The organism is Halosolutus sp. YCN4, from assembly GCF_059736495.1.
The window spans coordinates 1-57,671 of the sequence record NZ_JCASSM010000003.1 but is presented as its reverse complement, the minus strand read 5'-3'; the positions used below and the strand labels follow the sequence as shown (position 1 = coordinate 57,671).

Sequence of the window (57,671 nt, the reverse complement as noted above, 5' to 3'; positions counted from 1 at the left end):
CTGTCTCGTCGGCGAGCGATCCGGTCGCGCCGGGGAAAAATATGCTGTTCTCGACGACCCAGCGACGCTTGAGATGGAGCCGGCAGACGGACCGGATGTGTCGCTCCTTCGGGAGTGGGCCAGAGAGCGACTGGATGCACTGTACACGTCACCGGGACGCCAACTCGGCACGTCGCGATGGGAGTTCATGGAGGCGTTTTTCAGCCAGTTCCGCGCGGAACTCGGGGTCGACACAACCGACTAACGCAACGCAGGGGCGATTCGTTCTGCCAGATTAGCTTAGCGGGGCACCGAAAGAGAGAGCGCCAGCCCGCCACCCCGTGGTTCTGCGTTCGTACACACAGTAACGCCTCTGCGGTCGCTCCTTTCGCGATCTCGTGTCTCGACATTGCCATGCAGCCCGTGACGGAACCATGCCGGAAAGGCGGCACCGCTGCAGACGCGGACAGCAACGCGGCCGAGGTCGATGGCCCTGACGAAGGTTACCGGCTACTGAACGCTCAAACAGACTGCCAGTTACGTAACGACTTTGTGGGCAGGCTAACCACCGAAGTGTATGGATTCACGAATCGAGGGGTTCTACAAACTCGATGTTGAGGACCGCCTCGCCGAGGTCGCGGGCCGGGCGGACCTCTCCGACGAGGCGATCGAGCGCATCCGCGGGACTGGACTCGGCCTGGACGCGGCTGATGACGTCAGCGAGAACGTGATCGGGACGCTCGAGTACCCGCTGGGCGTGGCGACGAACTTCCGAATCGACGGCACGGACCGGTTGATCCCGATGGCGATCGAAGAGACGAGCGTCGTTGCGGCCGCCTCCTACGCGGCGCGGATGGCGCGCGCCACCGGCGGCTTCGAGACGCAGGTGAGCGGGCCGAAGATGATCGCCCAGATCCAGGCGACCGACGTCACAGCCCCGGACCACGCGAAGATCGCCGTCCTCCGCGCGAAGGAGGAGCTCATCGACCTGGCGAACGAGCAGGATCCGGTGTTGGTCGACCACGGCGGCGGCTGCGAAGACGTGGCCGTCCGCGTCGTCGAGACGCCACGCGGCGAGATGCTCGTCGTCCACCTGATCGTCGACGTCCGCGACGCGATGGGTGGCAACGCGGTCAACACGATGGCGGAGGCGCTTGCCCCGGAGATCGAACGGCTCACCGGCGGCGACGTGAGCCTGCGCATCCTCTCGAACCTGGCAGATCGCCGCCTCGCGCGGGCGACCTGCACCATCGAGCCCGCCGCCCTCGAATCCGAGGAGACGGCGCTCGACGGCGAGGCGGTGCGCGATCGCATCGTCGACGCCTGGGCGTTCGCCGCGGCCGATCCCTACCGCGCGACGACACACAACAAGGGTATCATGAACGGGATCGACGCCGTCGCGACGGCGACGTTGAACGACTGGCGGGCGATCGAAGCTGGCGCCCACGCGTACGCCGCTCGCGACGGCTACGGCCCGCTCACGAGCTACGAGGTCGACGCGGCGGGGAACCTCGCCTGTTCGATCGAACTCCCGATCCAGGTGGGCACCGTCGGCGGGGCGACCCGGCTCCATCCGGTCGCCCAAGCGGCGATGGAACTGCTCGATGTCGACTCCGCCGACGAGCTGGCGGGCGTCTTCGCCGCTGTCGGCCTGGCCCAGAACCTCGGCGGGCTCCGGGCCCTCGTCAGCGAGGGGATCCAGGCGGGCCACATGAGCCTGCACGCGAAAAACATCGCGACGCAGGCCGGCGCCCCCGCGGAGATCGTCGACGACGTCGCTCGCCGGATGGTCGCGGAGGATGCCGTCAGGCAGGACCGGGCGGAAGCCCTCATCGACGAGCTCACATGAGCGTGCGCATCGGCTGTGCCGCCGGGTTTTGGGGTGACCGCCCCGATGCCGCCGGCCCCCTCCTCGAGCGGGGCGACCTCGACTACCTCGCGTTCGAGTACCTCGCGGAGGTGACGATGGGGCTACTCGATCAGTTTCGCCGGAACGATCGGCCGGGCTATGCGACCGATTTTATCCGCTACGTCGTCGAGGACTCTCTCGAGGCGGCCCTCGCGCGCGACGTCACCCTCGTCACCAACGCGGGCGGGCTCGACCCGGCGGGGTGTGCAGCGGCGGTGCGCGACCGGGCCGCGGCGCGCGACCTCGACGTCACCGTCGCCACTGTCGCCGGCGACGACCTCACCGACGAGTTGGACGCCATCCACGCGTCCGTGCCGGACGGCCTCGTCCACGCCGATACCGGCGAGTCGTTCGATGCGGTTCGCGAGGACGTCGTCGCCACCGCGGCGTATCTCGGGGCGTTTCCGATCGCCGAGGCGCTCGCGCACGACCCGGACGTCGTCATCACCGGCCGGGTGGTCGATCCCGCGCTCGTCCTCGGTCCGCTGATCGCCGACCACGGCTGGGAACGAGACGAGTGGGACCGCCTGGCCGCAGGCGTTGTGGCCGGGCATCTGATCGAGTGTGGGACGCAAGTGACCGGGGGCAATCTCTCGAAGGGGTGGCGCGACGTTGACTTCGCGTCCATCGGCTACCCGATCGCCGCCGTCGACGGCGATGGCGCGATCCGGATCACCAAACCACCCGGCACGGGCGGGACGGTCTCCACAGCTACGGTCGCCGAACAACTCGTCTACGAGATCGGCGATCCAACCCGGTATCTGACCCCCGACGTCACCGCCGACTTTACGACACCAACCCTCGAGGCCGTCGGACCGAACGCGGTCCGCGTGACCGGCGTCCAGGGGCGGGCGCCGCCGGAGACGTACAAGGTGAGCGTCCACCATCGGGCCGGCTACAAACTCGCCGGCAATCTGCTGTACTCGGCCCCGGACGCGCTAGAGAAAGCCCGACACGCAGCCGAGATCCTACGCGAGCGGATCGACACCCTCGGCCTCGAGGTGACGGAGACGAACGCAGAGTACATCGGCCACAACGCGACGCACGGCCCGGCAGCACCCGACCGCGAGACCTACAACGAAATCATGCTGCGGTTTGCGGCCCGGGGCGAGAACCGCGACGACCTCCAGCGGCTGGGGATGGAGTTTGCGCCGCTGTCGCTAGCCGGCCCCCCGTCGGTCGCTGGACTGACCGATCAGGGACGACCGAGTCCCCGGCCGATCGTCGACGCGTGGCCGACCCTGGTTCCGAAAGCCGCAGCCACCCCCACGGTGACCGTCGATGAGTGAGCACCCCGCAGTTCCGACACGGCCGGTGCGTGTCAGTGAACTCGCCAGGGCCCGCTCGGGGGATAAGGCCAATACGCTCAATATCGGCGTCATTGCGGACACGGAGGCGGCCTACCGTCGCCTCGAGGCCCAGCTCACGGCCGCCGTCGTGGCGACCCGGTTGGACGGCCTCGTCGAGGGAGCCGTGACGCGCTACGCGCTGCCGAACATTCGCGGCTTCAACTTCGTGGCGACGGACGCCTTGGACGGCGGCGGGCAGGCAAGCATCCGGTACGATACGCAGGGGAAAACGTACGCGGCGGCGATCCTCCAGCTCGAGTTGCCGGCGTGGGAGCCGGAGACGGCTGCGCCGGCGGAGGGGCGTGGGTTATAGGACGGGGCCCTGCTAACAGGCCGCTATGACAGCTGAGGACGGCGCACCGGATGAGCGGGTCTGGGCCAGTCAGTGGTATCGCGTCACGCCGCGCTCGTTCGAACACATCGAACTCTTCTTCGACCCGGAGCGGGTGATCTACGCCTTCGCCGGCGACTCCTACAAGTCCTTCCTCCTCCGACGCGATGGCCGGGAGCAACGGGCACACGAGCTCGGCGCCGAGTATCGCGACCGCCCCGCGGAGCGCATCCTCGCGGACGAGCGCCACGAGGCGACGCCGGCCTCTGCCCTCCGCGAGATTCGGGTGCGAAGCGGCTCGCTCCTTCGCAAGCCGAAACTCGTGCTCAGAACTGCCGAACGAGACCGGACCTTCTACCACCCTGCCAGAGCCCACGAGGTCGACCCGCTCGCAGCGCAGGTCGCCGCACTGTATCCGTCGGTGCCCGTGGTCGTGGATGGGGACCGGACGAGTGAGCCGGTCAGGAGTCGATGACGCGTCGCACGTCGGCGGCGATCTCGGCGCGGGCGTTGGAGTCGGTGAGCAGACTCACGACGATCATCACGATTGTCGCGACGATGAGCGTCAGCGCTTCGACGGCGGCGCCGGTCGACAGCGAGAAGTCATAGAACGTCACGGCGACGGCGAGCCCGAGGTTGAGCACGAGCGCGACCGCCGCGGCGGCGATCGCGCCCTCCGTGGTCGCTCCACGCCAGTTGAGCCCGACGCCGAGCAACGGCACGAGCGCCGCCGCGAACAGGCCCCAGCCGACGACGCCGAGGAGGCCGACGAGGATTTCGACGTAGTAGACCAGCAACACGGAGCCGACGATGATGACGGCGGTGGCGATCCGGTGGGCCCGGAGTTCGGCCCGGTCGCTCTCGTATTCGTACCCCAGGCTCACGGGGATGTCACGGGCGAGGTTCGCCGCGCCGATGTTGATGAACGCGTCGCTCGTACTCATCACGGCGCCGACGGCGGCGGCCAGCACGATCCCCGCGAGGACCGCCGGGGTGAACTCGACGAGGAAGATCGGGGCCGCGTTGTCGGGGTTCTCGAGCGCGGCGAACTGGCCGGTCTCGACGAACGCGCGCATCCCGACGCCGAGGGCGAGCATCATCAGCGAGGCGGCGAAATACGAGAGCGCGGCGATGGGCGCGCCCCATTTCAGGAGGTTCGTATCCCGGATCATGTACAGTTTGTGCGCCATGTGGGGTTGCCCGGAGTTGCCGACGACGAACAGGAAGAACCACGAGAGGCCGAGCAGGACGGGAAACGCCCCGAACGCGCCGGCGAACTCGGGGCTCGCCTGGGCGATGTCCTGGCTCATCTGCGTGAACCCGTCGCCAGCCCGGAGCGCGATGACGAACACGGCGATGCTGCCGACGACCATGATCGCGCCCTGGATCAGGTCGGTGTAGATGCCGGCGATCATCCCGCCGCCGACGGTGTAGACCCCGATGACGAGCAGGCCGATCGTCAGCGCGACGACCTCGCTGACGCCGAGGACCGTCTGCAGGATGAACGCGATCGCGAGGAACTGCACGCCGAGATACGAGATGACGCCGAGCAGGACCGAGACGGCGACGAGCAAGCGCACCGTCTCGCTCTCGTAGCGGGCGTAGGCGGCGTCGGGAATGGTGAGGATGTCCCGGATCTCGGCCATGAGCCGCATCTTTTTGCCCAGGACGAACCACGAGAGGGGGAACGCCAGCGGCGCCGCGATCGTGATCCAGAGGAAGCCGTAGCCCCCGTTGTAGAACAGGCCGGGCCCGCCGATGAAGCCGAAGCCACTCATGACGGACGCGAACGCGGCGAACGCGACGGCCCAGATCCCGAAGCGCTTGCCGGTGACGAGGAAATCTGCCGTACTCTCGGTCTTCCGGGCGGCCCAGAGGCCGATCGCCGCAATCCCGAGGAGGTAGACCACGACGATCCCGACGATCACGGTGTTCATCGCCTCCGTCGGGTCGGTCTGCAGGAGGGCGTCCGCGCCGATCATCGGTCCTCACCCTCCTCGCCGCCATCGGCGACGGCGGCCGCCGGCTTGGCGTTCAGCTCCCGGAACTCCGCGGCCTGGTCGTCGTTCCAGATGTACGTCTCGAACAGGTACGGGTACGCGAACATCAGATACAGCGCCGGGGGCATCCAGAGGGCGTAGACCACGACGGCGGTCGCCCGCGGAAACCCGAACCAGTAGGTCGGATCGGTGTACGCCGGGTTCTGGAAGTGAAAGTACCACAGGAGCGCAAAGCCGACCCCCAGGATGAGCACGAGCCCCGTCGCGAGCAGGACGAACGGCGTCGGGCCGTGACGTCTGGCGGACGACTGTGTCCCGATCAACAGGTACAGCGCGAAGAACAGGACGGTACCGATCGAAAAGGTGATCTGGCCGACGGTGCCACCGGTGACCATCGCCACGAGCATGACGACGAGCACCGCTAACGCGCCGAGGACGTACTTGTCGGTGTCGAACTTGACGGTGGTAGACATTGGCGATCACGCATAACAAGCAATTAATATAATATATATGTTTTGGGTGACTTTCTTCAAATCAGACTATAGCGGGCCAATCCGGCGTGGTTCTGACAGCGATCGATAACGTCTGCGGCGATCGCCTCCGCTCAATCGGCGAGTGTGGGGTAGCGGTCTCGACGGGCCACGGAAGCAGCTCAAACGATTGTCGATCACACCCTCGGGGCGCCCGCATCGAAGCCCCACTGACACTAGGCGTGATGCCCGTCCAGATGGTGTCCTGGGTGGGCCGATCGTTCGGCTGCACAAGCTGGCGAACCGCGTACTCGTCACGCGAAGCGATTGTGCTCAGCCCGGTGGCGATCGTGATGCGGGGACCAGTCTGGGTTCTACTGACAGCCCGGCGTAGGCGGCCCTCTCAGTCGGCCGACGACGGCTCGGCGGACCCGTCGCGGCGCCGACGGGCAAGCGCCCAGACGAGCGCCGCCCCCAGGCCCGCGACGAGGGCCGGCCAGCGATCGCTGCTGAGATACAGGTTCGGCGCCGGGACGTGCGTGCCCGACAGCGGCCAGAGCACGGGGTAGGCATAGCCGGTCACGGTCAGTAACAGCACGTCGAGCGCGTGGTGGGAGACGGCCCCGAGCGCGAAGAGAACGATCGCCTGCCGGCGGTGGTCGGGCGCGACGAGCAGGGCGCCCAGGCCGACCACGAGGACCGAGCCGCCGAGGGTGTGGAGCGGCGTCCAGGCAAACGGCACGCCGAGCAGCGTTTCCACGGTGTCGTTCGGCAGCAGGAGTCTGATCTTGACGAAATCCGGCGAGAGCGCGCCGAGCATTACGAGGGGGACGGACTCGGGGCCGACCCGCTCGTCTGTAATCGTGAGCACCGTCCCGAGCATATAGCCCACGAGCACGTGGGTGAGGAGATCCGGCATCAGGGCTCACCCCGATCCGATGCCGATCGATTCGGCGGCGGCTCTTCCGCAGGGGGCTTCGGCTCGCTCGCCGTGGTATCGTCTCGGAGGGACCGCTGGCGGCCGCGGGGTGAAAGCGGAGTTTCGCGCGGCACGAACGCGAGGCGGGTCCGGTCGAACCGCCAGCGCCGGAGGAAACAGCCGAGCGCGAGACAGCCCCCGAAAAACGAAACGAGATACATGTACTGTGCCTCCCAGGGGGCCCGCGCAATCGCCCGGTCGGTCGCGAGCGTCGACGGCTCCTCGAGCGTGCCGAACGCGCGGACCTCATCACCCAGTTCGATCGGCTTGTCCGTGTTCTGGACGGACCCGGCGGCGTGGGCGAGCGTGAACCGTCGCGATCCGTCGTGATAGCGCGCTTCGATCACGATCGGCTCGGTCGCGACGACCTCGCCGTCGAGGACGACGCGTTCGCCGACGTACGTCTCGGGGGCCGGCCCGGCACTGTCGACGTCCGGATAATCGTTTAGCGATCGATCATACGCGGGGAGCGTGCCGGCCCAGAGCAGCAATCCAGCCAGGCCGACGACGAGCACCGCCGTGACGACGAGGCGGCCGCGCTGGCCGATCGGTTCGCTCGACGGCATTGCTCGAACCGAGTGGAAGCCGATCCATGAGGCTTCTGATATCGCAGGGGTGGCACCGCCGGCCGTCCATGGGTACTGGACTCGTGGCCCGACGCGAGGGGAAGCCGCGCGGTCGTCTGCCCGGCCGTCTCTCGGGCGGTACGCGACAAGCGAGCGCCTGTCCTGGCGAGCAGCCAGGCGCGAGCGGTCCGCCACGCCTACCCGAGCGACGGGCACAGTGTGCCTTGGTCCCGATAGGCCTATCCCGCCGCCGCCCACAGACACACTCGTACTTCGGCTGGAACCTACCAGCCACGATCGGCGATGTCACGCTACGACGACCTCTTCGATGCGGTCGCGACGGCCGACTCGGTGTTCGCTGCGAAGGGCGCGCTCGATCCCCTCGCGGATCCCGACGACGTCGTCCCCCGCCCCGCCCAGGAACAGGCGCTCGCCACGGTCCTCACCGGCGTCCACGAGGGCTACCTCCCGGCGACGGTCTCGATCTACGGCCCGCCGGGGACGGGCAAGACGCTCACCACGCGGCGGCTCTGTACGGCGTTCGCGGCGCGCCACGATGCCGTGGCCGTCGAATACGTCAACCTGAAGGAGTGTCGGACCATCTTCAGCGCCGCCAACGAGCTCCTCTACGCACTCACCGGGGAGAAGAAGGGCGCCTACGAGGGCCTGGACGGCGTGTTCGACGCGATCTGGACGGCCTTGGAGGACTACCCCGACTGGACCGTCTTCCTCCTGGACGAGATCGATCACCTCCGCCAGGACGTGAACTACGATCCGACCGACTTCTTCTACCGGCTGCTCCGTGGCGAGGGCAAACGTAAACGCGGCATCGACCTCTCGGTGTGGCTCGTGAGCAACGAGTTGCTCGAGGTCGATCTGCGCCTCGACAGCCGCGTCGAGAGCGCGATGAGCGACGAACAGGTCTTCTTCCCGCCGTACGACGCTGCTGATCTCGACGCAGTGCTCGCGCCGCGCCTCGAGCGGGCGTTCCGCGACGGCGCGCTCCCGGCCGAGGTCCAGCAGTACGGCGTCCGGGAAGCGGCCCGGCGCTGGGGTGACGCGCGCAAGGCACTGACCCTCTTCCGCCAGGCGGGCGAGACGGCCACCGAACGCGGGCTCGACCGGGTGACCCGCGAGTGCATCGATGCCAACCTCGAGACGACCGAGCGCGAGGCCACCATCGAGAAACTGCTCGCCCTGCCGGCCAACCACTTCGTCGTCCTGACGGCCATCACGGGCCGGGATCGGGCCGGCGAGATCAAACAGCCCGTGACGACCCGCGAGATCCACGCCCTCCTGCAGACCGACGCCTACCCCGCCGCCCTCCGCCTCGGCGAGCGCACCATCCAGACGGTCGTCACGGATCTCGAGACGATGGGGCTCGTCGAGACGTGGCTCGAGTCCCGCGGGCGCGACGGCCGCGTCAAGCAAATCGAGACGCCGTTCGACCCCCAGTGGGTCCGCGAGGCGATCGAACCGTACGCCACGGACTCGTCGTATCTCGCCACTGCGTTCGATAGTTAAGTCGGGTCGCGAACCCCGAGATGGCCGCATACCTCCGTTTTCGCTTCGATATTCGCAGAGATGGGCCGGCCCGACGACCACAGATGCTTTGGGTCCCGGCAAATTAAAGTGGGTTTCTCCCGAACCGATACGTATGAGCTGCCGCCGGCCGTCAACGGTCGCCCCCTGTCGCCACGTGAGCCCATGCCGGTGGGCCGGCGGCAGCTCTCACATCATCTATGGAATCGACTAACTCTTCTGCCGAACGCACCGACCGCGAGGACGTCCTTGCGCTCCTCGCCGACACCATCGAGGACACCCACACGCGGATCGCGGCCACCGAGGCCGAGACCGTCGAGGAACAGGAACTGCAGATCAAGTGGATCCGCGCGCTGGGCTACCTCGCGGGGCAGTACCGCAAGCTCCTGAAAGACGAGGACCTCGACGAGATGGCCACGGAACTCGACCTCCTCCGCCGGGCGGCCGACCTCGACGAGCGAGCGCCATGACGAAGCGCCAAGTCGAATCCGGCCTCGAGGAGTTGCGCCCGCAGCTCGCAGCCCTGCGTCACGCCGAGCGCCTCCAACTCGCGCTCGAGGCGGCTGCCGCCGACGAACCGACGCAACTCGATCGGCTGTTCGAGACCTGTCCGACCCGCAGCTCCCCCCGACTGGATCCCGCGTTCGAGCGCTGCTTCCGGCTGGCCACCGTCGAGGCGATGCAGGCGCTGTACGACCTCCAGAGGGTGTGGCTTCGGTTTTGGGGGGTCCACCAACGCTGGTGCCAACAGCGCCTCTGGGGGCTGTTGGCCGACGCGGAACCGCCCGAGCCCGTGCCGCTCCAGGTCAGCGAAGAGACGGTCGCCGACTGCTACGCGGACTGCGCAATCTACTACCAGGCGTACGACCGGCTCGCGACCGACGTGCTGGGCGTCGACCTGGCGACGTGGCTCGGGGCGTTCCATCCGCACGGGCCGCCGCTCGTTCGAACCTTGTCGGAGCACCTCGAGGCGTATCCCGGCTTCCGTGAGCGGGCGGAGGCCGCCCTGTGCGAGGCCACCGACGACGAGACAGCGCCACGCTCGATCGACGATATCGCCGATAAAGTCTATGCCGAGCGGGCCGCGACCTGGACCGAGTCGTGAGGTGGCGCCCACCGGCGGACGTGGGCACGAACGCCCGGCTGGCGGTCGGGCTGCGCGGCGGCACGTCCCAACGTGGCCCACTAGTGGGGCCAAACGGGCGGGCGTACGGCTCCGACGCCGGCCGGCCGGATCCGGTCGTCCTGCTCGCGTTCGGCCGGACGCCGCTCGACCAGCTGGTCGTCCGCGACGCGTGTGACGAGTCCGAGGCCCACATCGACGACGGCCGCGCCTGGCTCGCCGCCGGCGACCGGCCCGCGGGCCGCGTCTCCTGCGAGCACGACCCCGCTCCCGTCGACCCACTCCGGCGGGTGGGCGACGCCGCCGCGGAGGCGACGACGGCCCTCGACGCCGGGATCGCCGAGGTGTGCAAGCGCCTCGAGGCCGAGGGGAACCTCGGCGTGGCCAACCGGGCCAAAGTGATCCTGGCCGGGACGCCGGAGAGCGCTCACGTCTCGTGGGCGAGCGAGCAGTTGTCGGCCCCCGAATCGGACGCAGCCGAGAGCCCTGCGGTTGGGCTGTTGATCTCGAAGCGCTGCCAGCACCTGATCCGGGAGTTCCTCAGCGACACGAAAGAGCACGTCGGCAAAGCGGTCGCGCAGGATCACTGCCTCGACGCGCTGCGCTACGCCTGTATGGGCGTCGCCGGGCGGGAAGCCGGGCCGGCAAGCCTGTCCGGGCTTCACGGACGGGACGCGGCGCCGCCTACGCACGGGCTCGATCGGCGGCCAACGGGGAGTACCGCGGTGGCGAGCGCTTGTGCTCGCAAGGTAAGAGGAGACACGAAGCCCCAAGCGCTGCCCAAGAAAAATCCTCAATGGCAGTAGAATACTGAATTAGCTCTCGTCGCGTGGATCCTCGACGAATTCGTATAACCCTCCCTTATTTAATCGCCGAATCCATCCCGCATTGGTGAGATTTCGGAGAGCGTACTCAACTTGGCCCTTTTCGAGTTCCGTTTGTTCACGAAAGAACTGTGGATTTGCACGTCCCCATGGCTCATCGGTTTCTCTGCCTTCTTTAAACAGTTCGATGATGATTTCTTCTCGATCATTCGGCTCGTAGTTCCGATTAACCATTAGTGGCGTCTCTTGCATCACAGAACATAATACTACACCATATTCTAAACAATCAACTTAGTGTACAGCCAAGCATTTTGTTTAGCAAAATACTAAGTAGGAGGGCGAATTAGAACTGTATGAGAAGCGTGGATCGCCGCAGAACCGCTGTGGCTCGGTGCTGGCACACCGAACCGCGCTTCTCAGGAGGAGAAGCAATGCCAACTAAAGACTATCACGTAAAGAATGAATTGGTGCAGGTTCTGACGGGTCATCCCGTCGGGCCCGAACCCGATACCGCTTTTTGCATCGGCTGTGGGGCGCCACTGCACGAGACCGACATCGTGTTTGCGTACGCGTACCGCGCTGCTGACTCCGGGCAGTGGGACGTTCCACGAGTGTTCTGTCACGGCTGCGCGCCAGATCGAATTCGGTCGCCAACGCTAGGTACAGTGGAATTCCTCGTGGGTGGCCGCCTCGGGACGATCACGTTCCCGACGTCACGCAGCCATCGGTTGTGTCTCACAGAATTAGCGGCCCGCGCTCACAGTCCAGCGGAGGAGGGCTGCTCGCCATGACCACCGACCTCCCAATGGCCGATCTTACAGACGTCTATGTTCGGCTCGAGTGTGACCTGCTCGTCGTGGGTGGGTCGATCTTGACCGATCGCCACCATGCGTCGAATACGAACTACGAGGCCGACGATCCGCAGAACCAGATCGGCGGCATCATTCCTGCCTATCCGCTCTCGGGCTGGCTCCGCCACGGCATGGAGCGGGTCGTCCAACAGCACGGCCACACGGCCTGTCATCCCGGCGAGTCGAACGCGAACTTCATGAAGGCAGATGTGTACGAGCGTGATCTTGAAGCCGGGTACCACGAGAAGGGTGCGTGCGTCGATAACCCGAAAGGCGATGACGGCTGTGTCATCTTCGATCTGTTCGGCGGCTTCGAGGGGATTCCCGGGAAACTGATGCGCCGCCCGATCAAGTTCTCGCCCGTCCGATCGAGCGTGGAGTACCCGCGTGGTGAGGCTGAGGCCCATTATCGGCGGGTGAACAGGAACGTTGTCTCGCGCAACCCCGGAGACAAGCGCGAGCCGCTCCGGAACGTCGAACTGGATGCGGTCGCCAATCTGGACGGCTGCTGGCACCTCTCGTTTCGAACGCTGAAACCGGAGTTCCTCGGGCTGTTAATCGAGACCGTCGAGTTTCTCGACGCTCACAACACGGAGTATATGCACCAGCTCGGCGGGTCTCGCAACTTCGGGGCCGGGATCGTCGACTGCGAACTCCTCAATCCGCTCTACGACGACCGCGAACTTAACCGGGTCTTCGATCGTGGGAAGGGCACAACGGACACGATGACCCAGAAAGACGCCGAGTGGACCGAGACCTACCGACCAGCCGCCGAAGAGGCGCTTCAGGAACGACTCGAGAATCATCCGGAGGACGGTGAAGGATGATCGAGATCTACCGTCACGATGCGCATAAACTGACCGGACAGGCCCACGAACACGCCGATGCGACGTTTGCGGGCGTGCCGGTCAACCGGCCGGTCCCCCACGGCGCAGATCACGATGCGGCGCGCATGAGTCGACCACCCGGTACGCCGGCGCCGACGATCGCCAATCACACGTCGCCGCACCGACTGTCGCTGCTGACTGGTGAACCCGCGATCGAGGCGACCGATATCTCGGACTGGCGGCTCTCCGACGCTGTGCGCGACCTCCTGACGGAAACGGACCCGACCGCGATGCACACTGCGTGGCTCACGAGCGACGTCGCGGCGCTGTTCAACGAGTCGGTCTACTACCCGTACACCTCGCTGAAGTATCACACCCTGCTCGTGGCCGCGCTGGTGGCCAACTACCAGCAGGGACACGACTTCAGTGACCTCCAGTTCGTGGTCGATCCAGCGGCTGAGATCGTCCCCCACCGCACGATTTTCGCCGGCGAGCGCTTCGCGTTGCGCCTCGATGCGGAACCTGGGCCACAGCCGGCCGCTTCGATCGGCACGCAGCCGTCGCGGTCGTGGGCCGCAACGTGGAGCCGCTTGCCGGCACACCCGCTCGCCGTCGACGACGAGAAGTTCGAGATGGTGTTGGATGCGAATCTGCGCCGCGTCCGGGCGTGGTCGACCGGGTTACAGTATCTCGAGGAGTTTCAGGAGGCGTTCAAACGGTGACGCGGATTCAGCAGGTTCATTGGAAGTTGGAGATGGATTACATCGGCCATCCGTACTACGTGAGTGGAAACGCCATCCTGCATGCGCTTGGCCAGCATCTCCCACACGACGTCTATCACCAGCTCCATGCGAGCCACGGCGTCTTCGTCCCCGGCCAGTTCGGAACATTCCCCGATGAACACTCTCAAAACGGCACTCGGCCGTACCTCGGAGGTGGGCTTCCAGACGTCGAGTCCTATGACGATCTGTTCCTGATGCGACAGCCATTACACTCGTGGTTGCTCGATTCCCGGCCGCGAGGCGCGCTGAACACCCACGGCATCCGTATCCAGAACGGCCATCCGGCGCTGGCCCACGAGACGATCATAGGGAAGCCCGAGGAGGCCCAGAAACAGCAGCAGACCACGAAGTGGTACATCACCGCCTACTTCCATGCCGACCGTGATGACGTCCTCCCAGTCGACGAAAGCGCCCTCGATGGCCTCCAGTTCGGCGGACAGCGCAACTACGGCTACGGCATCACCCGCCTGAAAGACACGCAGGTCGTCGATCTCGAGGCACTGGACTACTCGCGGCTGGAAGATGGCGAGAGGTATCGCCTCGAACTTGTGACGCCGTTCGTGCTGGAGTCGGAGTATCCGAACGCCCACGGCCAAGACGTTCCGTGGTGGTGGGCGGAAGACCGCGTCGAACTCCGGGAACGCGAGGAGAAGATACTGGAGCAACGCGAGGAGTACCGACTCCAAACGATAGATCACGGGCAAGTGATGGGGTATGCGGGCGATCGACCGGTGGAGACTGCGAAGAGCGGTCTCCTCCGGATTGGCAGTCACTCGAAGTACGGGTTCGGCGAACTGCGAGTGAAACCCCTCGAGCCACCGGACGAGGAGACCTGTTCGAGAGAGTAATAGAAAACTGCCATACACAGTCAACTGAATAAAGATGATCGTACTAAGAACAAGAAATAACACTGTTCTGCTTGATCGGCGAGAGTCTCCCACTCGAATTCTTCTGCTTAAGTTTCGGGTTAGTTTTTAGCCGCTCACCGTCGAGTGATTCTTACGAGTCCTTCCAAGTGCCGTCGATTGCACGGTGATACGCCTCCTCTGCCTGTTTAGTGACGGTATCCCAGTCGAATTGTTGTGCTCGGGTCATGGGATCTGTGGACGGTCGTTCTCCTGCGAGAGCACGCTCGACAACACCAGCGACAGCGTCGACAGTTGGCGATGCCAGGAAGCCGGCGTCCCCGATCACTTCAGAGGCGGCGGACTCGCGACGCTCCGCCGCGATGACGGTACAGTCTGCGGCCATCGTCTTCGCGAATGTAATGTCAAATCCCTCGCGAGTGGACGCGAGGCAAAGTGTTCATCTGCTTGCCGGACACTTAGTGATCGGAACGTTTCTGTCAGAAGTTCGTGACGGAAACCGGACGGCCAGTCATAACGACTTCGTCAGGCGTCGGGCCGGGACGAGACCGCGATGAGCCGCCCGACGAGGCGCCGGAGTGGCGCCAACCCCGGATAGCCGTCTCGCCGCCAGCAGACGAGCACCAGCCTCGCAAACCCGATCTCCGAGACTACGTAGAATATTCCCAACGGTGGGTGGTGCCCGCTGTCCACCGTCGGAACCGTGACCGGAACCAGCGGCCAGAAGAGGAACCGCGTGCTCGAGTACGGCGCCCACAGCAGCGTCACGATATCGAGCAAGCTGTGTGAGAACGCAACGATCCCGAAAGCAACCGCGTAGTCAACGCGGTCGTATCGAAGTACGAAAAAAGAGTCCGAGCGAAACCGGAATCAGGAACGGGAGCGAGTGTGCGAGCGCCCGTCCCGTCGGGAGAATTCCTAGGTACCACGCCAATGGTTTGTCGATGAGATCGGGGACTTGGCTCGCGGAGAGAACGGCGAATACCGGGCCGTGCGCTGCCGGTGTGTCAGTACGGAAGCGGGAGCAAAGACGGTAGCAGAGATACGCGAGCGCGAGATGGCCGAGTGGGCACGTGACCCGTTCAAAGAATGCTCTCAAGTTCATCAAATTACGCCGGGTAGAACTCGCTGAGCAGGTCTACGAGCGTCATTCCAAATTAACTCCACGACCTATTCGTTCCTCAAACCGAATTAGCTAGACGGTGCCGCGTATACCGAGTGGCGTGCTGATCAGAAACACGAGTTCGAAGAACTTCTTGCTGCACCGCCCCGGGCCACATGACTGATCGAGCAATACTTGCAGGACGGGATAATGTCGTAGATCTGGCCATTGTTCGTTATTTTCAGCCGTAAAAGGTTTAAACACATGGAAAAGGTCGGGTTATACGGTAATTCAAAGGGCGTAATTCACCCGAATCTCAAACGTATGCCTTGGGTGACGACCACGGCTGAATATTCCAAACGTGCGAACCTGACGACAGAGTCGAAATTAGGAGGAACAGTCGGCTAAGGAGTAACTTTAATCGCTCGGTTATATCTGGGGCGGCAGAATCTTTTCCAGGGGGTATACTAAGTACAACCTCAGTTGTGAAGATCTCTGGATCGTTTTGAAATTCGTCGCTGGATAAGATTACATATCAATTCCTCATAATCGTCGAGAATGGTTTGCGGTGCAAAATCATACGCCCGCTCGAGTAATTTCTCCCAATCGACCGGATCCGACAGAGCGTGCTCGATACCTTCGCTTACGTGATTCGTGTCCCTTTCGACGAGAGTTCCGTATGTCCCGTTATCCAGTATTTCGACCGGTCCGCTCGAATTATTCGTCGAGACGACCGGACAACCGGCCGCCATCGCTTCTATTAGGACGTTTCCGAAGCCCTCGTAGGTCGACGTGAGAACGAACGCATCCGCATTTCTCATGTATTTGTATGGGTTGTCGACGTGACCGGGTAACTCGGCGACATCTTCGAGCCCATACGTCTCAATCTTCGATTCGAGCGATTTTCGTTCGTTGCCTTCCCCGAGTATGACCAATCTGGTTTTCTCGTTTTCACGATAGACTTCTCTGAAAGCCTCAATAAGCAGCGAGAAGTTTTTCACTGATTCAAGCCGACCTGCCCCGAGGATAACTCGAACATCTTCATCATTGAACCAGGCGTGATCGAGTGGTTCCGACGCCTGCTGTACTATCGATTCGATTTCCAGCGGGTTGTGGATCTTTTTCAGTTTCTCTTTCGACACACCTGCCGTCGCGTGAACGCTACGAGCTACGCCTTCCGAAACACAGACCACCGCATCGGATCGATTATACAGGACCTTGGAGAGAGACAAATTTATTCTATCTTTTAAATTGTCGGCCCGGTTGTACCAAGTGTGTTCAGTCACGGCGACAGGGGGTCGGTGTCTGGCAGTCTTTCCAGCTAGTATGGAGATCACGTTTCCGTGCGTACGCTGAGAGAGAACCACGTCCGGCCGTTCCCGATTTAAGTATTGTCGATATTCTGAAACACTTCTCAGGGATCCGATCACGGGCCATACGTCGTCTCTGAGAAAGACGATATTGACTGATTCAGAAACGTCATCAAAGAGTTCTCCGATCCGCATCGGCAGAACGAGATCGACATCGTGACCCCTGTTTGAAAGCCCGTTTGCCAGATTTATCGTGACGCGTTGAGCACCGCCTAGATTGAGATCAGGCGAAAAAATCGCGACGTGATAACTCATTCTACTTATTCACTCGAAAGCGAACCGTTTTATGGTTTTGGACATTTATCCGACTATATGTACTCAGCAATTGTAAGTGCGGTTAATCATCCTGACCCGTACAATCCGTATATGGGTCTCTTCAATTTTCGTTCGATACGGGCTGTTGGGAACAGCGGTGTCGACCTCGATGTCGTATCTCCTCGGCCGTTCGCTCCACCTTTCGGTCCGTACTCGGAGTTCGGAAACATCCCCTCCGAGTATACCTATAACTCCCATACCGTACATTATCCTCGGTTCGCATACCTGATCCCCCAGAAGATCTTTCGATATACCCTTTCTGCTCGCTCGATATCTAGCCGACTACCCAAATTTCTAAAGGAAAATTTCGACGAACCAGAGATCCTCCACGCCGGCCATATTCACTACGACGGGTATGCGCTTCTCCCCTATGCGAGGGAGCACAATATCCCCTTCACGGTGATGGGGCGCGGAAAGATTCTCAATAACTACGATTCCCTGTCTCGGATCGCTCGGGCGAAAGTCGATACCGTTCTTGAGGAATCTTCGCACATATTCTGTGTTAGCGATTCGCTCGCTGAAATCGCGAGCGATATCGTCGACAGTTCCAAAGTTAGCACGCTTGCAAACGGAGCTAATCCCGACTGGTATCCCACAGATCGACGGGACGAAATCCGCGATGAATTAGAGATCAACGAAGACGAAACTGTCATTCTCTTCTGTGGAGGGTTTACCGAACGGAAAGGGATCCACGAGATCATTGCGGCTCTTGACGATATCAAGAGCGAGGAGGTACGGTTCGTCTTCGTGGGTCACTACGGTGAACTCCGAGATGAACTACTTGAGGGCCTAAAAGACAGTCATCACGACTCATACAGCGTCCTCTGGAACGTCCCTCCATTAGCACTCCGACGATGGTACACGGCTGCCGATATCCTAATGTTGCCCAGTCACGCTGAAGGCCGACCAAACGTAGTCTACGAAGCGATGGCGAGTGGGACTGCTGTCGTCGGTACTGAAGTGTCTGGGATACCCGAACAGGTCAACGACGGTGAGACAGGAATCCTCATTCCACCGAAAGATCCGCGGTCACTTTCACGTGCTCTGAACGAATTGATTGTTAATGATAGCGAGAGAAAACGAATGGGTGAGAACGGATTGGCGAGACTTTGTGAAAAGGGGTGGACTTGGAGTGCACACGCTGATAAGATGATGAATATACATTCGTCGATAATCGACGAAACATAATACAATTATATATTTATCATGTCAGATTGGAGAGTTTATGTATTAATAACATATAACTTCAGATCGAAAAAGTCTATCTTGATAGGGGTTACTGTACTCTCATTAATCTAGATAATTAGCATTGTCTTTAGCATTGTCTAGTACAGCACCAAGGTATAGGTCATCTTTCTTTGTAGTTATACCTACTATGATTCTATTCTTTTTTATGTGGAATTTTCCAATATCGTCCTGCCAATAGGTTATGTGATATATAGTTGAAATCAAATTTTGGTTATTCCCACTTTACATTTTCGCGGATAACCTCTGCTGGAGTCCCTGCAACAAGTGTATTTGGGGGCACATTATGAACAACAGTACTGTTACTTGCTACAACTGAACCCTCCCCTATGGTTACCCCCTTTCCCACAGACACATCATGACCGATCCAGACCTTGTCCTTGATTTCGATCGGTGCTGTCTTCTCCTGCTTAACTCCATCAATAATTAACTGATGGCGGTCTGATTCAAGCATTTCGAATTTCCAGGCAATCGCACAATTGTCTCCAATGATGATGCTATCCTCGCAGATAATCCGCGAATGCGAATTCACATATGAATTGCCCATCGAGAAATCCCCCCTCGACATGAAGCACAGAACATGGGCTGATCCGAGCAGCTCCTTCGGATGAGGGGACGGTCACTGATGCACTAGAATCAACCGACAGTTTTGACCGGCCAAGGTTGATATGGGTCGCTCCTTTCTCAATTGAACCGAACATGAAATATGAAGAGATATCAAATGACGATTTGCTTGAAATTTCAGTTATTGTATGTGGTCCAAGTATTAGTTGATGGGAGGGTTAGTGTGACAAAACGAGTGATATATCGATTTGAAAATACAACGTATCCCAATGCGTCTGCAAATGCTAATAGCCGTCCTATTCATATCATTAACTGCAAATCCAGATATGATAGCTCTTTTCTTACTATATCTGATTCACTACTGTGTCGTCGGATGTTCAGTTTGATTCATGTAAATAACCCCTTCTCCGCTGGAATACGTTTGATGATACGATCTCTTATATTCCTCTTCAGGATCCCAAGTTAGTCGATACGCCGGTGCTTCCAGAAACAGCGATCCAGCATCGTAGACATCAACAGTCGGACGGTATAGGACATACTTCCCGTCTATAATTTCTCCATTCAAGTGTTTATTATCTGCTAGTTGGTAGGACGGATGTCTTTGCTCTTCAGGAAGCCCCTCTGGTGTACCCACCAGCGTCGTTAGAAAGTCTGAATAGACCTCTCCATCGGCATGCGAACTCGCGAATTCAACTGTTTGACCCTCAGCGGCAGTTAGGTAGTCTCGAGGATAATTGCTGTAGTCAGGAGCAGCTGCTGGAGCCCCAAGAGAGGAGACAAGAAGGACAGTTACCACTCCTATTATCAAGATTGGTTGCGGTACTCGGATGGTTCTCCGTTCATAACATACGCTGATCGCTACCATAATAAGAGCAACCAAAATAACACCGCCATACTCCATGGCCCTCTTGAATCCAAACTCACCAACAACCATTCCAAGGATTCCGAGCGACACGATGCCGGCCGCTGTTCCTAACAGGACAATGTGTTCGCGTTTAGGATGATGAGTTAGGAGAATGAGCCATGCAACCCCGGCGATCGCCATCAGGATAAGGGCATAACCGACACTATGGAGACTCATATACAAAGGATCCATTGGGGGAACAGCTGCCGTCGGTGACATCTGCTCTATTCCTTCGGTATCGTTGAAGAACGCCATTATACGGTACACTATACTAACGATATAACCGGTACTCGTCATCTGAGCGTATAGAAAGACGCTGCTCAGAATGCCCGCCCCAATCATTGCCGAAACCACTCGGTTGGGGATTTTGTTGCGGTACGAGAACAGAATCGTGAGCGGAATAATATACGCTAGCGCCGCAATGACAACAATGAGTGCGAGTTTATGCGTTGCTGCGAGCGCAATTAGTAAAAGGGTACCCAGGACATAATGTCGTAGATCAAACTCGCCAACGTAGTCCACCATGACATAGATGAAAGTCACGAAATAAATTGCGGCGAGCGACTGAGCAATGGGCCAGTAACCGGTACGAATCGAAGCTGCAATGAACCCGCTCGCAATTGCCGCTGCGAGCGCCGAACTAAGGGCACGTCTCGTGACACATCGATTGACGATCACACCTCCCCATAAAGCAGTTCCGACACCGATGATGATTGACATCAAGACAAATGCGGTTGAGGCCTTGTAGCCGATTACCTGTGACCCAATTGCGCTGAGTATAAGATATAAAGGAGCTTCAATATAGAATCCTGGCGCTGAACTGTTTTCTAACGCATTTGATTCAAGTATTTGTTCCAGCCAGATAGCGAAATCGTGCGTGTCTATCCCTACAAGAGTTGCTGGGAACGTATAGGTATAAGCGCGGTACAGGACAGCAAAAGTCACGACTGTCCCAAGCAAGATAACAAATGAGCGCCGATCGAGATTGAACACGAGCGTAGTCGCGATAGCAGCCAGTCCTCCCCCTGTCCCGACGATAATCCAGGGATATAGTGAACCCGTCTTTGTTGTAGCAACGATGCCCAAGCTAAAGAGGAGAAAGGCAACGCTTACTGCGGCTTTCACCATGCGCATTATCAGCAAATATAGATTGCAGCAGTAGTATACCCTTCGATGTTTTAACACTCGCTATGCTACGTATCCCAGGTCCTCCAGTCGTTCTTTCATGTCTTCTGAAATCTCCCCTTTAGCTTTTCCCGCAAGGTTCGAATATTCGTCTTCCCACTTACGTAGTTTGTCTTCAAATTCTTCGACAATATGAGGATGCTCCTCTGAGATGTCCACTTCTTCGTTACCGACCTTGAACAATTCCTGTCGATCCTTGCTCTGGAGATATCTGTAGTCATGATCTCGAAGGGATCTGACCGTTGTTTGGTGGAACCTGGAGATGTCAAAGTGTGGGTTTATAGATTGTAACCGATCCAGTTGATCCTGCCCATTTTCTCCGCCTCGTTCTGAAACTGCCACATCTCGTGTCTCTTCTCGGAGGACTAGGCCTTGAAGTTGCGAAGTGTCTGCCCTGATTTGACTAAGGAGTGTTTGAATGATGTCGACCGGTTGTACAATTTCGTCTGTTTGGTGGGCAATGTCCTTGATTCCATGGGTAACCAATGGGACGTGTGTCAACTCGTCATGAACGAGGAATTTGTGAGCCAGCAGGCCTTCTTTGCCGAACAATTCCCCGTGATCGGAGACGATGACAAAGACCGTATCGCGGTCGCTTTCGAGGGTTTGAACAAAATCGAATACCTCTCCGATACACTGGTCAATATGTTTGATTTCTCCGTCATAAGCAGCACGAAGTGCCACCAACTCTTCTTCCGACAGATCACAGCCGTTTGCGATCGTTTCATATAGTGTGTCGGATGTTCTGATGGATATTTCGCGAGCCTCTTCCGCAGATATAGACATCCTGTCCGTCATCTCTTCCAGATAAGGAAGCGGAGGAGTGTAGGGATGGTGCGAATCCGGGTAGTGAGCGTATAAGAAGAGCGGTGAATCAGAGTCCGTGCTAGAGTTGATCTTCTGGTTGATTGCTGATGTCATCATATAGGCTGCCCCATGGTGGGTTTGCTGTAACGAGAGGCCTCCGCCTCGAGACCGAATATTAAAAATATATTTTATGAAGGCGCGCGGTCCAAGGTCTTTGAAGATAGTCTTTGGTTGGAAAAAGATATAATCATCGAACCCGCGATCCATTCCTCGCTCAGGACCAAGTTGTGGATTTGAGTTTATTGCAGCAGTCTGGTAACCTATACTTGACAAAAGTTCTGCAACAGTGTTAAGATTATCCGGAACACACTCATTGACGAGTCCTACACCATGGCGAGAAGGGAACGTACCCGTAAGCATTGATGCGCTTGATGAGGCTGTAAAAGTCCCATGGGAGAAACAGTGTTCAAAGTTCAATCCAGTATCTGTGCCTGCAATCCGCTCCAGTTCAGGGGTCGTTCGCCGATGGTAGCCGTGAAGTGATGTATGGTCTGCCCGGATACTTTCTAAGGTAATCCAGACGATATTTGGTCGGGGACTGACAGTAGGCATGATAGCTGGTTATTAATAGGGGGACTTCTATTTACCGCATCTATGTCCGGTTGAGGGTTAGAACACGAAGACGGCGTTCCAGTGATGAGGCTATCTTCAGAAACTGCGTAGGGAGATGTTGTGATATCTGAACTCTCCCCATCACTCATACGACGTCGATTGAATTCCCTCTTTCCAGATTACCGAAGGTAACGCGCGGGATACTATTAAGCGTGACCTGAAGATCAATATCACGATGCTCGTCTGGACGCTTTTTTTGGGCTCTGCCATAGATGGCAAAGATCGCTCTGTTGCCGCGTTTCAGCGGACGTATCAAGCAATAACGAACCAGATCGTCGTGCGCTCCAGTTCTACGAGCGCTTTACGCTACAACTCCGTGATCTCTTGTGCGACATCATCACGCAGGCGTCTGAAAAGGTCGCGGTTCCTAACACCATCGCACCACAACTTGGTCAGTTCCGCGATACGCTGGTCGCCGATGCAACCATCTTCAGGTAGCGTCGTCTCCTCGCGGAGTTTCCAGCAACCCAATTGACTCATCCAGCGTACAGCTGTGCGCCGTCTATAACCTCACCAAATAGACAATCACACAGTTCAACCTCACCGACGAACGAATCCACGAGAGCAGCCAGTTCCGGACGGGGAACTGGCTGCGGGGACGGCTGTTCCTATTCGGTCTCGACTTCTACATCTATCGTCGCTTCGCGTTGATCGACGAGAACGACGGCTGCTTTGTCAGCCAATTGAAAACAAATTTCAATCCACTGATCACGGCAGAGCAACGGAACTGGTGCGGCCGCGCCACTCTCTTGAAAAAATCTCGTCTACATAGGCTTTTTCCACGGCTGTCGCGGACGATCATCGATGTAACTGCCAAGTTCACATTCGATCAACGGACGTACAGAGATCAGCAATTGAGAGTATCAAGTCTAGTTATTTTGAACCATTACACTTTATAGGATGCGCGGGTCTTTTGATAGATATAGTATGAATCAGAATGTTTTTGTTCTCACAGCAGATTCATTAAATTACAAATACTTTAGTAATGCCGCCGAAATGATAGCCGACGAAGTTGATGGCGTGAATTACACTCAAGCGATTGCTGGTGCACCGAAGACGAAGTCCGCAATGCCAGTTCTCTCGTCGGGAGTCTATGCCGATGAACTGCCCGCAGTCGGCCTCCCGTCATCGTCTGAATATCAAACCCTGGCAGAGACACTGCAGAGAGAGGGCTATCAGACGGCGATGTGGTCTGACAACTATCTCTTTGGTGAGGAATACAATTACGATCGAGGTTTCGGAGGCGGTGATCAGGGTGGAAAATCCTTCAAGAAGGAAGTGGGTCGGAAGATCAAAAACAGCCCGCTTGAGCCGGCTTTCGATGGCATCGAGAAACTATATTTCTCCGTCTACAAGCCTCTAGTCGGTTCTCTTTCCTCCGAAGAGACGCTCTATCGGCAGGCAGAAGAACTTCATAACGATGCACTCTCCTGGCTGGAGAGTGCGGATGACGAACCCACGCTTATCTGGATTCACTATATGGACACTCACCACCCATATGAGCCACCAAGCGAATATTTGGAGGCTGAGTCCTTTAATACGGTCTCGGGAAGGTCTGAAATCGGCCAGTTCACCCGTTCTGCGATCAAATCCAACGGGGATGGACTGAGTGTAGATCAGATTGAAGACGTCGCTACCGCCTACGAGGCGTCATGCCGTTACCTACGAGACGAAGTCATGCGATTTATAAGGGAAATAAAAAGTCAAAAGTACTTTGTCCCGGACCGCGACGTATTAGCCTTCACGGCTGATCACGGGGAATGTCTCTCTCCTGAGACGTATGGAATGATGGGGCATCATCCTCCGGCCTTCTGGGACGATATTTTGAACGTTCCTCTGATCATCGCCAGACCCGATTGGCCAGCGGAGACCCTCAACGATCAGGTCAGTCTGATCGATTTCATGCCCACGATTCTCGAGAGCGTAGGTGCGCCAGCGCCTGACACCGCGAGCGGTGAGGGTGGGTCTCAACCGGAGGATCTCTTTCGCGAATATGCAGTGTCGGTTTCTGTTGCAGACACGATTTACCGGTCCATTCGAGACGATTCTGGACGGAAGATTTCCGGGGTTCGAAATCCGGATCGCAGTCGAAATATCCATCTGTCTAATGAGAAAGGAAAGGTGGAAAAAGGAGGCATCATTTCGACGTTTGAAGAGGGGGAACAAGTCGAACTACCCACGGACGATTCTGGGTGGCAAAAGCTATTAGATGTCAGTAGTGACTACGGAGGACCGCTCGAGGACTCCGATATCGACGTAGAGGGGAGCGTGGATAAAGAGCATCTCCGCGATCTGGGCTATCTGGGATAGAGATAGTAGTACGATTATTCTATAGTTCCAGCTATACGGTTTTCGACGTCACTCGATATAACCGAGTTGTTTCAGTCTATCGCTCACACTCGTATCAATAGTGGATTCATTATTCTCGAACTTCGTCTCGTCAACATCAGGATTGTGAGAGACGCCCGTGATCTCAGCCCACGGGACGACTCGGATACTCGGATGCGGTGGAAGGCCATGCCCGAATACACCGAGTTCACCGAGCGCTTCACCGTGATCCCCCATGATGACTACTTTCTCGAAGTCTGTATTGTGGAGGAGATAACAGACGCTGTCCAGTGCTCGCTCTAAGTTAGAATCGTACATTTCTAAGAGTTCATCACGAGAGATGTTTCCACTTCGGACCTGCGACCAGACTTCTCCGCCACCGATCGCACCCCCACGAAGTCTCTGAGCGATATTCTCGCGATCGGTCAGTGCTTTTTTATCCCCAATAAAAGGGGCGTGAGGCTGAAAGTAGTGAACTACCATCTGGGACGTAGAATCGGCCTGCTCCAGTGCTTTCGCTGTCACCGGTTCGGGGGGACATACGCCCAAATCCTCGTCCCAGTCTGTCCGCCAGACTTCGATGATCTCTTCGATGTGATCAACGGGGCGGTATCCGTCGTATCTTTGCTTCAATTGCTCTCCCGTGGCGGAGATACCTTGCAGCTTGAGGTCTGAATCGAAGTCAAACTCGTCTGCCGTAATCGGTGCCGCCCCGGTTACGTACGTGATTTCGTGGTAGTCCGGCCAGTTTTCGCGAACGTATTCGAAAGTAGTGTAGCCGGCTGAGGAGATCGGTTCGAGATTACCGGTGAAGTACTCGTCGAAGACCTCGGCGAACCGATCGTACCGACACGCGTCGAGGATGATTAGTAACCAATCGTCGTTCCCTTCCAGTCTTCTCACGTAATTTGTTTGCTCCGGAAGTCCTCGAACTCGGTACTGAGTGAGCGGATAGCCGAAGGTATTACCTAAGATAGCACCTTTCAAATAGGTGAAGGCCTTACCTGGATCACTTATCGCTTCTTTTATTTTCGACTCGTATGCATTCATTGTTATCAGATGTATGTTATTGTAGCTGATTTGCTTTCTGTTCATCCGCAGATCAAATCTTGTAGCCGAGAGCCTCGAGATGTTCGTCTATGTCGTCTCCCCTGTCATCCGTCTCAGAAAATGGCTCATCTGCGGAGTTGATTTCTCGTGATCCTGAAGTATAGATGTGCCACGGGACCTTGACCAACTCATCTACGTAAATCCCCCCTGGGTGCCCGTAATCCCGTACCGGGATTGGAGACTGCATTTCGCCGAGTAACTCACCATGATCGGCTGTGACAACCGTTCTCCCTGGTATTCCCTCCAATAACCGTTCTACTTGATCTAGTACGAGCTCAAGGTTCTCTTGATACGCTTCGTATAATTCCTTCTCGGTTATGCCGTTCTCACTGACAGTTTCCGGGAGGGCAGCCCCGTGTTTGATCCAGTCACCTTTTTCTCCCAAATACGGCTGATGGGGCTGCATGTAGTGAACGATCAATCGTTTGTTCGGATGCTCTTCGTGTGCTTCTAGAGCCTGTTTTGTTACCGTACTCGGACGTGAGGTCAATCCCTCCGCTGCGTCGCGGTCGGTATAAATAAACCGAAAGAGTTCGGCATTGATATCATCTTTGAGTCGCTGAAACCAGCCGTTGGCGGAAACGTAGACGGTATCGAGTAAGTCCTTATTTTTAAAATTAGCAGAAATGACTTCTCTGCTGGTACTACCGAGTGATATGGCATGATGAGTCTCGCCCGGGATGTCGGCCACGCGCTCAAAAGTATCGTATCGACAAGCGTCCAAAATGATCAACGTATCCCAATCCCGTTCAAGAAAGTTGATTCCCTCTGGATTTTTATCGAGGGTATATCCTCTGCTGTAGAACAATCGATTTCCCTCTACGAGGAGACGTCGCGGGTTATTTATTACCACCTGTGCTTTCTCCAGCAGTGACATAGTCCACAACTAATCTGAATCCATTTAAGCCTTCAGTTCATGATTCGCCTTTAAATCATTCAATAGTCGAGCAATGACCCGACTATCTGTTTTAGATGGTTTATTTCGAGGGCGCCAGTAAGCAATGATCCGATCATGGAAAGTCCAGCACCAAACGCTATAACAGCGAACAGTGTGAAAATATTGTCTATATGTCCAGATAGAAGATAGATTGGCATGGACATGAATATAGTAACAACAATAATTTTCGCCATATGATTCGAAAGATCGATAAGATCTAAATCAAACTCGGATCTGACGATGTGGAACACGACGGTCGTGTAAATAAAGAAGGTGAGCACGGTAGCGATAGCAGCACCGACTACACCGAATTGAATGACCATAATCACTGTCAGAATGGCGTTCAGCACGGCTGTGATCGATTTTGTTATTGCGCGGATCTTGGCTCGACCGAGAAAGTCCAACCCGTTACTAGTAACATGGGTAATAGACCGAAGAATAATGTAGACTGAAAAAACTTGTAATACGGGAACCGCCCCGAGATACTCTTCCCCAAAGATTATCAGAATACTCGGTTCTGCAAGGAGAAAGAGTCCTGCTGCCGCTGGGAAATATATCAAGAGGGAGTTCAAGAGAGATGCCCTATAAATACTAGCTGCTTCGGATACGTCACCGCTCGCCTTTTTGCTCCCTAATGTCGGAGAGATTGCAAATCCAAGGGCGGATATCGGAATGCTAATGAACTGCATCAATTGTTTCCCCAGAGAATAAAATCCTACTGCTGCAGGGGTTAATAAGAATCCGACGATAAGCACGTCAACCTGTTTTTCCAGCCTGTCAGCAGAGTTGGTTAGCGTAACTGGGACCGAATATTCAGCGATTCGTCTTCGCAGGTTTGCATCAATCGTATCTGATTTCGTATATTTGCGGTAGTAGTTAAAGTAGAGGTATCCGAGACCAAAGGCAGAAGAACAGAAATACCCGATAACGTATCCGACTATTGCACCAGTAGCGCCATACCCAAACAAAATGAGCGTGATGATTGCTCCAAACTTGATTACCCGTTCGGATACTCTTACTAGTGCTGCATGATTAATATCTTCCAAACCCTGGAAGATAGTCCTAGAGTAGTCCATTAAGGTATATAAAATTATGAATGGAGGACCGAATACGAACAAGTCGGATAATCTCGGTTCCTCTAAGAAGTTTGCTATCGTGGAGTCGCCCAAGAAAAAAATCCCGCCGACTACAAGAGAAGTTAGAATATTCAGTACTAATGAATAGTGGATTATATGTGGTATTTGACTGGGGTCTTTCTCCTTATACTCGGATATATATCGTGCTGCGGATTTCGCGATCCCAAATCGGCTAAAGATTGATGCAATATTGAAACACGTTATAGCAAGGAATAGTATTCCGTAGCCGTCGGGATTGAGTAGTCGTGCTAGAATAACTGTCAGGAGGCTCCCGACACCCATTGCGATTACTCTAGCTCCGAATTCCGCTCTAAATCGACTACCTATACTTTTTATATCCATATTTAATATTAAATATATTTGTAGTATTATAATTTATTATATAGTAATTTCTGTATATATCGGAGTATGAATATTAGCAGATACTTCGATCATAGGACGATACTCCTCTTTTCCATATTGGTAGAAAAATGGACTCCGTATCCATTTCTGACGGTCCACTCCCGAAAAATTGAACTCTGCCACTTTTTTCCCTTTCCGATACGTTTTGAATCCGCCATCATCGGTTTCACTAATGGTTATCGTAGGATGGAAGTGATATCGAACTGTAACCGTGTCATCAATAGGTGCATCAACAATGTCTGTTATCTTCCATCCTGTTTGAGTCATTCCAATCTCTCGATTGTGTTTGTATTCTTTTCCTAAAACTGATTCTTTTTTATAAGATGCTTGAATTCTCGAATTTCTTTTATTAGTTTCTACTGAAGTACGTTTGCCCATTAAATAGCTACCGCCAATGTCGATCGGTTCTGTATCGTTAAACTGAACTGTATTATGTGCTTCAACACTACGCGCGTAATTTCGTCGGCGATTATTAGCATAATCATACACTCCTGTATCTGTGAGGAGTTGGTTCTCGTCAACCCAGAGTAATATACTTAGCTGGTCATTATGTGAGTGTGCAGGTAAATGTGATGGACCAACATCACCGACATCTATGAGAAGTGTACTCCTCTTTGAACTCATTTTCCAGAATCCAGATCCCTCTGGACAATTGAGTGAAATTTGTGTGGGGGTGAGCGAGCAATTCTTTCCATACGAAAGACAGGCCTTCGCCCCGATCTGCTCATTTTCTACAGAGTCGTTCAATAGCGGGAATTCATCGGCTGGCCCTTTGATTTCGGTGAGAAAACCTAACGCACGTTCTGCGGCGTCACGGATTGGACCAATTGACGAACTTCGATCCGAAAGTAGATTCAACGCCGTTATAAACCGACGGAGAACCATTATATGATACATCGGACTCCGTTCGAAGTGCCCACCATCGGCCAGAAACTGGGTCTCGCTGGCGTGATCGAGCACCTCCAATCCAGTCTCGGCCCAACCGGTGTCGTGGTCCTCGAAGAGCACGCCGGCCATCACGAGCGCGATCGCGTTCTCGATCAGGTGGTTGCCGCCCACCTCAAACTCGATGTGGTTCTCGAGGAAGAGCGCATTTTTGTAGATTTGGCGGTACAGGCGGTTATCGACGGGAAGATCCGCCTGGTCACACCAGGCTGCGTAGCGACTCCAATGGAGGATGCGCAGTGAGACGGAGTGCGGGATCCACGATCGGCGAAGGTACTTGCGGTCCCCAATCGGATTATCAGCGGTCCAAGAGAGGAGCCACCGCTGGAACCGCGTGTGGACGTCTTCGATTTCGGTAGGGTCGCCGAACCCGAGCACGGCCCACTCGAGGAACTCAAACGACTGGAGTTTCAGCCGCCAGAGTAACGGGTACGCATCGAGTTGCTCGTGCTCCCAATCGATCTCATCCCCAAACTCGATCGACCGATTGAGAAACGTGATTCGTCCGTCTGAAGCCTCCTGAACGAGGTTCCGATACCGATCGCGTTCTGACTCATCCAGACTCTTTCTGAGTCGATCGGAGTTGTCCGCGATCGGTTGTGTCGTGACGACGAGCGTGTTCGGAACCCGTTGCTCGTACCGCCGATCGAAATCGATCGGTAACCGCGGAATCACAGCGTGGCGGGCCTTCCGTTCGGCGATACCTGCCAACTGTCTCGGCTTCATGTTCTTGGCCGTATGATAGAACAGCGGCCAGTTCGACGGGTCTGCAAAGAACGATAACCGCCCTTTTGATTGTGAGTCATCGTCCGGCTGGCTCACGCTGCTCTCACCTCGTCTAACGTCCTGCTTAATCGGCCCGCAACCACGCCACGATCGTAGTGTTCGATCATGTGTTCTCGCCCGTTCTTCCCGAGTTCCGCACGGGTCTCCCCATCCTCAAGCAGCGACTCGAACGTCGCCGCGATCGCATCGGGATCGTTCTCGACGTGGTAGCCCCCACCCGAGGTCTCGATGAGCGATTCCAACTCACCGATACCCGTAGCGACGACCGGCAGCTCGTAGGACATGTACTCGTACGCTTTCGTCGGCACCGCGTATTCGAGCGAGTCGTCCGATTTGAGCGGCGCAATCCCAATCATCGCCTCGTCGAGGATCGCCGGCACCTCCTCGCGCGGGACTAACCCGGTGAACTCGACGGTTCCGTTCAGGTTCTCCTCACGCGCGATCGCCTCGAGGTCCCCTTTGATGTCGCCGTCACCAACGATCTTCAGCGTCGCCTCCGGATGCTCGAGACGGGACATCGCGCGAACACACGACTTGAGGTCCTGTGCATGGCCGACGTTCCCGGTGTAGACGATCGTGGGCTCCGAGTCCGACCCCGTCGGCTCGAACTCGTTTGTATCAACCCCGTTCGGGAGATGCACGATCTTCTCGCGATCGAGCCCATAGCGGTCGGCGACCCGATCACCGAGGATGGACGTCGTTACCGTGATGCGATCGGCAGTCGACAACACCAGACGCTCGTACCGCCGGCTGAGTCGTTCGGCGAGGCCACCTTCTTTGATGAATCCCAATCCGACCGAGGCATCGATCCAGAGGTCACGCACGTCGACGAGCCACGGTGTGCGACCGATGAGGCCGAACGGCAATCCAGCGAGCCCCGTAAAGATCGGCGGCGACGACGTGATGATGGCGTCGACATCCCGGTGATGAACGAGCAACCAGAGCAGTGCGTGTAGCGGAAAGAGGATGTAGTACGCCATTCGACTCACGAACCCAGGGTCCTCGGCCGTCGGCTGCCAGGCCCACAGATTATGGACCGTCACCCCGTCGTTGTCTCGCGTCCGCTTTCGCTCCCAACTGCGGTCGAACTGCCCGTGTGGGAACGCCGGTGGTGGTGCGAGCACCGTTACATCCCAGCCTTCGGTCGTGAGATGTTTCGCGGTGTCGTGGACACGCGAGGCGTTCCCGGATTTATCCGGTGGGTAGTGCTGGGAGACGATCACGACCGAGTCGGAATCCGCGTTCGAACTCATCATTCAGAGAGAAACAACGTCGAATCCGGCCGTTCGCCATGCCGGTTCGTCGATGATCGCTCGCGTATCGATCACGATCGCGTCGTCAGTCTCGATCTGGGCGGGCTCGAGCTCCGCGTACTCGTCGTGATCCGTCGCGATGACGATCCCGTCGGCGTTCGCGAGCGCGTCCTCGAGGCCCTCCAACTGGAGCGTTTGATCGTCGACGTGCGGATCATGGAGGGCGACGTCAATATCGGCGTCGTCCTCCGCAAACGAGACTTCAACGCCGGAACCGCCGTCTGTCGCTACTGCTTTCGCGTCCGCACTCGCCGCCGCTTGCAGATCCCGTGCCAGCTTCAACCCCGGACTCTTACGCGTATCGCCAACGTTACCCTTGTAGGCGACGCCGAGAATAGCGATTTTCCGTCCGGCCAGCGTGCCGAGTTCCTCCTCAAGCAGTTCGATCACATATTCGGACATCCCATCGTTGATCCGCCGGGCCGTCTCGATCAAATCCAGTTCCTCGGAGGTCTGCCCGAGGAACCACGGGTCGATCGGCAGGCAGTGGCCGCCAACACCAGGGCCGGGCTGGTGGATATTTACCCGCGGATGCTCATTTGCGAGATCGATCGCTTCCCGCGAGTCGATGCCGTAGTCCGCGGCCAGCTTTGCGATTTCGTTCGCCAGCGCGATGTTCGTATCCCGGAACGTGTTCTGGATCAGCTTCACGAACTCGGCGGTCGTCGCGTTCGCGGTCGTGCGGATCTCGCCCTCGACGAACGACTCGTAGAGCCGGACCGCAGCCTCAGTCGAGACGCCGTTGACGCCACCGATAATCCGGTTGTTCTGGCGGAGTTCCGTGATGATGTTCCCGGGCAGGACCGTCTCGGGACAGTGGACCAGCGCGAAGTCGTTGCCTGCATTCAATCCGGACTCCTCGAGGACGGGCTGGAGGACGTCGACCGTCGTCCCTGGTGGGACCGTCGACTCCAAAATAACGGTATCGCCCGTTCGCAGGTGCGGTGCGATCGCCTCGCCGGCGGCCTCGACGTACTCGAGATCGGCTTCTTTCTGTTCGTCGTCGAACGGCGTCGGCACGGCGATAATGTGGTACTTCGCCGGCACGACCTCGTCGCTCACCGAGAGGTTGCCCGACTCGAGGGCCTGCGTGACGAACGCCCGCAGCCCGGGTTCGTCGAAGTGCACCTCACCCTCGGCGAGCCGGTCGACCACCTCCGTGCTCGTATCGTAGCCGACGACGTCGTGGTCGTAGTTGGCGAACATTGCAGCGGTCGGGAGGCCGATATAGCCCAGGCCATGCACACAGATCGTACTCATTGTCTCACCTCTGGTGGTGTCGGGATCGCCAGCGCGTCCAGAATCTGTTCGGCTGCGGTCCCATCGCCGAACGGGTTCTCCCAGTAGGCCATCGCATTGACGGCCTCGCGCGCACCGTCGACGATCGCCTCCGGGTCGGTGCCGACGAGCCGATTCGCACCGACCTCGATCGTCTCCGGCCGTTCCGTGTTCTCCCGGAGGGTCACACACGGGACGTCGAGGATACACGCCTCTTCCTGGACCCCGCCGGAATCCGTCAGGATCACCGCCGCCGCACTCTCGAGCGTCAGGAAGTCCAGGTAGTCCTGCGGTTCGATCAGTCGAATCCGATCGGGCACCGCGAGGTCGAACTCCTCGAGTTTGTTCTCGGCGCGGGGATGGATCGGGTAGACGACTTCGAGATCGAGATCCGCCGCCGCGCGATCGACGCCGGCGAGCAGGTCGCGGAACCGGGCTTCGTCATCGACGTTTTCGGCCCGGTGGGCCGTCAACAGGGCGAACCCATCGGGCTCGAGGCCTAACTCATCGAGCACGTCGCTTTTGCGCTCGGCCAGGTCGCGATTCTGCTCGACGGCGTCGACGACGGTGTTCCCGGTCACGTAAATGCGCTCGTCGGCGACCCCTTCGTCGCGCAGGTACTGGCGGGACTGCTCGGTCGGGGCGAAGAGGTAGTCGCCGACGTGATCGGTCACGATGCGGTTCGTCTCCTCGGGCATCGACCGATCGAAGCTCCGCAGGCCGGCTTCGACGTGGCCGATCTCGATCTCCAGCTTGCTTGTCGCGAGCGCGCCGGCGAGCACCGAGTTCGTATCGCCCTGGACGAGCACCGCATCCGGGTCCTCCTCGAGGAGAATCTCCTCGATGCCGACCAGCATCGCGGCCGTCTGTTCACCGTGCGTGCCGGACCCGACGCCGAGGTGGTGATCCGGCTCCGGGAGTTCGAGCTGGTCGAAAAACACCGAATCGAGCGAGTCAGAGTAGTGCTGGCCGGTGTGGATCACCGAGTACGCAATGTCGCTACGTTCACACGCCCGGATCACCGGTGCGAGTTTGATGATCTCCGGGCGGGTGCCCAGCACGATCGTGACGTCCGTCGCGCGACTCATCGCTCCGCCTCCGTCAGTTCAGTAACCATAGTTGACATTCGATTGAGGACGAGACCAAAGAACACGCCGAGCAATCCGATGACGGTGAGGAGCATGCCCACCATCGTCCGCCCGAGCAGGAAGACGCCCTCGGCGTTGAACGTGACTACGGCGTCAACGCCGAGGGCCACGCCTGCCGCCCCGATCACGACACCAGGCCCGCCGAAGAACAGCAGCGGATGGCGATCGCGGATGAGTTGCAACAGGAAGGTCGCCACCGAAAGGCCGTGGTGGAGGGGGTTGAGCGTCTGGCCGTCGATCCCCTCGTAGCGGACGTCGATCGGCACCTCCTGAATCGTGAGATCCGTTTCCTGCGCAGCAGCGATCATCTCGCTTTCGACGCCCATCCCGTCGGTCCGGATCGATAGCTCGTCGAGCGCCGCGGGCGAGAACGCCCGGAACCCGCTCTGGGTGTCCGTCAGCTTGGTCCCGCTCGAACCGAACGTCAGGTAATCGAGCACCTGCTGGCCAAACCGACGATAAAACGGCGTCTCGTCGGCGCCGGTGCCTTCGAGATACCGGCTCCCGACGACGAGATCGGCCTCGCCGGCTTCGACCGGGTCGACGACTGCTGGGATCTCCTGGGGTAGGTGCTGCCCGTCGCCGTCGAGCACGACGTACGAGTCGTGGTCGCTCGCACGTGCGTACTCGAAGAACGTCTGTAACGCCCCGCCCTTCCCCTTGTTGGTCTCGTGTTCGAGCAGCGTCGCGTCGGTCTGCCGGACGATCTCGACCGTATTGTCGGCACTGCCGTCGTCGATGACGACGACCTCGTCGGCGAACTGCTGGGCCGTGAGGACCGTGCTCCCGATGCCGACGGACTCGTTGTACGCCGGGATGCCGACCAGCCGGCCGGTGCTCGCTGATCGGGCGTCGGTCGTGACCGCCGGCACGCTGAAGTCGTCGGCGTCGTGGACGCGCTGGCGGCTCGCCGCAACATCGATCTCGGCGCCAGCCTCACACAGGATTAGCCCGTCATAACCGTCGGCTTCGGCGGCGTCGACGAACGTCTGCCGGATGTCGGCCTCACGAGCGTCTACCGACACGTCGAGCACGGTGATCCCGAACTGGCGAAGCCGCGTTGAGAGGTCCCGACTGACGCTCGTCGCGGCGATGAAGACAGTCATGTCTTCAGCACACGCTCGCAGCGCCGTCCCGATGACCGAATCACGATCGGCCCCGGGCAACACACCCAGTGCGAGGTCCGACGTGAGGTTGGCCTCGGTGTACGTCGTCGTGGTAGGTGATGCGTTCCCTCCTGAATTCATATTGTCATACATTCACTGCCGTTGTCGGCGCCAGCCCCGCTGTGGGCGTCACGACCGCGGGGACACAACGGTTCACCCTGCTCGGCGCTTCCACCGTCGCCCGCCTGCACACCACTCACTGTTGCGTGAGTGTGGCTCTGCCCCTGTACCAGTGTAGCAGTCATACCCGCGCGATCGTCCCCAGCCCTCTCGACGGCGCCGCCTGTCTCCCATCTATCATTCATACGGACCAATACCATTACTAATATTTCAGTCAGACAGTACTATAGAGAGAATCGATAAATATCTATTGGCTTTGAACAATCGCCCTGTTGTTGGGTCTCGTGGGGCGGTTCCTCCCCTTCGACCGACTGTCAGGTCGTAAATACGAATTTTCCATGTGGTAGGTCGATACAGTTATGGCGCATGTGAGTTGCAACCGTTCGCCGACCCGTGAGCGCGCCGCGTCGCCTGCTGTACGTGTGGGTGATCATCAGTCGCCGCACAGGTTTGCCCGCCTCCTCGCTGCGTTCAGATAACGATCGCAGGTCGTGGCCGTTCGTCATTTGCGTCTGGGCCCGATCAGCGTGCCCGTGAAATCGAGGGCCGCGAGGTGTTTCCTTGTCGGCTATCGAGCGGCGAATTGTTGTTCCCCCGAGCGTCGTGCTAGGAGGGATCGTGAACCGATCAGTGACCTCAGAACGTGGACGTACATCGCCGAGGGTCCAGGCTCGACGGACGTTCGCTCTTACGAGCTGGTGGAACGGCCGCTCCGGTTCGCAAGCGATGACGAGGCCTCAAGACCGTCTTTGAGACAGCGGTTAGATGGGTGCCTTGACCATTGTTATCCCAAAAATATAGCCAGCGATCGACTCTGTACAATAGAGTGATTACGAGGTCGAATCGTTTTTGTAGACGGACACGACACACCTGCCCAATGCACGTTCTCGTCACAGGTGGGGCCGGCTTCATCGGCGGCCATCTCGCCGAACACTTCGCGGCGACCGGTCACGACGTGACTGTCCTGGATAACTTCGAACCGTACTACGATCTCGGCATCAAAGAGCACAACGTCGAGGCGGCACGCACCGCAGCCGCCGACTCCGACGGGAGCTACGAACTCGTTGAGGGCTCGATCACCGACGACGACCTCGTCGACGACCTCGTCGCGCAGGCCGACGTGGTCTATCACCAGGCGGCCCAGGCGGGGGTGCGCAAGAGCGTCGAAGAGCCGGCGAAGGTCAACGCGTACAACGTCGACGGAACAATCACTCTGCTCGAGGCTGCACGCACACACGATGTCGATCGCGTCGTCGTCGCCTCCTCCTCGTCGGTCTACGGCAAACCGGAGTATCTGCCGTACGACGAGGCCCATCCGACGACCCCGGTGTCGCCGTACGGGGTCTCCAAACTCGCCACCGAACAGTACACCCGGGTCTACAACGAGGTGTACGGCCTCCCGACGGTCGCGTTGCGCTACTTCACGGTCTATGGCCCACGGATGCGGCCGAACATGGCGATGACGAACTTCGTCTCGCGGTGTCTCCACGGCGAGCCGCCGGTCATCTACGGCGACGGGACCCAGACACGTGATTTCACCTACGTGACCGACGTGAAACGGGTCAACGCGCAGTTGCTGACCGACGACAGCGCCGACGGCGAGATCATGAACGTCGGCTCGACCGATAACATCGATATCCGGACGCTCGCCGAGGTCGTCCGCGACGCGATCGATCCGTCGCTTGAGCTCGAGTTCGGCCCGGCGCGTGAGGGCGATGCCGAACACACGCACGCCGATATTTCGAAGGCTAACGACCTGCTCGGCTACGAACCGACCACCGATATCCGCGAGGGCCTCGCCCAGTTCATCGACTGGTACCGCGAGAACCGGGAGTGGTACGATCCGCTCGTGCGTAGCTCGTAATCTCAGGCGTCGAAGAGCTGACTCGCCCGCTCGAGATCCGCTCGCCGATTGATGTTGACTCGTGGGGCCGACAATCGCACGGGCTCGATCTGAAACCCGGCCGACGCGAGAACGCCGACTGCCTCACTGAGTTCGTACTCCCCGCGATCGGACGGGGCCAGGAGTTCGAGGGCATCGAAGATGGCGTCGGGAAGGACGTAACACCCGGTCGTCACCAGCCGGGTCGGTGGCTCGGCCGGTTTCTCGACGATCGCCGACACGACGCCGTCCTCGACGTCGACGACGCCCGTTTCGCGCGCGGTGGCCCGATCGACCGCCTCGACGAGCACCGCACCGTCCGTCTCGGGCTCGCCGACCGGCTCGATCGCCGGATCGATGCGCCCGGCGAACACGTTATCGCCATTGAGGACGACGAACGAGCCGTCGATGTAGGGCTCCGCAAGCGCCACCGCATGGCCCAGCCCGAGTTGCTCGCGCTGGTGGACGTACGTGATCGGCATCCCCCGATAGTCGTCGCCGTAGTGGGCGATGATTTGCGCTTTCTGATAGCCAACGATGACGACGAACTCGTCGATCCCCGCGTCGCACAGCGTCTCGAACACGTGCGTGAGCAGCGGCTGTCCGGCGACCGAGACGAGCGCTTTGGGCCGGTCGTCCGTCAGTGGTCTCAGGCGGCTTCCCGTCCCCGCCGCGGGCACGACGGCTTGCATACGACCTGATACCGAACCGATCGGCAAAAAGGTCCGCTCCCTCGGTCGCATGACGATGGGCACGACTGCCGTTTTCAGATATGTCAACCTGAAGGAAGTGCCCGCCAGTAGAAGTCTGAATTCAGTTCGTGGACTCAGTCGGACGCGTACTCGACGGTCACGTCTCCGTCTTCTCCGTCCTCGCCCGCTTGCAACCGCCGTTCGGCCTCCTCGCGATCCTCGGGATAGCCGACGTCGATCCGCCACCCGTCGAGGCCGATCGCGTCGATCGTCCGCCCGCTTTGGATCAGCAGGTCGATCGCCTCGCTGATCTCGTACTCGCCGCGATTCGACGGCTGCACGAGGTGACACGCGTGGAAGATCGCCGGCGTGAACGTATAGAAGCCGGTCATCACGAGGTTCGACGGCGGATCGTCGGGCTTTTCGACCACGTCGGTGATCTCGCCGTACTTGTTCGTGTCGCAGACCCCGTATCGCGACGCCTCGTCCCACGCGACCTCTTCGACGAGGAACGCGGCGTCCGCGCGGTCTTCCTGTTGCCGCCGGACGACGTCCTGCAGATTCGCCTGGAAGACGTTGTCGCCGAGGATCAGCATGAAGTCGTCGTCGATGTGCTCTTCGACGGTCAGCAGGGCGTGGGCGAGCCCCTGCTGTTCGCGCTGGTGGGTGTACGTGATCGGCACGCCCCGATACTCGTCGCCGTAGTGGTCGATGATCTTCTCTTTGAGATACCCCACGACGACGACCAGTTCTTCGGCGCCGAGCTCGATCAGCTGATCGAAACAGTGGGTGAGAATCGGCTCCCCGTCGACCTCGACCATCCCTTTCGGTTTGTTCTCCGTGAGCGGCCGGAGCCGCGTCCCCTCCCCCGCCGCGAGTACGACTGCTTGCATCGCTAACAGGTAGCCCAATAGAGCTACAAAGACTTTCTGGCTTCTGGTAATATCTCGTCGCAGTATCAGCACGGTCATCGCTGTCGCCACACCCTAATGCAGAGCAGCGTCATCGGGGGCGGCTCCGCGGGGACGACGATCGCGACCTGGTTCGCGGCGCTCGGCCACGCGGGCACGCCGATCGTCGCCGACACACTCGAGAACGCGGGCGCCCGTGACCCCACCCAGGACGTCGCCGTCGTCTTTCACCTCGCGGTGCTGTCCTCGTACGCGATGCACGATGGACGATCCCGCTCGTGGCGCTCGCGTCACCGTCGAGGGGGTCGTCAACGTCGTCGACCAGGCCCGGGCGGACGGCTGCGAGACGATCGTCTACGCGTCGACCTCGTCGATCGACGGCAGTCGCACCGAGCCGTCACCCATCGACATGGACGTCACCGTCAACACGGGGTACGAAGCCTCCAAACTCGCGCGGGAACGCTACGGCGAGTACGTCGCGACCCACTACGACATGCACGTCGCCGGCATGCGCTTTTTCTCGGTCGACCAGGGCGACGGTGGGGCGGAAGCACACAAGGGCGAGTCCGCCAACGTGATCGCGCAGTTCGCCGACGATCTCGCCAACGGCGACGCCCCCGTCCTCTACGGCGACGGCACGCAGACGCGGGACTTCACCCACGTCTCCGACATCGTCCGGGGGCTCGAACTCGCTGCCGAGCACCAACTCACTGGCATCTACAACCTCGGCACGGGCGACGCCTACAGTTTCAACGAGCTCGTCGCGATGCTGAACGACGAATTAGGGAGCGATATCGACCCGGAGTACGTCGCAAACCCGATCCCCGACGACGTGGACGTCCACGACACGTGCGCCGATACGTCGGCGTTCGAGGCCGCGACCGGCTGGGCACCCGCGATCGACTTCGACGAGGGGCTCCGACGCGTCTGTACTCAGTACACGGACGCCGCAGCAGAGCCGTCATCCCAGTAATCCGAGGCGCGCACGGTCTCCGGACTGAGCTGCGTCGGCACGGGCGTCGGCTCTCATTCGGTGAATTCACCGGCGGAATGGCGGGCGATCCAATCGCGGCCCAGAAACCGACACCACGGGCTCTGGTGCACTCCCGTGCTTCAGATCTGGTTGACGGGAACCACACGGTCACGGCCCGTGCGAACCTAACGCGATGACCGATTAGCAACAGTCGTTATCGTCGGGTGTCCACTCACACGCATTACCCGTCATGAGGCCGTTGTCGTCGATATACGCCGAGAGACAGGCGTAGTTACAAAAGTACACTGGTGACCCGCAGTTATCAGTACAGTCACGGATACAGATCGGGTCGTGGTCAAAAATACGCGACTCACAGTATGCACATTTCTCGTCTGCGTCTGGCGTTGAGACGGTCGTGGACATAGCCGTATTACGAGCGAGTCCTCGGAAAGCGTTTCGCAGAGAACCCGCAGAACGAGTCAATGGCGGTATCGTCCTCACCGGTACTCTCATCTCCCAACGCGCTAACGTGATTGCCACCTCGACCCCGATCGGTGGGACTGCGACCCCGGGTAGTCGGCGTCCGATTTGGGTCGCACTAGCTCTGGTGAAATCCTTCGTGAGAGACCGGTTCAGTCGGTAGTTCGAGTAAATGCAGACCCTCCCAGAGTCTCGGTTGCGCCGGTTTGTCGAGGAAGCATTTCAGTTAGCGCAACGTGCCGTAGCTCGATACTCCTCGAAGTTCTCGAAGCAACGCTACACGCTCCATCAGCACATCGTTCTCCTCTGTCTCAACGTTCGAAAGGATACGACGTATCGAATACTTCTCGACGAACTCATCGAGATGCCCCGTAGTCGGAACGCGATCAATCTCACTGAACTGCCTGCCCCATCAACACTGTGCAAAGCGTTCGATAGACTCGATATGGCCGTCTGGCGAGTGCTTCTCAATCTCTCTGTTTCACTGCTCCCGACCAACGGCGTTGCGGGGATCGATGCTTCGGGCTTCGACCGCCGTCACGCCTCGAAACACTACACGAAACGAGCCAACCTCACGATTCAGTAACTCAAGGTAACGCGGCTAGTCGATTCCAAAATGAACGCAGTCCTTGCTCTACGCGTGACGACGACACGAAAACACGATAGCCAGATCGCTCCGTCGTTGAGCAAACGCAACCCCGAGACTATCGACATCCTACTCGGGGACAACGGCTACGACGACCAGAAAATCAGACGGCTTGCCCGTCAACACGAGAGTCGCCCAGTGAACTACCCCTGCCTACTCACTCGCGGCTACCGCCACTCGTTCCTTGAGGCAGGGGCTTCCTGCTTCGACGACGCGACTTGCAGATACGGAAAACGCATCCACAGCGATTTGCTCTCTGCTAGTGGTCATGATTAGGTGAATGTTCTGATTAGAACAATTAAGAGTCGTGCGGGCGGTGTATCCCCTCTCTGCTCGCGTCTTCGACGCCCGCTGAGGAAGGGGGCTTACCGCCCTCAATTACAGCTAAATCAATAGAGTGTATGCGACACAGCGTTCTCGAAGGGGGAATAAGGCAAACAGCCAGAAGGAAAAGAGTTATAAGAAATTAGTTATCGAAGTTGTAAAAACGATGGAAGATGGTCCAGACCGCCGAGCCTTCCTCGCAATGACCGGTACCAGCGCTACTGCGGCCCTCGCTGGTTGCTCTAGTCTTAATTCCCAGTCTCAAACCGATGGAAACGAGGACGATAATTCTAAGACAGAAGCAACACTGACGGTACAAGTCCAACCGGACCAAGAAGAACTTAGGGCCTTGCAGGAGGAACTTCAGGGGGAAGTTGAAGACGGGGAGATTAATCAAACGGAAGCGCAACAAGAACTCCAGAGCAAACAAGCAGAATTAACAGAAAAAGCTGTAAGTGAGTACGAAGAAACTGCGGCAGATGACGACGCCCTCTCGGTGGATGACGCAGAACCAGAGTACGGCATCCTACGTCTCACCGCGCCTGCTGCTACGTTCGTGAATTCATTGGAAAGCGGAGATATTGCTGCAGTTTTGCCGAGCGAGTACTACGATCAATATATCCAACAGCAAGAACAACAGCAAGCCCTCCAAGAGCAGATGGAAGAACAAGAAAGCAACACTACGAATGACTAACTGAGATAATGATGGATAACTGCCGGGATAAATAACCACTAGCGGTAGAATCACCTGGTTTCCGCTAACGCTGTCGAGCAATTTCAAGAATACTGTCCCAAACCCACTCTCACGCCGAGTTCCTGTGTGGTCCAGTTGATTGATCAGATCACGTGATGCAAAACGGTCATTACCGACTGGTACCTATTCCCGAAAGTGACCAATCGCGCCACGTGCGATCACGGACGCATACCGACCGAGAGCGACATGAGCGGCACCGCCGATCGGTGCGCTCACGAGGGCCCAGCCTACGTAGTGCGATCGGCTCGGCAGTCGACCTCGAAGAGAACGAGATCGTTCGTGACGGGAGCAACGAGCGCTACACCCGGGGCGACGACTACGAGATGGACTACCAGAGCGGAGCAATCACCGTCCTCGCCGAGGGGAACTGCACCGACGGAACGACGTACTCGATCGACGACGAGGACACGGCGATCGGCGGGGTCGAAACCGACGCGTTCGACGGGACCGCCGAGGACGAGTTCGTCGACACGATCCCGCAGTCGATAACTCCGCACCCCGAGAGGGCTGCAACAGAGCCGCATAGGCAGGTTCCAGCCGAGTTGCTTTCATCTCTATGGCCCAACGACGATCAGCGCCTGCGCTTCATGCCCACGCACGCGAATGGGGCCACCAGAGGTGACCCCGCCGGGTCGCAGTCGTTGTGGATCGTCAGGGCGAGTCCTCAATCCGGCCCTGAACCGCCTGGGCCAGCAGCGCCGCGTCGCTGCCGAGCGAGAGGACCTGCCACCCCTCCTCAACGAACGGTTCAGCGTCGTTCAACCCGATCCAGTATCCGGGTGCGATGTCGTTTCGTTTGGCCGCCCGGCGGACCCGATCGACCGCCTGCTGGAACTCGGCCGTATCGGTGTTGAGCGGATCGCCGAGTTGCGAGGAGAGGTCCGCTGGGCCGACGAGCAACGAGTCGATGCCTTCAATCTGGGCGACCCGCTCGATATTGTTGACGAGCTCTGCTGTTTCGACCTGGATGATGACGAAGACGTTCTCGTTCGCCTCTCTCATGTACTCTTCATCGAATTCGAGACCGAACGTGCTGGCGGGCGAGCCGGCGACGCCTCGGTCACCCAGTGGCGGATAGTAGGCGCTGGCGACGAACTCCTCGACTTCCTCTACTGTCCGCAGCTTGGGAACGATGACGCCGTCAGATCCGGCGTCCAGTACCCGCTCGACTTCCTTCGGATGGGCCCCGGGAACGCGCGTTATCCCGGCGGTGTCCTCCGGAATGACGCTCATCATCTCTCGTACCTCTCGAACGCCGTACGACGCGTGCTCGGTGTCGATCCAGATCCAGTCGGTGTCGACGTGTGAGGTGACGGTCACAGGATCCATCCCTGCCAAGGACGCGGAGACACCGTACACCGGCTCTCCATTTTCGACTGCGTCGGTAAACTCATTGGAGAAGGTGCTGAGATCGCGTCGAGCTTCGGCTGTGACTGTGCCAGAAGCGAGTGCTCCCGCGGCGACAGCACCCGTTCCGAGCATGTAGCGCCGTCTCGTCGTCGACGATGCACTAGTCATTTGCTTGTTACCATCTACCATGCAAATCTATTATCCACACGGTTCTCAATAGTTTTTTGTTACATATATCGGGTTATTTTCCAGATACAACCGCATCAACCGCGCGATTTGATCCGATCCGGAAGCGATTACAGGATCGCCCGGCATCGTCACTTCCCAGGCTCTTTCGGGCAGGTAACGCGGTGGAACACCGGGATCGACTCCAGATGGCGTCGATATAGTGGGCAACCAGACCAGCGCACCATACGGGAAAGATGCATTCGATCGTCGAGAGTAATTGATCTACTCTCGACGATCGAGATCAGTCGAGCATTGCCGTGATCGCTGGGGACGGCGGTTCGCTGGATGCGATAGTCAGTATCGATGCACCATTCGGCGTGTCCACTACCGCTCCGATGAGGAGCCCGTCGGCTCCTGTGGCATGTATGATCGAAGAGCGCGACGGACCTTCCAGGGAGCGGCCGAACACAAGGCCCATACCGCAGGGACCGAGAGCAGATTCAGACCACTCACGTCCAAACTGCCGCTGTCACACCACCCTCACCATGACGAAAATCTGCAACAGACGGACGTTCCTCGCCGGTTCGATGGCCCTGCTCGGTGGCTGTTCCGCCGTCGACTCACACTCACAGTCCACTCCGGAGACCACCCTCGATAGCATCCTGCTCCGAAATCGATACGCTGGAGACGATGTCCCGCCGGAGGAGGAAACCGCCGACACTCGCCAGACTGGGATTGCCCTCGTCATCGAACTGGACGGCGAGGTCGTCCAGTGGTCCGAGCACAGGCTCGATCCCGACGACGAGTATATGGTCAGGGCGAACTGGCCATCAACGGCCGGGGTGTGGACCGTCCACGCCAGGGAGCTGACGCCAACTAAAAGCCTTGTCCACAACGAGTGGCCATCCGTCGAGCTGGGTGATGTGGTCCAGGGCGACGAGACCACCTCGGTCGCCGTCGACGTGATCGTGAAGGAAACCGGTCGGATCGAGCTGGATGCGACGCCAACCGCGTAGAAACCTCGATTGACGGCCCTCTCTGGGGGATTCCCTGGACGCGGCGTCGCCACGTTTGACTGCGACGGTGCTCCTCGCTGTCCACACGAACGGGGCCAAGAAGACAGACCTGGGGGACGACTCCAGCAGTTCGGTAATTCCAGTTTAGCTGTGGGTGAATGTCAGTAACTACTACAGGCTATCGAGCGAACAGGTCGCTACGATGACCGATTTTTCCGGGGGCCGGTGTGCCTTCACGTTCGATCCCGTAGCGTGGGAAGCAGCCAACGGAACGACAAGCCCACTCGTAGAGGGCTTTCTCGACCGCGGCGAAGTCTGGCAGTGCCCACACGAGACTGCGGAGGGATGTGACCGCTGTCTGTTCCACCGCCCAGTCGCGGACAAGGATGCCGCCGCCGTCAGGGAAGCGTTCCTCTCGCGAATCAAGGAGGAAGGACGGACCCCCCAAACAGTTCATCGGGGCCCGCTTCGGCGAGTTCACCCTTGACCACGCTCTCGTCGAGTGTGGGGACAATCACGTTATTGACCTCCGGCACGCCCGATTCGAGGGAGACATCAGCTGGTGGTACACCGTCGTTCGGCAACCGATCGCGTTCGAGGGGGCACTTTTCCAGGCGCGACCGACCTTTTCGGAGACGAAATTCGACGGCGAAGTGTACCTCAACAAGGCCCGATTCGACGCCGCGGCCCGGTTTCACGAAGCCGAATTCACCGAGGGTGTCTGGGGGAATAACGTGCGGTTCACCGAGGCGAACTTCCACCGGGCCACGTTCGGTGGGCCGGCCGATTTCAGCGAGGCGTCCTTCGAGAAGGCCCAGTTCCGTGAGACTCACTTCGAGGATGTCGCGCGGTTCACCGGAGCATTGTTCGAGAGTGCGTCGTTCACAGGTGCCCATTTCGGCGAGCACCTCTATCTCGACGAGGCGGCCCTGCCCGAGCAGGTGAATATCCGGCACGCGACGGTCGGTGGGATGGCCGCAATTGAGGACGTCACGCTCATGTCTGAGACGTGCTGTATTGATCTCGGCAAGTCGATCGTCCCGACCGGACGCTTGTACCTTCCACAGCGAGAGACACTCGTGTACAATCTCACCGACGCCACACTCGGTGACGTCGACCTCGCAGGCGAAGACCCTCCGGACGATCTCTTTGCCCACTATCGAATCCTCTCCACGACGTTCGACGGGTTCGATTTTGGGAAGTATCGTGATGTCCTCCACGCTGCCGGCTGGCAACTCCACGCTGTCGTGGACGTCCCTCGCCTGGAGGCGCGGGCAAGGCCGCCCACGGATGGTGACTTGGAGGGGACCTACCTCAAGGCGAAAAACGGCGCGAACGCTATCGGTGACACCAAGGCGGCAGCCGAGTTCTTCCACCAGGAGATGCGCTACCGACGCGACCAGTATCTGCCAACCGTGTTCGATGGCTCAGAAGCCGCTCGAACACGCGTCGCTGCGGCCGGACGGTGGGGTGCAAATACGCTCCTGAATCTCACTGCCGGCTACGGAGAACGGCCGTCAAGGGTGGTTGGCGTCTCGATCGGGACGATCGTAGTGTTCGCGTTCCTGTTCGCCGCCGTCCGACCGTCGCCCCCGTACGGGACTTCGATCGGATACCTCATCCTTCAGCCTCGAATCGTTCGTCACGCTCGTTCTTGGCGGGGCTGACGATGTGCGTGATCCGTGGATTCGCCTTCTGGCACAGATCGAAGGGTTCCTCGGTGCCTTTTTCATCGCGTTGTTCGTTTTCACGCTCACACGGTCAATACACCGCTGAGAGGGAGGGAGTCGCCCCGCTAGACGTTCTGGGGGATGTGGAACGTGGCCAGTCCGGGTGAAGCGGGGACGGTGAGACGGCAGACTTGCCCTGAGCCGACTCAGTTCTCATAACCCGGGTCGAGACGCTAGCTGCCCGGCATCTAGACGGCCGAGCGGGTGTCTCCAGCACAACAGAGCGATTCGGGTCTACTCGTACTACCCGGGGAGCACTGGAAGAAGTGCCTGTGAAGACGAACGTCTGAGACGCTGTGAACCGGCGGCGCCCAATCCTCTGCCTGCCGTGAGGTTTTCCGTCGCTATCCCCTTACCATCGTCTATGGCTGAATTGATCCAGCGAACGGCACGGACGATCGATGATCTGTGGCAGTCGATCTGGCATGAGTCGAGTCGCGCCGAGAAAGTCGTGATCGCCATCGTGCTTCTGGTCACCGGACTGGCCATCCCGGTGATCCCGATCGTCTGGATCGCTCGGATTATTGCCAACTAATCTGTGGGTTAGCGGGCGAGATACGCGCTCAGGGGCGTGTTGAGACGCTAGTGAGAGCAGCTCTGAGGCATCATTCTGACCACGTATGCGAATCGGCGTCGAGAATTTCGGCTATCGATTGGCGCAAATGAGCACCTTACCGTACGGCTTTGCCTGAACAGCGGGCCCGCGTATCATCGCGACCGACTGCCGATCGCCCCACAGCTCGGATACGCACCCCCCAGATGAAACGGCCACGGGTACACGTGTGGCGTTCCCTCGCGGCCGTCCCGAAGAGCCGAGCGAACGAGCACCACACCCTTGACATGGAGCGGCGGGTTCGTGCTCGGCCGGATCGTCCTCGCGTGAACGAGCGCCCTCGCGACTGTCGCGATCGCTGGCGCAACAGTGGGGCCACCGAAGGCAGGCCGACGACGGGAGAGGCGCCTTGCCGCTCTCCGCCTCCCAGGGGCGGTACTCGCTCTCAATCTGGTAACTCGGGAGTGGGGACCCGGCGCGATCCAGGGTCACTGGCACCGCTCGCCACCGCAGCTCCCGCACCGACCCCCGTGTAGATCCGACAGCCGATCCGGGTGAGACGACGAAGCCGACCGTGTTGACGGCTCACCCGCTTGGTCGCACCTCGGCATCTCACTCCTCGAAGAGCCGGCAAGCCCGTTCGATATCTTCGCGTCTGTTAACATTTACTCGCGGGGCCAACAATCGGACGGGCTCGATCCGATACCCCGCGGCCGCGAGCAGGCCGACTGCCTCGCTGAGTTCGTACTCCCCGCGATCGGACGGAGCTTCGAGTTTGAGGGCGTGGAAGACGGCGTCGGGGAGGACGTAACAGCCGGTCGTCACCAGCTGGGTCGGTGGGTCGGCCGGTTTCTCGACGATCGCGGCCTGTGTCGCGGCGCTCGGCGACGCGGGGACGCCGATCGGTCGACGAAACCGGAGACAGAATCGAACGGACTCTCCGTCTCCGTGCCACAGAATGACAATTCAGGCGAGTTCCATTTAGCTTACACGACCCGATACGACCGAATGAACCGGCGAGATCTTGATAGTAATCTATTCGATACTATTACCGAGCTATAAAATTAGTTATATCTCGTGGTTGGCCATGGTTGCTCGAGTCACGCGGGAGATCGGCGCCGAAGTCCGACGAGATCGGGCGGCACTCGAACGCCTTGATCCGGACGGGACAGTCGACGACTATGCGAACCCGATCTGGCCACGATCGGTGAAGAAACGTCGCCTACTGTCGGTATCCGCATCAGGTGTCGATCAGAGTCGACTCGAAGAAACAGAGAAGCCCGAAAAAATCGATCGGGCGACCCGGTCGCGTGTTCGAGTCTGAAATACCCGCGAAACGAGTTCCTTTCCGGGAAATCAGCGATGAAAAGGTTCCGTCCGTCCGAGTCCAGAACGAGGGGGCTGAACGCGAACGCGCTGGTTGTTCATAGCGACCGATGACCGCCACACCTTTCCGATGAAACTATCCGAAGTGATCGTGTGATACTAGTTATCTATTTAGCAGTATAGAAATCAAACTGATAGTTCAGGACGTCGATCGAGTACTCACAGTACTTGCGGCGTCGGGACGTCGGATTCTCCAACGGCGGTCACACTGTTGGAAGAGCCGCCGATCGGCCGACAAGTTAGTCAATTTATTGTTTGCAGGCTGATTCCCCCTCCTCAGCGAGCGAACGGAGCGTACTGAAGTGAGCGAGTAAGGCGGGGATACAGCCGTACGGGATTCCGATATAGCCTTGAGCTACTCACCGCTAATAACGGGACCGCTGCACAGGGTCCTATCCGTCCCCGAGTCGACATAGAACCCGCGTCCTCAACGACCGAGTCCGCAGGACGTGCGAAGGAGGGTGCGGTAAGTTTATTTCCCGGTAGTGTGACTGTCCCTCGGACATGGAACTCGAGTCGGTACTCGACAGCGGTTGTAGCCGTGACTGGCAGAACGTCGCCCCCGAAGCGGTCGATCCACTTCGGTTCGCAGTGGTCGGCATCGGATGGTTCACCCGCGAGCGCGCGCTACCAGCGCTCGTCGAGAGCGAACTGTGCGAACCGACGGTGACGGTGAGTAGTACGGCCGAAAAAGCCGAACGCGTCGCCGAGACGGTCGACCGGGCCGAGCGCGGCATCAGTTACGAGCAGTTCCACGACGGCGTCGCGGCCGATCGGTACGATGCGGTCTACATCTGTACACCGAACGCGCTCCACCTGCCGTACGCTCGGACCGCGGCCCAGTACGGCAAGGCCGTACTGTGCGAGAAGCCGATGGAACGCGACGCCGAGCGTTCTCGTGCGTTGATCGACGTCTGCGACGAGCAGAACGTCCCACTGATGATCGCGTATCGAATGCACACCGAACCCGCAGTTCGTCGCGCTCGCGAAATCGTCGATGCGGGATTGATCGGTGAACCCGTCGAGGTGTACGGCTCGATGAGCCAGCGGCTCCTCGATCGAATCAACTCGGATCCGGACCAGTGGCGGCTGGACGAAGAACTCGCTGGGGGCGGTGCTCTGTTCGATATCGGTCTCTACCCGCTGAACACGACGCGGTTCATTCTCGGCAACGATCCAATCGCAGTTACCGGACGAACCAGAAGCACTCACGACGCGTTCGACGACGTCGACGAAACGGTCTCGTGTACGATCGAGTTCCCGGACGAGGTGTTTGCGACCTGTGCGGCGAGCCACAACGCGCGCCAGTCGAGCACCCTTCGGATCACCGGGACCGAAGGGCAGGTTGCGATCGAACCGGCGTTCTTCCAGGATCAACAGCGGTCGCTGCACGTGTCCCGGGGCGACGGTCGCCTTTCGGTAGCCCTCGAAAAAGTCGATCAGATGCTCGAAGAGTTCGATTACTTCGCCGATCGGATCCGATCCGATGCGCCGATACTTCCGGACGGGGAACACGGGTTAGTCGACGTCAAAACGATGCAAGCGGTCTACCGATCCGCCGAGCGACGTGAGTGGATCACCCTGTGACCCTGTCGCGCCTCGAACCAATCGGCCCGCGTTCGTGTACATGGTAGGTGTTATTGCGATCGGAACGCGATCCAGATGGGAGAGTGTACTCGTCCACGAATCGGATAGCTCTCGCTTCTTCCTCCTGATAACCGACCGGTAATACATATACCTGGGAGCGAATGTGCAGGAAGATGACCGATCGCTCGTCGAGACCGCGCTCCATCGATGACGTCGACACGCTCGTCGAACGGATGACGCTGGAAGAGAAGGTCGCACAGCTGGGGACGGTTCGAATCGGGACGGTCCTGGAGGACGGATCGTTCTCGGAACGGATCGCCCGCGAACTGCTCCCGAACGGAATCGGACGGATCACGCGAGTCGGCCGAGAGAGCCACCTCCAACCGGCGGCGCTGGCCGAGGTCGTCGCGGACGCACAGGCGTTCCTTCGAACGGAAACACGCCTCGGAATTCCGGCGTTCGTCCGTGAGGAAAGCCTCTGTGGCTACGCCGGACGCGGCGGGAGCGTATTCCCCCAGAGTATTGGCATGGCGAGCACCTGGAATCCGGCTCGCGTCCGGGATGTCGCTGCCACGATCAGTGAGCAACTCTCGGCGATCGGCATCGACGTGACGCTGTCCCCGATGGCCGACGTCGTACGCGATCCTCGATGGGGCCGAACCGAGGAGACGTACGGTGAAGATCCGTTGCTCGTCGCGTCGATGGCGTCCGCGTACGTCGACGGGCTCCAGTGCGAATCGAACGGGGATCGAGTGGACGCAACCCTGAAGCACTTCGCTGGACACGGCGCGTCTGCGGGCGGTCGAAATCGGGCCTCCGTGGATATCTCTCCACGGGCGTTTCGAGAGACGCATCTGTTCCCGTTCGAGGCGGCGATCCGCAACGCCGACGCAGCGTCCGTCATGGCCGCCTATCACGACGTCGATGGGATCCCGTGTCACGCATCCCGGCATCTTCTCACCGACCTGTTGCGCGACGACTGGGGATTCGGCGGGACCGTCGTTTCCGACGGCCGCGGCATCGAGCTGTTACACACCGCCCATAACGTCGTCGAAAGCAGGCAGGCTGCGGGCGTCACAGCGATCGAAGCCGGCGTCGACGTCGAACTTCCCGAGAGGTGCTGTTTCGGCGATCGGCTGCGAGACGCGGTACGAAACGGTGACGTCGACGAGGAGACGGTTGATCGGGCCGTCCGGCGACACCTCCACCAGAAAGCGCAGCTTGGGCTGTTCGCGGAAGACGGCGATCGGCGATCCGTCGGCGACGCATTCGAGGCTACCGACGCGACAAGTGGCGACTGTCGCGCGCGCTCTCTCGCGCGAGAAGTTGCGTGCGAATCGATCGTTCTACTTCAGAATCGCAACGACCGACTACCGCTCTCGCGAGACGTCGAGTCCGTCGCTGTCGTCGGCCCGAACGCTGACGAACCGCGTCACCTGCTCGGAAATTACGCCTACGGCGCCGCTGAGTCACGTGATAGCGGCGTCCGGATCGTGACGCCCCTCGAAGGTATCAAGCAGAGGGCCAGTGACGACGTCGACGTCACGCACGCGAAGGGGTGTGGAATTCGGGGACGCCGAGCGCAGAGCACGCCAGCGGACGAGGGGGAGATCGCTGACGCCGTCGACGTCACCGAAAACGCGGACGTCGTCGTCGCTTGCGTCGGCGGGAGTTCGGGTATCGACGTCGAGCGAGACTCGTCCGCAACCTCCGGCGAAGGGATCGACAGGATGGAATTGGGCCTCCCCGGCCGTCAGTCTGCGCTGCTCCGGGCGCTTTACGAAACCGAAACGCCGCTCGTTGTAGTACTGGTCAACGGTCGGCCGCTCGCCATCGAGTGGATCGCCGACACCGTACCGACGGTGCTCGAAGCCTGGGTGCCGGGCGAAGAAGGGGGCACCGCGATCGCAGACGTGCTGTTCGGCAACTGGACACCTGGCGGGAAACTGCCCGTGACGATCCCGCGTACCGTCGGTTCGCTACCGAATCACGCCGGTCAGAAGCCAGTCACAGGCGATCACACGTACGCGTTTGCCGAGAGCGAACCGCTCTATCCGTTCGGCCACGGCGAGAGTTACACCGAGTTCGTATACAGTGCCCTCGAAATCGAGCCAGCCGTCGCCGACCCCTGCGAGGACGTGACAGTACGTGTCGACGTCGCGAACGTCGGCTCTCGACGGGGCGATGAAGTCGTCCAGGTGTACGCCACCGATTCCGTCGCGAGTCGCGTCCGACCCGCGTCACAGCTCGTCGGCTTCGCCCGGACGACGATCGAGCCGGGAAAAGAGCGAACCGTCTCGGTGACCGTCCCGACCCAGCAGCTGGCGTTCTACGATCGCAAGGGCGAGCCGGTGCTCGAGCCGGGAACGTTTGAGGTGGCGGTCGGGTCGTCTGCCGCCGACATCCGGGCAACAGGATCGTTCGAGGTACGTGGTGAACGAACGGCGGTAGAGACGCGGGCACGCCTCGGAAGCAGCGAAGTGGGGGAACAAAAACCGCGATCAGGGTGACCGAGCGGACGAACGGTTAGGCGTTTTTGCCGCCGTGGAATCCGACCAGTTTCTGTCGCGTAAAGTGTTCGACCGCATACTTGATCCCCTCTTTGCCCACGCCGCTGTCCTTGAACCCGCCGTAGGGCATGTGATCGGCGCGGAATCCGCTAACGGTGTTGATGTTCACGCCGCCCGCGTCGATCTCATTTGCGGCGCGTTTCGCTCGATCCATGTCCTGCGTGAACAGACCGGCTTCGAGCCCGTACTCGGTGTTGTTCGCTTCCTCGATCGCCTCGTCGAAATCGGAAACGCTGATGACGGGAACGAGCGGCCCGAATACCTCCTCGTTAGCGGCGGGCATGTCGGGCGTGACGCCCGAGAGCACCGTCGGTTCGAACGTCCGACCGTCGTACTCGCCGCCACACTCGACTGTCGCACCGGCTTCGACGGTTTCCTCGTATATCCGCTGGACCTTCTCTGCAGCCCCGTCGTCGATGAGCGCCGCGATGTCGGTCTCCTCGTCGAACGGATCCCCGAGGGTGAGCGACTCGGCGTGGTCGACGAGCGCGTCGACCAGTTCGTCCACGATCGACTCGTGGACGAGCACCCGCTCGACGCTGTTACAAACCTGACCGGCGTTCGAACAGGCGCCGCCAACGAGCTGTTCGGCTGCGGCGTCGACGTCAGCGTCGTCCCAGACGATCGTCGGATCGTTCCCCCCGAGTTCGAGCGTGATGTCTTTCATCCCGCTGTGGTTGGCGATGTACTTGCCGACACCCGTGCTGCCGGTAAACGTGATTGCCTCGACCGCGTCGCTTTCGAGGAAAACGTCGCCGACGGTGCTCCCGCTTCCCGTGACGACGTTGACCAATCCGTCCGGCGCGTCGAGTTCCCGGGCAGCCCGATCGAGATACTCGAACAGTTTGATCGAGACGAGCGGCGTGTTCGTAGCTGGCTTGCCCACGACGGCGTTGCCCGCTGCGAGCGCCGGGCCGACCTTGTGGACCATCAGGTTGAGCGGGAAGTTGAACGGCGTAATCGCGGCAACGACGCCGATCGGTTCCCGCTGGGTAAACGCGTGCGTTCGATCGAATCCTCGCTGGGCGTCCATCGGGACGTACTCGCCGAATAGTCGTTTTGCCTCCTCGCCGGACAGCCGTAACGTCTGGACGGCTCGATCGACCTCGCCGCGGGCCTCGGTGATCGGCTTGCCCTGTTCGGCGGTCATCAACTGTGCGACTTCCTCGGCTTCGGACTCGAGTAGTTCGGCGGTCCGGTAGAGCAGTTCGTACCGTTCGTAGGCCGACAGCTCTGACTGTTCGACGGCGCGGGCAGCCGCTTCGACGGCGCGGCGAACCTGGCTTTCGGACGCGACGGGGACCGAACCGACGACGTCGCCGTTGTAGGGATGGATTACATCGGCTCGGTCGTCCGCATCGATCCACTCGCCGTCGACGAGCATCTCCTCATGGTGGAGTTCGATCTCGACGCTCATGATCTCATTTGCAGTATGTTTCAGCGGTCGTGATAAACGTTCGTATTGAGTTGTGATGGCACACGATCGCGTCCGGTCGACGAACCGAGTCGCTGCCCCTCCGCGCGTGCGAAGTTCCGCAGACGAGAACTTTGCAGTTTCCCAAACGTTTTTATCTGCGATATGCAACGAACTACCCATGCGACTCGAGGGGACAGTCTGTCCTATGCCGACCCCGACCAGCGGACGGAGTATCGATATCGAGACACTCGCAGAGTATACGGACTACCTCGTCGACAACGGCGTTCACGGTCTCTTTCCCTGTGGATCAATCGGGGAATTCTCCAGCCTCACCCGGGTACAGCGCCGACACGTTCTGGAAGCTGTCGCCGATCGGTCGGGCGACGTACCGGTACTCGCCGGCTGCGGGAACACGAACACTGCGGACGTGGCGAACCACATCGAAGACGCCGCCAACGCGGGGGCCGACACAGCCGTCGTCGTCACACCGTACTACCTGAGTACGACCCAACAGGGTCTCCAGCGGTTTTTCGACACGGTGGCCGACGACAGTCCGCTGCCGATCGTGCTCTACAACATTCCGGCTCTGACCGGTGAAGGGCTCCCTCTCGAACTGGTAAAGCAGTTCGCAGACCACCCGAACGTCGTCGGACTCAAGGACACGTCGGGAGACCTGACGTTCCTCTACGACGTCGTCGAGGCGACGCCGTCGTCATTCACTGTCTTCCAGGGCGCTACGGAACTCTCCGTAGCATCGCTCGACGCCGGGGCCGACGGGATGATCGCCGGCCCCGCGAACGTGTTTCCGGGAGCCGTCGCCCGGCTATACGAGAGCTATCGAAACGGAAACCGTGAACGAACCAACCAGTTGATGAACGAGGTCGTCAATCCCGTTGTCAGCGCGACCAGCGAACCGCCCACTGCCGCGGCGATCAAGCACCTCGTTACTCGTCTGGGCTACGACGTCGGCGATCCCCTGCCACCGCTGCCGCGTCTCTCCGACCACCAGCGCGAGACGCTCGATCGGTGTTTCGAGTCGGTGCAGACGAGCCTCTCCGTCTGATCACGGTCGGCGACAGAGAATCGAGCAGAAACCGAATCGCAAATCCCTCGGGGTCGCACCCGCTTTGTTCCGTTCGTTTCACACGCGATAGACGCCAGGCTGGTCGAGAGACGCCGATCGGACAGGCGTCGAAGACACCGCGCTGAGCGGGAAGCGTTAGCCGCCGTTGATTTCCTCGTCAATCTCCGCCTGTGCGTCGTCGAGCGCTTCCTGCGGGGTCTTGCTTTCGACCAGCGCGTTGTTGGCCTGTGTGAACACGATCTCGGAGAACGTCGGATAGTCCTCAAGCGGTGGCCGTGCGCGGGTCCGGTCGAGGATATCCTCGAACAACGCCAACTCCTCGAACTCGTCGCGGATCTCGTCGTTCTCATACACCTCTTGTCGGACCGGCAGTCGGCTGTGTTCGCGCGCGAGGTGTTCCTGAATTTCGAGCGAGGCCATGAAGTTGGCGAACTGCTGTGCGAGTTCCTGATTCTCGGAGTACGTGTTGATGAACAGGTTCCATCCGCCGAGACAGGAGTTCGCCGCGTCGGGGTGGTCCTCGTGCGTCGGCAACGGTGCGACCGAGAAGTCCCCCTGCACGTCCGATCCGTCCTCGTTCATCAGCGACACCGCGTAGGGCCAGTTACGCATGAACAGCGTATTCCCTTGCTGGAACGTTTCCCGGTTCTCGTCGGTCGCGCTCGAGGGGATGTGTTCCGGCGTCACTTCGTACTCGTGGATCAGGTCGACGGCGTGCTGAAGGGCTTCGACACCCTCGTCACTGTTGACGGTGACCTCGTTGCCGTCGTAGACCTCGCCGTTCATGCCCCAGACCCAGTTGAGCCACATGATCGTGAGACCCTCGTTGGCCCCACCCTGCCAGACGTATCCGTTCTCGATCTCATCGTCCTGATCGAGAATGTCCTGGGCCATATCCACGAGTTCCGAGAACGTCTCCGGCGGATCGTCGTATCCGTACTCCTCGAGTTTGTCGTGGCGGTAGTACAGCGCGTTCGCGTCCGTGTGGAGCGGCATTCCGTACATCGTGCCGTCGATGGTCACCGCGTCGACGGGCGTCTCGAGCATGTTGTCGGTGTGCCCCTCCGGATCGCCCATCTCTGTGGCCCAGCCGAGACCCGCGAACTCGCCCGGCCAGATGATATCCATGTTCCCGATGTCGAAGTCGCCGCTCTCCGCGACGAACTGGTTGACGTAGTACTCCCGGGTCGACGTGGCTTCACCCGGCGACGACTGCGTCGACACGTCCTCGTCGAACTCCTCTTCGAACATCGGCACAACGTCCTCGGCGTCGGCACCGAAGTAGCTCGGATGGACGTAATTCAACCCGCCGCCGCCGTCGCCGTCGCCGCCACCGAGACATCCTGCCAGGCCGGCGAGACCAGCCATCGCTGCACCCTTGACAAAGGTTCGTCTGTGTTGCATTGGCACACGTGACTTATTTGGAGAACACTATAATAATCTTTCCTATTAACCTGTACTCGAAAGCGAGGAGGAACGGATCCCGCGTCGATCGAACTAGGAGCGCTGCTCAGTCGGCGTTCGCGAGTTCGAGTACGCGGGTCCAGCACTTTTCGGCGACGTCGATCGTGTCGTCGGTCTCTTTTGTGAGCGACGTCTCGCCGGGCAGCCGGATCTCGTCCGCGTTCGCCTCCGTCTCGATCCGCTTCAACGATCGAAGAAACGCGTTCGTCTCTTCGCTGAACGACCCGCCAGCCGTCGCTTCGGGATCGATCGCAACGAAGAGATCGCCCTTGGTACAGGGGTCGGACGTGTGGTAGGTTCCCGTCACGTCCGTCCCGGTTGCGGCGCCGACGAGCGCACCGGCCAGGATTTCGACGGCGATCGCGAGGCCGGAGCCTTTCGGCCCGCCGAACGGGAGGACCGTTCCTTCGAGCGCGGCCTCGGGATCAGTCGTGGGCTCGCCGTTCGCGTCGAGCGCGACACCCTCGGGAATCGATTCGCCGCGCTCTGCCGCCCGATCGATCGAACCGCGGGCGATGGCCGAGGTACTCATGTCGAGATTGAACGGTGGGTCGGACGGCAGTCCGATCGCGATAGGGTTCGTACCCAACACCGGTTCCGCGCCGCCGTAGGGCGGCATCGCGGGTTCGGTGTTAGTCAACGCAACGGCGACGTACCCCTGCTTTCGCAGCCGGTTCGTGTAGTACCCGACCATCCCAAGGTGTGTGGCGTTGCGAACACCGACCAGTCCGATCCCGTGTTCGTCGGCACGAGTCGCCGCCTCTTCGAGTGCGTAGTCGGCAACGGCTGGACCGAGCCGCGCACCACCGTCGATCGTGGCCGCTGCACCGGCGTCGTGGACGACGTCGACGGTTCCCGCGGGATCAACGTTACCGTGTTCGACCCCCCGGAGATACCGCGGAAGCCGGATCAGGCCGTGTGAAGACTTGCCGCGTGCCTCCGCCGTGACGAGCATCTCGGCGGTCGCCTCCGCATCGGGACGAGAGATACCGTGGGCGACGAACGCCTCGACCGCGACCGATCGAGCGCGTTCTCTGTCGACATTCATACTGTTACGTCGAGGGGCCGATCCGGTGGATCGCGAACTGGCTCTCGCCGAGCACCTCGCTCAGGGTGAGTTTGCCGTTAACGACGTCGAGGATTTCGTCCCAGAGTTCGTCGGTGGCCCACTCGATCGACTGGTCGCCGACCAGCGCCTCACTGACGTCGACGTCGGTTTCTTCGGGAACGCGTTCGGCGCTGCCGGGGTTCCCGGTGATCTTGATCGTCGGCATGATCGCGTTCGAGAGGGTGTGGCCCTGGCCCGTCGAGATGATCATGAAGTGTGCGCCGCCGGCACCGATCCCGGTGACGGATTCGGCGCCGTGACCGGGCGTGTCCATGATGTACATCCCGCTTTCGTCGGGAATCTTCTCGCTGTAGTCGACCAGATCCTGGATGGGGCCGTCGCCGG

At 59.4% G+C, this 57,671-nt stretch carries 50 protein-coding genes and 3 pseudogenes (1 of these 53 running past the window's edge); 25 read left to right on the top strand and 28 right to left on the bottom strand.

Annotated elements, in window-relative coordinates:
• The 5 genes from AC6I6X_RS10925 to AC6I6X_RS10905 all read left to right on the top strand — a co-directional run.
• Positions 1 to 244: the 3' portion of an HD domain-containing protein gene (locus tag AC6I6X_RS10925; protein ID WP_497930557.1), read on the top strand. 422 nt of this gene lie to the left of the window's left edge; only the last 244 of its 666 coding nucleotides appear in the window; its start codon lies off the left edge, out of view; it ends in the stop codon at positions 242 to 244.
• A 312-nt stretch (positions 245 to 556) separates the two neighbouring features.
• On the top strand, positions 557 to 1,828 hold the full coding sequence (locus tag AC6I6X_RS10920) for a hydroxymethylglutaryl-CoA reductase, degradative (protein WP_497930556.1): 1,272 nt from the start codon (positions 557 to 559) through the stop codon (positions 1,826 to 1,828).
• A complete protein-coding gene (locus tag AC6I6X_RS10915) occupies positions 1,825 to 3,177 on the top strand; it encodes an acyclic terpene utilization AtuA family protein (RefSeq protein ID WP_497930555.1) in 1,353 nt (450 codons plus the stop codon). Before AC6I6X_RS10920 ends, AC6I6X_RS10915 begins: the two co-directional genes overlap by 4 nt.
• Positions 3,170 to 3,550 (top strand): AtuA-related protein, encoded by a 381-nt coding sequence (locus tag AC6I6X_RS10910; protein WP_497930554.1) that lies wholly within the window; start codon positions 3,170 to 3,172, stop codon positions 3,548 to 3,550. Before AC6I6X_RS10915 ends, AC6I6X_RS10910 begins: the two co-directional genes overlap by 8 nt.
• A gap of 25 nt (positions 3,551 to 3,575) precedes the next feature.
• The gene (locus AC6I6X_RS10905; protein ID WP_497930553.1) at positions 3,576 to 4,043 is read left to right on the top strand and encodes a hypothetical protein; all 468 of its coding nucleotides are present in this window, start codon (positions 3,576 to 3,578) and stop codon (positions 4,041 to 4,043) included.
• On the opposite strand, the gene AC6I6X_RS10900 is transcribed toward AC6I6X_RS10905, so the two are convergent.
• The 4 genes from AC6I6X_RS10900 to AC6I6X_RS10885 all read right to left on the bottom strand — a co-directional run bounded on the left by AC6I6X_RS10900 (position 4,030) and on the right by AC6I6X_RS10885 (position 7,583).
• Entirely contained in the window at positions 4,030 to 5,550 is a 1,521-nt protein-coding gene (locus AC6I6X_RS10900) for a sodium:solute symporter family transporter (protein WP_497930552.1), read from the bottom strand. The two genes, AC6I6X_RS10905 and AC6I6X_RS10900, sit on opposite strands and share 14 nt — an antisense overlap.
• Positions 5,547 to 6,041, bottom strand: a complete 495-nt coding sequence (locus tag AC6I6X_RS10895) for a hypothetical protein (RefSeq protein WP_497930551.1) — start codon at positions 6,039 to 6,041, stop codon at positions 5,547 to 5,549. The genes AC6I6X_RS10900 and AC6I6X_RS10895 overlap by 4 nt, the downstream gene beginning before the upstream one ends.
• 400 nt (positions 6,042 to 6,441) lie before the next feature.
• Positions 6,442 to 6,957 carry a metal-dependent hydrolase gene (locus AC6I6X_RS10890; RefSeq protein WP_497930550.1) on the bottom strand — a complete coding sequence of 172 codons (516 nt, stop codon included), beginning with the start codon at positions 6,955 to 6,957 and terminating at the stop codon, positions 6,442 to 6,444.
• Entirely contained in the window at positions 6,957 to 7,583 is a 627-nt protein-coding gene (locus AC6I6X_RS10885) for an OB-like fold-containing membrane protein (protein WP_497930549.1), read from the bottom strand. The genes AC6I6X_RS10890 and AC6I6X_RS10885 overlap by 1 nt, the downstream gene beginning before the upstream one ends.
• 303 nt (positions 7,584 to 7,886) lie before the next feature.
• Here AC6I6X_RS10885 and AC6I6X_RS10880 point away from each other — a divergent pair, with 303 nt between their 5' ends.
• The 4 genes from AC6I6X_RS10880 to AC6I6X_RS10865 all read left to right on the top strand — a co-directional run bounded on the left by AC6I6X_RS10880 (position 7,887) and on the right by AC6I6X_RS10865 (position 11,054).
• Positions 7,887 to 9,107, top strand: a complete 1,221-nt coding sequence (locus AC6I6X_RS10880) for a Cdc6/Cdc18 family protein (protein ID WP_497930548.1) — start codon at positions 7,887 to 7,889, stop codon at positions 9,105 to 9,107.
• Between the two features lie 218 nt (positions 9,108 to 9,325).
• On the top strand, positions 9,326 to 9,595 hold the full coding sequence (locus AC6I6X_RS10875; protein WP_497930547.1) for a DUF8136 domain-containing protein: 270 nt from the start codon (positions 9,326 to 9,328) through the stop codon (positions 9,593 to 9,595).
• Positions 9,592 to 10,230 carry a hypothetical protein gene (locus AC6I6X_RS10870; RefSeq protein ID WP_497930546.1) on the top strand — a complete coding sequence of 213 codons (639 nt, stop codon included), beginning with the start codon at positions 9,592 to 9,594 and terminating at the stop codon, positions 10,228 to 10,230. Before AC6I6X_RS10875 ends, AC6I6X_RS10870 begins: the two co-directional genes overlap by 4 nt.
• Positions 10,231 to 10,313: 83 nt before the next feature.
• A complete protein-coding gene (locus tag AC6I6X_RS10865; RefSeq protein WP_497930545.1) occupies positions 10,314 to 11,054 on the top strand; it encodes a hypothetical protein in 741 nt (246 codons plus the stop codon).
• 9 nt (positions 11,055 to 11,063) lie between these two features.
• Here AC6I6X_RS10865 and AC6I6X_RS10860 read toward each other — a convergent pair whose 3' ends face one another.
• Positions 11,064 to 11,306: a MarR family transcriptional regulator gene (locus tag AC6I6X_RS10860; RefSeq protein WP_497931279.1), complete on the bottom strand. Its 243-nt coding sequence runs from the start codon at positions 11,304 to 11,306 to the stop codon at positions 11,064 to 11,066.
• A gap of 119 nt (positions 11,307 to 11,425) precedes the next feature.
• Between AC6I6X_RS10860 and AC6I6X_RS10855 the strand changes: the two genes are divergently transcribed.
• From AC6I6X_RS10855 to AC6I6X_RS10840, 4 genes are read left to right on the top strand one after another with little or no spacing between them, the layout of a single operon-like run.
• Positions 11,426 to 11,863 carry a DUF8112 family protein gene (locus tag AC6I6X_RS10855; protein WP_497930544.1) on the top strand — a complete coding sequence of 146 codons (438 nt, stop codon included), beginning with the start codon at positions 11,426 to 11,428 and terminating at the stop codon, positions 11,861 to 11,863.
• The gene (locus AC6I6X_RS10850) at positions 11,860 to 12,750 is read left to right on the top strand and encodes a hypothetical protein (RefSeq protein WP_497930543.1); all 891 of its coding nucleotides are present in this window, start codon (positions 11,860 to 11,862) and stop codon (positions 12,748 to 12,750) included. The genes AC6I6X_RS10855 and AC6I6X_RS10850 overlap by 4 nt, the downstream gene beginning before the upstream one ends.
• A complete protein-coding gene (locus AC6I6X_RS10845; protein WP_497930542.1) occupies positions 12,747 to 13,472 on the top strand; it encodes a DUF8168 family protein in 726 nt (241 codons plus the stop codon). The genes AC6I6X_RS10850 and AC6I6X_RS10845 overlap by 4 nt, the downstream gene beginning before the upstream one ends.
• Entirely contained in the window at positions 13,469 to 14,380 is a 912-nt protein-coding gene (locus tag AC6I6X_RS10840; RefSeq protein WP_497930541.1) for a hypothetical protein, read from the top strand. Before AC6I6X_RS10845 ends, AC6I6X_RS10840 begins: the two co-directional genes overlap by 4 nt.
• A gap of 151 nt (positions 14,381 to 14,531) precedes the next feature.
• Here AC6I6X_RS10840 and AC6I6X_RS10835 read toward each other — a convergent pair whose 3' ends face one another.
• From AC6I6X_RS10835 to AC6I6X_RS10825, 3 genes are all read right to left on the bottom strand, one after another.
• Positions 14,532 to 14,783 (bottom strand): hypothetical protein, encoded by a 252-nt coding sequence (locus AC6I6X_RS10835; RefSeq protein WP_497930540.1) that lies wholly within the window; start codon positions 14,781 to 14,783, stop codon positions 14,532 to 14,534.
• Between the two features lie 140 nt (positions 14,784 to 14,923).
• Positions 14,924 to 15,178, bottom strand: a complete 255-nt coding sequence (locus AC6I6X_RS10830) for a hypothetical protein (RefSeq protein WP_497930539.1) — start codon at positions 15,176 to 15,178, stop codon at positions 14,924 to 14,926.
• 801 nt (positions 15,179 to 15,979) lie between these two features.
• On the bottom strand, positions 15,980 to 17,125 hold the full coding sequence (locus AC6I6X_RS10825; RefSeq protein ID WP_497930538.1) for a glycosyltransferase: 1,146 nt from the start codon (positions 17,123 to 17,125) through the stop codon (positions 15,980 to 15,982).
• Positions 17,126 to 17,182: 57 nt separating this feature from the next.
• Between AC6I6X_RS10825 and AC6I6X_RS10820 the strand changes: the two genes are divergently transcribed.
• Positions 17,183 to 18,373 carry a glycosyltransferase family 4 protein gene (locus AC6I6X_RS10820; protein ID WP_497930537.1) on the top strand — a complete coding sequence of 397 codons (1,191 nt, stop codon included), beginning with the start codon at positions 17,183 to 17,185 and terminating at the stop codon, positions 18,371 to 18,373.
• 271 nt (positions 18,374 to 18,644) lie between these two features.
• On the opposite strand, the gene AC6I6X_RS10815 is transcribed toward AC6I6X_RS10820, so the two are convergent.
• From AC6I6X_RS10815 to AC6I6X_RS10805, 3 genes are all read right to left on the bottom strand, one after another.
• Positions 18,645 to 18,884, bottom strand: a complete 240-nt coding sequence (locus AC6I6X_RS10815; protein ID WP_497930536.1) for an acyltransferase — start codon at positions 18,882 to 18,884, stop codon at positions 18,645 to 18,647.
• A gap of 468 nt (positions 18,885 to 19,352) precedes the next feature.
• On the bottom strand, positions 19,353 to 21,032 hold the full coding sequence (locus AC6I6X_RS10810; protein ID WP_497930535.1) for a hypothetical protein: 1,680 nt from the start codon (positions 21,030 to 21,032) through the stop codon (positions 19,353 to 19,355).
• Between the two features lie 54 nt (positions 21,033 to 21,086).
• Positions 21,087 to 22,502 carry a sulfatase family protein gene (locus AC6I6X_RS10805; RefSeq protein ID WP_497930534.1) on the bottom strand — a complete coding sequence of 472 codons (1,416 nt, stop codon included), beginning with the start codon at positions 22,500 to 22,502 and terminating at the stop codon, positions 21,087 to 21,089.
• A gap of 987 nt (positions 22,503 to 23,489) precedes the next feature.
• Here AC6I6X_RS10805 and AC6I6X_RS10800 point away from each other — a divergent pair.
• Complete coding sequence (locus AC6I6X_RS10800) at positions 23,490 to 24,872, top strand: sulfatase-like hydrolase/transferase (RefSeq protein WP_497930533.1); 1,383 nt, start codon at positions 23,490 to 23,492, stop codon at positions 24,870 to 24,872.
• 48 nt (positions 24,873 to 24,920) lie between these two features.
• Here the strand turns inward: AC6I6X_RS10800 and AC6I6X_RS10795 are convergent, their stop codons facing one another.
• The 8 genes from AC6I6X_RS10795 to AC6I6X_RS10760 are packed head-to-tail and all read right to left on the bottom strand — an operon-like array spanning position 24,921 to position 35,192.
• Positions 24,921 to 25,940 carry a hypothetical protein gene (locus AC6I6X_RS10795; RefSeq protein ID WP_497930532.1) on the bottom strand — a complete coding sequence of 340 codons (1,020 nt, stop codon included), beginning with the start codon at positions 25,938 to 25,940 and terminating at the stop codon, positions 24,921 to 24,923.
• 52 nt (positions 25,941 to 25,992) lie between these two features.
• On the bottom strand, positions 25,993 to 26,877 hold the full coding sequence (locus AC6I6X_RS10790) for an alkaline phosphatase family protein (RefSeq protein ID WP_497930531.1): 885 nt from the start codon (positions 26,875 to 26,877) through the stop codon (positions 25,993 to 25,995).
• Between the two features lie 59 nt (positions 26,878 to 26,936).
• Positions 26,937 to 28,415 carry a flippase gene (locus AC6I6X_RS10785; protein ID WP_497930530.1) on the bottom strand — a complete coding sequence of 493 codons (1,479 nt, stop codon included), beginning with the start codon at positions 28,413 to 28,415 and terminating at the stop codon, positions 26,937 to 26,939.
• 36 nt (positions 28,416 to 28,451) lie between these two features.
• Positions 28,452 to 30,242 carry a heparinase II/III domain-containing protein gene (locus AC6I6X_RS10780; RefSeq protein ID WP_497930529.1) on the bottom strand — a complete coding sequence of 597 codons (1,791 nt, stop codon included), beginning with the start codon at positions 30,240 to 30,242 and terminating at the stop codon, positions 28,452 to 28,454.
• Entirely contained in the window at positions 30,239 to 31,459 is a 1,221-nt protein-coding gene (locus tag AC6I6X_RS10775; RefSeq protein WP_497930528.1) for a glycosyltransferase family 4 protein, read from the bottom strand. Before AC6I6X_RS10775 ends, AC6I6X_RS10780 begins: the two co-directional genes overlap by 4 nt.
• Before the next feature lie 3 nt (positions 31,460 to 31,462).
• Positions 31,463 to 32,779 carry a nucleotide sugar dehydrogenase gene (locus AC6I6X_RS10770; protein WP_497930527.1) on the bottom strand — a complete coding sequence of 439 codons (1,317 nt, stop codon included), beginning with the start codon at positions 32,777 to 32,779 and terminating at the stop codon, positions 31,463 to 31,465.
• Positions 32,776 to 33,885 carry a non-hydrolyzing UDP-N-acetylglucosamine 2-epimerase gene (gene wecB / locus AC6I6X_RS10765; RefSeq protein ID WP_497930526.1) on the bottom strand — a complete coding sequence of 370 codons (1,110 nt, stop codon included), beginning with the start codon at positions 33,883 to 33,885 and terminating at the stop codon, positions 32,776 to 32,778. Before wecB ends, AC6I6X_RS10770 begins: the two co-directional genes overlap by 4 nt.
• The gene (locus AC6I6X_RS10760) at positions 33,882 to 35,192 is read right to left on the bottom strand and encodes a glycosyltransferase family 2 protein (RefSeq protein WP_497930525.1); all 1,311 of its coding nucleotides are present in this window, start codon (positions 35,190 to 35,192) and stop codon (positions 33,882 to 33,884) included. The genes wecB and AC6I6X_RS10760 overlap by 4 nt, the downstream gene beginning before the upstream one ends.
• 916 nt (positions 35,193 to 36,108) lie before the next feature.
• Between AC6I6X_RS10760 and AC6I6X_RS10755 the strand changes: the two genes are divergently transcribed.
• On the top strand, positions 36,109 to 37,095 hold the full coding sequence (locus tag AC6I6X_RS10755; protein ID WP_497930524.1) for a GDP-mannose 4,6-dehydratase: 987 nt from the start codon (positions 36,109 to 36,111) through the stop codon (positions 37,093 to 37,095).
• Positions 37,096 to 37,097: 2 nt separating this feature from the next.
• On the opposite strand, the gene AC6I6X_RS10750 is transcribed toward AC6I6X_RS10755, so the two are convergent.
• Positions 37,098 to 37,805, bottom strand: a complete 708-nt coding sequence (locus AC6I6X_RS10750) for a sugar phosphate nucleotidyltransferase (RefSeq protein ID WP_497930523.1) — start codon at positions 37,803 to 37,805, stop codon at positions 37,098 to 37,100.
• Positions 37,806 to 37,939: 134 nt separating this feature from the next.
• The gene (gene aglF / locus AC6I6X_RS10745) at positions 37,940 to 38,698 is read right to left on the bottom strand and encodes a UTP--glucose-1-phosphate uridylyltransferase AglF (protein WP_497930522.1); all 759 of its coding nucleotides are present in this window, start codon (positions 38,696 to 38,698) and stop codon (positions 37,940 to 37,942) included.
• Between the two features lie 216 nt (positions 38,699 to 38,914).
• Here aglF and AC6I6X_RS10740 point away from each other — a divergent pair.
• Positions 38,915 to 39,689: pseudogene (locus tag AC6I6X_RS10740) on the top strand (NAD-dependent epimerase/dehydratase family protein); the annotation flags it as partial.
• A 201-nt stretch (positions 39,690 to 39,890) separates the two neighbouring features.
• Here the strand turns inward: AC6I6X_RS10740 and AC6I6X_RS10735 are convergent.
• Entirely contained in the window at positions 39,891 to 40,112 is a 222-nt protein-coding gene (locus tag AC6I6X_RS10735; protein WP_497930521.1) for a hypothetical protein, read from the bottom strand.
• A gap of 229 nt (positions 40,113 to 40,341) precedes the next feature.
• Here AC6I6X_RS10735 and AC6I6X_RS10730 point away from each other — a divergent pair.
• Together AC6I6X_RS10730 and AC6I6X_RS10725 are read left to right on the top strand one after the other, a co-directional pair.
• A pseudogene (locus AC6I6X_RS10730) lies at positions 40,342 to 40,956 on the top strand (transposase); the annotation flags it as partial.
• A gap of 349 nt (positions 40,957 to 41,305) precedes the next feature.
• Positions 41,306 to 41,833, top strand: a complete 528-nt coding sequence (locus tag AC6I6X_RS10725; protein WP_497930520.1) for a hypothetical protein — start codon at positions 41,306 to 41,308, stop codon at positions 41,831 to 41,833.
• Positions 41,834 to 42,544: 711 nt separating this feature from the next.
• Here AC6I6X_RS10725 and AC6I6X_RS10720 read toward each other — a convergent pair.
• The gene (locus tag AC6I6X_RS10720) at positions 42,545 to 43,213 is read right to left on the bottom strand and encodes an HpcH/HpaI aldolase family protein (protein WP_497930519.1); all 669 of its coding nucleotides are present in this window, start codon (positions 43,211 to 43,213) and stop codon (positions 42,545 to 42,547) included.
• A gap of 743 nt (positions 43,214 to 43,956) precedes the next feature.
• Here AC6I6X_RS10720 and AC6I6X_RS10715 point away from each other — a divergent pair.
• The 3 genes from AC6I6X_RS10715 (at position 43,957) to AC6I6X_RS10705 (ending at position 46,692) form a co-directional block, all read left to right on the top strand.
• Positions 43,957 to 44,427: a hypothetical protein gene (locus AC6I6X_RS10715; RefSeq protein WP_497930518.1), complete on the top strand. Its 471-nt coding sequence runs from the start codon at positions 43,957 to 43,959 to the stop codon at positions 44,425 to 44,427.
• 347 nt (positions 44,428 to 44,774) lie between these two features.
• The gene (locus AC6I6X_RS10710) at positions 44,775 to 46,094 is read left to right on the top strand and encodes a pentapeptide repeat-containing protein (RefSeq protein ID WP_497930517.1); all 1,320 of its coding nucleotides are present in this window, start codon (positions 44,775 to 44,777) and stop codon (positions 46,092 to 46,094) included.
• Between the two features lie 427 nt (positions 46,095 to 46,521).
• Entirely contained in the window at positions 46,522 to 46,692 is a 171-nt protein-coding gene (locus AC6I6X_RS10705; RefSeq protein ID WP_497930516.1) for a hypothetical protein, read from the top strand.
• Between the two features lie 630 nt (positions 46,693 to 47,322).
• Here AC6I6X_RS10705 and AC6I6X_RS10700 read toward each other — a convergent pair.
• Entirely contained in the window at positions 47,323 to 47,571 is a 249-nt protein-coding gene (locus AC6I6X_RS10700) for a hypothetical protein (protein ID WP_497931278.1), read from the bottom strand.
• A 1,029-nt stretch (positions 47,572 to 48,600) separates the two neighbouring features.
• Between AC6I6X_RS10700 and gfo6 the strand changes: the two genes are divergently transcribed.
• Positions 48,601 to 49,683, top strand: a complete 1,083-nt coding sequence (gene gfo6 / locus AC6I6X_RS10695) for a D-xylose 1-dehydrogenase Gfo6 (RefSeq protein WP_497930515.1) — start codon at positions 48,601 to 48,603, stop codon at positions 49,681 to 49,683.
• A gap of 173 nt (positions 49,684 to 49,856) precedes the next feature.
• Positions 49,857 to 52,193 (top strand): glycoside hydrolase family 3 N-terminal domain-containing protein, encoded by a 2,337-nt coding sequence (locus AC6I6X_RS10690; protein ID WP_497930514.1) that lies wholly within the window; start codon positions 49,857 to 49,859, stop codon positions 52,191 to 52,193.
• A 16-nt stretch (positions 52,194 to 52,209) separates the two neighbouring features.
• On the opposite strand, the gene AC6I6X_RS10685 is transcribed toward AC6I6X_RS10690, so the two are convergent.
• Positions 52,210 to 53,670 (bottom strand): aldehyde dehydrogenase family protein, encoded by a 1,461-nt coding sequence (locus AC6I6X_RS10685; RefSeq protein ID WP_497930513.1) that lies wholly within the window; start codon positions 53,668 to 53,670, stop codon positions 52,210 to 52,212.
• Between the two features lie 178 nt (positions 53,671 to 53,848).
• On the opposite strand from AC6I6X_RS10685, the gene AC6I6X_RS10680 reads away from it, so the two are divergent.
• Positions 53,849 to 54,733, top strand: a complete 885-nt coding sequence (locus tag AC6I6X_RS10680; RefSeq protein ID WP_497930512.1) for a dihydrodipicolinate synthase family protein — start codon at positions 53,849 to 53,851, stop codon at positions 54,731 to 54,733.
• Positions 54,734 to 54,889: 156 nt separating this feature from the next.
• Here the strand turns inward: AC6I6X_RS10680 and AC6I6X_RS10675 are convergent, their stop codons facing one another.
• The 3 genes and pseudogenes from AC6I6X_RS10675 to AC6I6X_RS10665 form a co-directional block, all read right to left on the bottom strand.
• Entirely contained in the window at positions 54,890 to 56,158 is a 1,269-nt protein-coding gene (locus tag AC6I6X_RS10675) for an ABC transporter substrate-binding protein (RefSeq protein WP_497930511.1), read from the bottom strand.
• A gap of 106 nt (positions 56,159 to 56,264) precedes the next feature.
• A complete protein-coding gene (locus AC6I6X_RS10670; RefSeq protein ID WP_497930510.1) occupies positions 56,265 to 57,266 on the bottom strand; it encodes an Ldh family oxidoreductase in 1,002 nt (333 codons plus the stop codon).
• Between the two features lie 4 nt (positions 57,267 to 57,270).
• Positions 57,271 to 57,671, bottom strand: a pseudogene (locus tag AC6I6X_RS10665) (UxaA family hydrolase); the annotation flags it as partial.

Bases quoted from the DNA above. Each gene is read 5' to 3' on its own strand.
- AC6I6X_RS10920 (WP_497930556.1), top strand. From the start codon at position 557: ATGGATTCACGAATCGAGGGGTTCTACAAACTCGATGTTGAGGACCGC.
- AC6I6X_RS10915 (WP_497930555.1), top strand. From the start codon at position 1,825: ATGAGCGTGCGCATCGGCTGTGCCGCCGGGTTTTGGGGTGACCGCCCC.
- AC6I6X_RS10910 (WP_497930554.1), top strand. From the start codon at position 3,170: ATGAGTGAGCACCCCGCAGTTCCGACACGGCCGGTGCGTGTCAGTGAA.
- AC6I6X_RS10905 (WP_497930553.1), top strand. From the start codon at position 3,576: ATGACAGCTGAGGACGGCGCACCGGATGAGCGGGTCTGGGCCAGTCAG.
- AC6I6X_RS10900 (WP_497930552.1), bottom strand. From the start codon at position 5,550: ATGATCGGCGCGGACGCCCTCCTGCAGACCGACCCGACGGAGGCGATG.
- AC6I6X_RS10895 (WP_497930551.1), bottom strand. From the start codon at position 6,041: ATGTCTACCACCGTCAAGTTCGACACCGACAAGTACGTCCTCGGCGCG.
- AC6I6X_RS10890 (WP_497930550.1), bottom strand. From the start codon at position 6,957: ATGCCGGATCTCCTCACCCACGTGCTCGTGGGCTATATGCTCGGGACG.
- AC6I6X_RS10885 (WP_497930549.1), bottom strand. From the start codon at position 7,583: ATGCCGTCGAGCGAACCGATCGGCCAGCGCGGCCGCCTCGTCGTCACG.
- AC6I6X_RS10880 (WP_497930548.1), top strand. From the start codon at position 7,887: ATGTCACGCTACGACGACCTCTTCGATGCGGTCGCGACGGCCGACTCG.
- AC6I6X_RS10875 (WP_497930547.1), top strand. From the start codon at position 9,326: ATGGAATCGACTAACTCTTCTGCCGAACGCACCGACCGCGAGGACGTC.
- AC6I6X_RS10870 (WP_497930546.1), top strand. From the start codon at position 9,592: ATGACGAAGCGCCAAGTCGAATCCGGCCTCGAGGAGTTGCGCCCGCAG.
- AC6I6X_RS10860 (WP_497931279.1), bottom strand. From the start codon at position 11,306: ATGGTTAATCGGAACTACGAGCCGAATGATCGAGAAGAAATCATCATC.
- AC6I6X_RS10855 (WP_497930544.1), top strand. From the start codon at position 11,426: ATGAGAAGCGTGGATCGCCGCAGAACCGCTGTGGCTCGGTGCTGGCAC.
- AC6I6X_RS10850 (WP_497930543.1), top strand. From the start codon at position 11,860: ATGACCACCGACCTCCCAATGGCCGATCTTACAGACGTCTATGTTCGG.
- AC6I6X_RS10845 (WP_497930542.1), top strand. From the start codon at position 12,747: ATGATCGAGATCTACCGTCACGATGCGCATAAACTGACCGGACAGGCC.
- AC6I6X_RS10835 (WP_497930540.1), bottom strand. From the start codon at position 14,783: ATGGCCGCAGACTGTACCGTCATCGCGGCGGAGCGTCGCGAGTCCGCC.
- AC6I6X_RS10825 (WP_497930538.1), bottom strand. From the start codon at position 17,125: ATGAGTTATCACGTCGCGATTTTTTCGCCTGATCTCAATCTAGGCGGT.
- AC6I6X_RS10820 (WP_497930537.1), top strand. From the start codon at position 17,183: ATGTACTCAGCAATTGTAAGTGCGGTTAATCATCCTGACCCGTACAAT.
- AC6I6X_RS10815 (WP_497930536.1), bottom strand. From the start codon at position 18,884: ATGCTTGAATCAGACCGCCATCAGTTAATTATTGATGGAGTTAAGCAG.
- AC6I6X_RS10810 (WP_497930535.1), bottom strand. From the start codon at position 21,032: ATGCGCATGGTGAAAGCCGCAGTAAGCGTTGCCTTTCTCCTCTTTAGC.
- AC6I6X_RS10805 (WP_497930534.1), bottom strand. From the start codon at position 22,502: ATGCCTACTGTCAGTCCCCGACCAAATATCGTCTGGATTACCTTAGAA.
- AC6I6X_RS10800 (WP_497930533.1), top strand. From the start codon at position 23,490: ATGAATCAGAATGTTTTTGTTCTCACAGCAGATTCATTAAATTACAAA.
- AC6I6X_RS10795 (WP_497930532.1), bottom strand. From the start codon at position 25,940: ATGAATGCATACGAGTCGAAAATAAAAGAAGCGATAAGTGATCCAGGT.
- AC6I6X_RS10790 (WP_497930531.1), bottom strand. From the start codon at position 26,877: ATGTCACTGCTGGAGAAAGCACAGGTGGTAATAAATAACCCGCGACGT.
- AC6I6X_RS10785 (WP_497930530.1), bottom strand. From the start codon at position 28,415: ATGGATATAAAAAGTATAGGTAGTCGATTTAGAGCGGAATTCGGAGCT.
- AC6I6X_RS10775 (WP_497930528.1), bottom strand. From the start codon at position 31,459: ATGAGTTCGAACGCGGATTCCGACTCGGTCGTGATCGTCTCCCAGCAC.
- AC6I6X_RS10770 (WP_497930527.1), bottom strand. From the start codon at position 32,779: ATGAGTACGATCTGTGTGCATGGCCTGGGCTATATCGGCCTCCCGACC.
- wecB (WP_497930526.1), bottom strand. From the start codon at position 33,885: ATGAGTCGCGCGACGGACGTCACGATCGTGCTGGGCACCCGCCCGGAG.
- AC6I6X_RS10760 (WP_497930525.1), bottom strand. From the start codon at position 35,192: ATGAATTCAGGAGGGAACGCATCACCTACCACGACGACGTACACCGAG.
- AC6I6X_RS10755 (WP_497930524.1), top strand. From the start codon at position 36,109: ATGCACGTTCTCGTCACAGGTGGGGCCGGCTTCATCGGCGGCCATCTC.
- AC6I6X_RS10750 (WP_497930523.1), bottom strand. From the start codon at position 37,805: ATGCAAGCCGTCGTGCCCGCGGCGGGGACGGGAAGCCGCCTGAGACCA.
- aglF (WP_497930522.1), bottom strand. From the start codon at position 38,698: ATGCAAGCAGTCGTACTCGCGGCGGGGGAGGGGACGCGGCTCCGGCCG.
- AC6I6X_RS10735 (WP_497930521.1), bottom strand. From the start codon at position 40,112: ATGTCCACGACCGTCTCAACGCCAGACGCAGACGAGAAATGTGCATAC.
- AC6I6X_RS10725 (WP_497930520.1), top strand. From the start codon at position 41,306: ATGGAAGATGGTCCAGACCGCCGAGCCTTCCTCGCAATGACCGGTACC.
- AC6I6X_RS10715 (WP_497930518.1), top strand. From the start codon at position 43,957: ATGACGAAAATCTGCAACAGACGGACGTTCCTCGCCGGTTCGATGGCC.
- AC6I6X_RS10705 (WP_497930516.1), top strand. From the start codon at position 46,522: ATGGCTGAATTGATCCAGCGAACGGCACGGACGATCGATGATCTGTGG.
- gfo6 (WP_497930515.1), top strand. From the start codon at position 48,601: ATGGAACTCGAGTCGGTACTCGACAGCGGTTGTAGCCGTGACTGGCAG.
- AC6I6X_RS10690 (WP_497930514.1), top strand. From the start codon at position 49,857: ATGACCGATCGCTCGTCGAGACCGCGCTCCATCGATGACGTCGACACG.
- AC6I6X_RS10685 (WP_497930513.1), bottom strand. From the start codon at position 53,670: ATGAGCGTCGAGATCGAACTCCACCATGAGGAGATGCTCGTCGACGGC.
- AC6I6X_RS10680 (WP_497930512.1), top strand. From the start codon at position 53,849: ATGCGACTCGAGGGGACAGTCTGTCCTATGCCGACCCCGACCAGCGGA.
- AC6I6X_RS10675 (WP_497930511.1), bottom strand. From the start codon at position 56,158: ATGCAACACAGACGAACCTTTGTCAAGGGTGCAGCGATGGCTGGTCTC.
- AC6I6X_RS10670 (WP_497930510.1), bottom strand. From the start codon at position 57,266: ATGAATGTCGACAGAGAACGCGCTCGATCGGTCGCGGTCGAGGCGTTC.